This is a genomic window from Tolypothrix sp. PCC 7601 (assembly GCF_025677855.1).
Classification (GTDB): Bacteria; Cyanobacteriota; Cyanobacteriia; order Cyanobacteriales; family Nostocaceae; genus Aulosira; species Aulosira diplosiphon.
Genome location: NZ_CP064879.1, coordinates 1,557,132 through 1,614,802, shown reverse-complemented (window position 1 = coordinate 1,614,802; position 57,671 = coordinate 1,557,132). Strand labels below are relative to the sequence as shown.

General features: G+C 39.3%; 55 protein-coding genes and 1 pseudogene (2 of these 56 cut by a window edge). 27 read left to right on the top strand and 29 right to left on the bottom strand.

Annotation, left to right across the window (positions count from 1 at the left end):
- A protein-coding gene (locus HG267_RS06695) for a hypothetical protein (RefSeq protein WP_045871719.1) crosses the window boundary here: on the bottom strand, nucleotides 1–601 show its 5' portion. It extends 50 nt beyond the left edge of the window; the window shows 601 of its 651 coding nt (coding positions 1–601); its start codon is at nucleotides 599–601; the stop codon falls past the left edge of the window.
- An 86-nt stretch (nucleotides 602–687) separates the two neighbouring features.
- Between HG267_RS06695 and HG267_RS06690 the strand changes: the two are divergent.
- Nucleotides 688–1,146, top strand: a pseudogene (locus HG267_RS06690) (NAD(P)H-quinone oxidoreductase subunit 4); the annotation flags it as partial.
- A gap of 279 nt (nucleotides 1,147–1,425) precedes the next feature.
- Here the strand turns inward: HG267_RS06690 and HG267_RS06685 are convergent.
- Nucleotides 1,426–2,796 (bottom strand): cytochrome P450, encoded by a 1,371-nt coding sequence (locus HG267_RS06685; RefSeq protein WP_045871717.1) that lies wholly within the window; start codon nucleotides 2,794–2,796, stop codon nucleotides 1,426–1,428.
- A gap of 212 nt (nucleotides 2,797–3,008) precedes the next feature.
- On the opposite strand from HG267_RS06685, the gene HG267_RS06680 reads away from it, so the two are divergent.
- Nucleotides 3,009–4,286, top strand: a complete 1,278-nt coding sequence (locus HG267_RS06680; RefSeq protein ID WP_045871716.1) for a tyrosine-type recombinase/integrase — start codon at nucleotides 3,009–3,011, stop codon at nucleotides 4,284–4,286.
- 103 nt (nucleotides 4,287–4,389) lie between these two features.
- On the opposite strand, the gene HG267_RS06675 is transcribed toward HG267_RS06680, so the two are convergent.
- Nucleotides 4,390–4,782, bottom strand: a complete 393-nt coding sequence (locus tag HG267_RS06675) for a hypothetical protein (RefSeq protein ID WP_045871791.1) — start codon at nucleotides 4,780–4,782, stop codon at nucleotides 4,390–4,392.
- Between the two features lie 128 nt (nucleotides 4,783–4,910).
- On the opposite strand from HG267_RS06675, the gene HG267_RS06670 reads away from it, so the two are divergent.
- The 3 genes from HG267_RS06670 to HG267_RS06660 all read left to right on the top strand — a co-directional run bounded on the left by HG267_RS06670 (nucleotide 4,911) and on the right by HG267_RS06660 (nucleotide 6,287).
- Nucleotides 4,911–5,105: a hypothetical protein gene (locus HG267_RS06670; protein ID WP_045871715.1), complete on the top strand. Its 195-nt coding sequence runs from the start codon at nucleotides 4,911–4,913 to the stop codon at nucleotides 5,103–5,105.
- A gap of 536 nt (nucleotides 5,106–5,641) precedes the next feature.
- Complete coding sequence (locus HG267_RS06665) at nucleotides 5,642–6,130, top strand: DNA-binding protein (RefSeq protein WP_045871714.1); 489 nt, start codon at nucleotides 5,642–5,644, stop codon at nucleotides 6,128–6,130.
- Nucleotides 6,131–6,146: 16 nt separating this feature from the next.
- Nucleotides 6,147–6,287, top strand: a complete 141-nt coding sequence (locus tag HG267_RS06660; RefSeq protein ID WP_155539393.1) for a hypothetical protein — start codon at nucleotides 6,147–6,149, stop codon at nucleotides 6,285–6,287.
- A gap of 186 nt (nucleotides 6,288–6,473) precedes the next feature.
- On the opposite strand, the gene HG267_RS06655 is transcribed toward HG267_RS06660, so the two are convergent.
- Nucleotides 6,474–6,896, bottom strand: a complete 423-nt coding sequence (locus tag HG267_RS06655) for a hypothetical protein (protein WP_045871713.1) — start codon at nucleotides 6,894–6,896, stop codon at nucleotides 6,474–6,476.
- A 575-nt stretch (nucleotides 6,897–7,471) separates the two neighbouring features.
- On the opposite strand from HG267_RS06655, the gene HG267_RS06650 reads away from it, so the two are divergent.
- Entirely contained in the window at nucleotides 7,472–9,685 is a 2,214-nt protein-coding gene (locus HG267_RS06650; RefSeq protein WP_045871712.1) for a transketolase, read from the top strand.
- A 75-nt stretch (nucleotides 9,686–9,760) separates the two neighbouring features.
- Here HG267_RS06650 and HG267_RS06645 read toward each other — a convergent pair whose 3' ends face one another.
- Both HG267_RS06645 and HG267_RS06640 read right to left on the bottom strand, forming a co-directional pair.
- Nucleotides 9,761–10,507, bottom strand: a complete 747-nt coding sequence (locus HG267_RS06645) for a type I restriction enzyme HsdR N-terminal domain-containing protein (RefSeq protein ID WP_045871711.1) — start codon at nucleotides 10,505–10,507, stop codon at nucleotides 9,761–9,763.
- A gap of 101 nt (nucleotides 10,508–10,608) precedes the next feature.
- The gene (locus tag HG267_RS06640; protein ID WP_096622340.1) at nucleotides 10,609–12,618 is read right to left on the bottom strand and encodes a hypothetical protein; all 2,010 of its coding nucleotides are present in this window, start codon (nucleotides 12,616–12,618) and stop codon (nucleotides 10,609–10,611) included.
- A 307-nt stretch (nucleotides 12,619–12,925) separates the two neighbouring features.
- On the opposite strand from HG267_RS06640, the gene HG267_RS41705 reads away from it, so the two are divergent.
- The 4 genes from HG267_RS41705 (at nucleotide 12,926) to HG267_RS06620 (ending at nucleotide 14,492) form a co-directional block, all read left to right on the top strand.
- On the top strand, nucleotides 12,926–13,057 hold the full coding sequence (locus HG267_RS41705) for a hypothetical protein (RefSeq protein WP_304412432.1): 132 nt from the start codon (nucleotides 12,926–12,928) through the stop codon (nucleotides 13,055–13,057).
- A 4-nt stretch (nucleotides 13,058–13,061) separates the two neighbouring features.
- Nucleotides 13,062–13,418 carry a CopG family transcriptional regulator gene (locus HG267_RS06630; RefSeq protein ID WP_096622337.1) on the top strand — a complete coding sequence of 119 codons (357 nt, stop codon included), beginning with the start codon at nucleotides 13,062–13,064 and terminating at the stop codon, nucleotides 13,416–13,418.
- Nucleotides 13,415–13,816, top strand: coding sequence for a type II toxin-antitoxin system VapC family toxin (locus tag HG267_RS06625; RefSeq protein ID WP_045871709.1), 402 nt, complete (start codon nucleotides 13,415–13,417; stop codon nucleotides 13,814–13,816). Before HG267_RS06630 ends, HG267_RS06625 begins: the two co-directional genes overlap by 4 nt.
- A gap of 211 nt (nucleotides 13,817–14,027) precedes the next feature.
- Entirely contained in the window at nucleotides 14,028–14,492 is a 465-nt protein-coding gene (locus tag HG267_RS06620; protein ID WP_194007833.1) for a hypothetical protein, read from the top strand.
- Nucleotides 14,493–14,818: 326 nt separating this feature from the next.
- On the opposite strand, the gene HG267_RS06615 is transcribed toward HG267_RS06620, so the two are convergent.
- A complete protein-coding gene (locus tag HG267_RS06615) occupies nucleotides 14,819–15,202 on the bottom strand; it encodes a hypothetical protein (RefSeq protein WP_045871708.1) in 384 nt (127 codons plus the stop codon).
- 707 nt (nucleotides 15,203–15,909) lie between these two features.
- A complete protein-coding gene (locus tag HG267_RS06610) occupies nucleotides 15,910–16,737 on the bottom strand; it encodes a D-alanyl-D-alanine carboxypeptidase family protein (protein ID WP_045871707.1) in 828 nt (275 codons plus the stop codon).
- Between the two features lie 101 nt (nucleotides 16,738–16,838).
- Between HG267_RS06610 and HG267_RS06605 the strand changes: the two genes are divergently transcribed.
- Nucleotides 16,839–17,756: an AEC family transporter gene (locus HG267_RS06605; protein WP_045871706.1), complete on the top strand. Its 918-nt coding sequence runs from the start codon at nucleotides 16,839–16,841 to the stop codon at nucleotides 17,754–17,756.
- 115 nt (nucleotides 17,757–17,871) lie between these two features.
- The gene (locus HG267_RS06600) at nucleotides 17,872–18,696 is read left to right on the top strand and encodes a Uma2 family endonuclease (protein WP_045871705.1); all 825 of its coding nucleotides are present in this window, start codon (nucleotides 17,872–17,874) and stop codon (nucleotides 18,694–18,696) included.
- 559 nt (nucleotides 18,697–19,255) lie between these two features.
- On the opposite strand, the gene HG267_RS06595 is transcribed toward HG267_RS06600, so the two are convergent.
- Nucleotides 19,256–19,783, bottom strand: a complete 528-nt coding sequence (locus HG267_RS06595) for a phosphoribosyltransferase (RefSeq protein WP_045871703.1) — start codon at nucleotides 19,781–19,783, stop codon at nucleotides 19,256–19,258.
- A 71-nt stretch (nucleotides 19,784–19,854) separates the two neighbouring features.
- On the opposite strand from HG267_RS06595, the gene HG267_RS06590 reads away from it, so the two are divergent.
- Nucleotides 19,855–21,270, top strand: a complete 1,416-nt coding sequence (locus tag HG267_RS06590) for an MFS transporter (RefSeq protein WP_045871702.1) — start codon at nucleotides 19,855–19,857, stop codon at nucleotides 21,268–21,270.
- Nucleotides 21,271–21,273: 3 nt separating this feature from the next.
- On the opposite strand, the gene HG267_RS06585 is transcribed toward HG267_RS06590, so the two are convergent.
- On the bottom strand, nucleotides 21,274–21,642 hold the full coding sequence (locus HG267_RS06585; RefSeq protein ID WP_155539391.1) for a hypothetical protein: 369 nt from the start codon (nucleotides 21,640–21,642) through the stop codon (nucleotides 21,274–21,276).
- A 35-nt stretch (nucleotides 21,643–21,677) separates the two neighbouring features.
- Between HG267_RS06585 and HG267_RS06580 the strand changes: the two genes are divergently transcribed.
- Nucleotides 21,678–22,004 (top strand): helix-turn-helix domain-containing protein, encoded by a 327-nt coding sequence (locus HG267_RS06580; protein WP_045871700.1) that lies wholly within the window; start codon nucleotides 21,678–21,680, stop codon nucleotides 22,002–22,004.
- A gap of 159 nt (nucleotides 22,005–22,163) precedes the next feature.
- Here the strand turns inward: HG267_RS06580 and HG267_RS06575 are convergent, their stop codons facing one another.
- A complete protein-coding gene (locus HG267_RS06575) occupies nucleotides 22,164–23,519 on the bottom strand; it encodes a (Fe-S)-binding protein (protein ID WP_045871699.1) in 1,356 nt (451 codons plus the stop codon).
- A gap of 143 nt (nucleotides 23,520–23,662) precedes the next feature.
- The gene (locus HG267_RS06570; RefSeq protein ID WP_045871698.1) at nucleotides 23,663–24,949 is read right to left on the bottom strand and encodes an FAD-binding oxidoreductase; all 1,287 of its coding nucleotides are present in this window, start codon (nucleotides 24,947–24,949) and stop codon (nucleotides 23,663–23,665) included.
- Nucleotides 24,950–25,799: 850 nt separating this feature from the next.
- On the opposite strand from HG267_RS06570, the gene HG267_RS06565 reads away from it, so the two are divergent.
- Nucleotides 25,800–28,466, top strand: coding sequence for a histidine kinase dimerization/phosphoacceptor domain -containing protein (locus HG267_RS06565; RefSeq protein WP_045871697.1), 2,667 nt, complete (start codon nucleotides 25,800–25,802; stop codon nucleotides 28,464–28,466).
- A 6-nt stretch (nucleotides 28,467–28,472) separates the two neighbouring features.
- A complete protein-coding gene (locus tag HG267_RS06560) occupies nucleotides 28,473–29,603 on the top strand; it encodes an ATP-binding protein (protein ID WP_045871696.1) in 1,131 nt (376 codons plus the stop codon).
- 114 nt (nucleotides 29,604–29,717) lie between these two features.
- On the opposite strand, the gene HG267_RS06555 is transcribed toward HG267_RS06560, so the two are convergent.
- The 5 genes from HG267_RS06555 to HG267_RS06535 all read right to left on the bottom strand — a co-directional run bounded on the left by HG267_RS06555 (nucleotide 29,718) and on the right by HG267_RS06535 (nucleotide 33,544).
- The gene (locus HG267_RS06555; RefSeq protein WP_045871695.1) at nucleotides 29,718–31,079 is read right to left on the bottom strand and encodes an NAD(P)/FAD-dependent oxidoreductase; all 1,362 of its coding nucleotides are present in this window, start codon (nucleotides 31,077–31,079) and stop codon (nucleotides 29,718–29,720) included.
- Nucleotides 31,080–31,118: 39 nt separating this feature from the next.
- Complete coding sequence (locus tag HG267_RS06550) at nucleotides 31,119–31,316, bottom strand: hypothetical protein (RefSeq protein ID WP_155539389.1); 198 nt, start codon at nucleotides 31,314–31,316, stop codon at nucleotides 31,119–31,121.
- 46 nt (nucleotides 31,317–31,362) lie between these two features.
- On the bottom strand, nucleotides 31,363–31,791 hold the full coding sequence (locus HG267_RS06545; RefSeq protein ID WP_045871694.1) for a type II toxin-antitoxin system VapC family toxin: 429 nt from the start codon (nucleotides 31,789–31,791) through the stop codon (nucleotides 31,363–31,365).
- A 16-nt stretch (nucleotides 31,792–31,807) separates the two neighbouring features.
- A complete protein-coding gene (locus HG267_RS06540) occupies nucleotides 31,808–32,014 on the bottom strand; it encodes an antitoxin family protein (protein ID WP_045871693.1) in 207 nt (68 codons plus the stop codon).
- A gap of 879 nt (nucleotides 32,015–32,893) precedes the next feature.
- On the bottom strand, nucleotides 32,894–33,544 hold the full coding sequence (locus HG267_RS06535) for a transaldolase family protein (protein WP_045871692.1): 651 nt from the start codon (nucleotides 33,542–33,544) through the stop codon (nucleotides 32,894–32,896).
- A gap of 407 nt (nucleotides 33,545–33,951) precedes the next feature.
- Between HG267_RS06535 and HG267_RS06530 the strand changes: the two genes are divergently transcribed.
- The 3 genes from HG267_RS06530 (at nucleotide 33,952) to HG267_RS06520 (ending at nucleotide 36,858) form a co-directional block, all read left to right on the top strand.
- Nucleotides 33,952–35,301 (top strand): glutamine synthetase family protein, encoded by a 1,350-nt coding sequence (locus tag HG267_RS06530; protein ID WP_045871690.1) that lies wholly within the window; start codon nucleotides 33,952–33,954, stop codon nucleotides 35,299–35,301.
- A gap of 85 nt (nucleotides 35,302–35,386) precedes the next feature.
- The gene (locus HG267_RS06525; RefSeq protein ID WP_155539387.1) at nucleotides 35,387–35,677 is read left to right on the top strand and encodes a hypothetical protein; all 291 of its coding nucleotides are present in this window, start codon (nucleotides 35,387–35,389) and stop codon (nucleotides 35,675–35,677) included.
- Between the two features lie 62 nt (nucleotides 35,678–35,739).
- The gene (locus HG267_RS06520; protein ID WP_045871688.1) at nucleotides 35,740–36,858 is read left to right on the top strand and encodes an amidohydrolase family protein; all 1,119 of its coding nucleotides are present in this window, start codon (nucleotides 35,740–35,742) and stop codon (nucleotides 36,856–36,858) included.
- Between the two features lie 755 nt (nucleotides 36,859–37,613).
- On the opposite strand, the gene HG267_RS06515 is transcribed toward HG267_RS06520, so the two are convergent.
- The 3 genes from HG267_RS06515 to HG267_RS06505 form a co-directional block, all read right to left on the bottom strand.
- Nucleotides 37,614–39,017, bottom strand: coding sequence for an NAD(P)/FAD-dependent oxidoreductase (locus HG267_RS06515; protein WP_081584062.1), 1,404 nt, complete (start codon nucleotides 39,015–39,017; stop codon nucleotides 37,614–37,616).
- A gap of 630 nt (nucleotides 39,018–39,647) precedes the next feature.
- Complete coding sequence (locus HG267_RS06510; protein WP_045871687.1) at nucleotides 39,648–40,358, bottom strand: hypothetical protein; 711 nt, start codon at nucleotides 40,356–40,358, stop codon at nucleotides 39,648–39,650.
- Nucleotides 40,359–40,712: 354 nt separating this feature from the next.
- Nucleotides 40,713–41,636 carry a nucleoside hydrolase gene (locus HG267_RS06505; protein WP_045871686.1) on the bottom strand — a complete coding sequence of 308 codons (924 nt, stop codon included), beginning with the start codon at nucleotides 41,634–41,636 and terminating at the stop codon, nucleotides 40,713–40,715.
- Between the two features lie 18 nt (nucleotides 41,637–41,654).
- On the opposite strand from HG267_RS06505, the gene HG267_RS06500 reads away from it, so the two are divergent.
- Nucleotides 41,655–42,086 carry a nucleoside deaminase gene (locus HG267_RS06500; protein ID WP_045871685.1) on the top strand — a complete coding sequence of 144 codons (432 nt, stop codon included), beginning with the start codon at nucleotides 41,655–41,657 and terminating at the stop codon, nucleotides 42,084–42,086.
- A gap of 180 nt (nucleotides 42,087–42,266) precedes the next feature.
- Nucleotides 42,267–42,440, top strand: coding sequence for a hypothetical protein (locus HG267_RS06495; protein WP_155539386.1), 174 nt, complete (start codon nucleotides 42,267–42,269; stop codon nucleotides 42,438–42,440).
- A 24-nt stretch (nucleotides 42,441–42,464) separates the two neighbouring features.
- On the opposite strand, the gene HG267_RS06490 is transcribed toward HG267_RS06495, so the two are convergent.
- Nucleotides 42,465–42,608 (bottom strand): hypothetical protein, encoded by a 144-nt coding sequence (locus HG267_RS06490; protein WP_155539384.1) that lies wholly within the window; start codon nucleotides 42,606–42,608, stop codon nucleotides 42,465–42,467.
- A 1-nt stretch (nucleotide 42,609) separates the two neighbouring features.
- Entirely contained in the window at nucleotides 42,610–43,533 is a 924-nt protein-coding gene (gene rbsK, locus HG267_RS06485; protein WP_045871684.1) for a ribokinase, read from the bottom strand.
- 1,128 nt (nucleotides 43,534–44,661) lie between these two features.
- On the opposite strand from rbsK, the gene HG267_RS06480 reads away from it, so the two are divergent.
- From HG267_RS06480 to HG267_RS06470, 3 genes are all read left to right on the top strand, one after another.
- Nucleotides 44,662–45,021, top strand: coding sequence for a hypothetical protein (locus tag HG267_RS06480; protein WP_045871683.1), 360 nt, complete (start codon nucleotides 44,662–44,664; stop codon nucleotides 45,019–45,021).
- Nucleotides 45,022–45,363: 342 nt separating this feature from the next.
- On the top strand, nucleotides 45,364–45,903 hold the full coding sequence (locus HG267_RS06475; protein ID WP_045871682.1) for a Dps family protein: 540 nt from the start codon (nucleotides 45,364–45,366) through the stop codon (nucleotides 45,901–45,903).
- 167 nt (nucleotides 45,904–46,070) lie between these two features.
- The gene (locus tag HG267_RS06470; protein WP_045871681.1) at nucleotides 46,071–46,838 is read left to right on the top strand and encodes a ChaB family protein; all 768 of its coding nucleotides are present in this window, start codon (nucleotides 46,071–46,073) and stop codon (nucleotides 46,836–46,838) included.
- 173 nt (nucleotides 46,839–47,011) lie between these two features.
- Here HG267_RS06470 and HG267_RS06465 read toward each other — a convergent pair whose 3' ends face one another.
- Both HG267_RS06465 and HG267_RS06460 read right to left on the bottom strand, forming a co-directional pair.
- The gene (locus HG267_RS06465) at nucleotides 47,012–47,413 is read right to left on the bottom strand and encodes a TIGR02588 family protein (protein ID WP_045871680.1); all 402 of its coding nucleotides are present in this window, start codon (nucleotides 47,411–47,413) and stop codon (nucleotides 47,012–47,014) included.
- Nucleotides 47,410–48,279, bottom strand: a complete 870-nt coding sequence (locus HG267_RS06460; protein WP_045871679.1) for a TIGR02587 family membrane protein — start codon at nucleotides 48,277–48,279, stop codon at nucleotides 47,410–47,412. Before HG267_RS06460 ends, HG267_RS06465 begins: the two co-directional genes overlap by 4 nt.
- A gap of 311 nt (nucleotides 48,280–48,590) precedes the next feature.
- On the opposite strand from HG267_RS06460, the gene HG267_RS06455 reads away from it, so the two are divergent.
- Nucleotides 48,591–48,773: a CsbD family protein gene (locus HG267_RS06455; protein ID WP_045871678.1), complete on the top strand. Its 183-nt coding sequence runs from the start codon at nucleotides 48,591–48,593 to the stop codon at nucleotides 48,771–48,773.
- 403 nt (nucleotides 48,774–49,176) lie between these two features.
- Here HG267_RS06455 and HG267_RS06450 read toward each other — a convergent pair whose 3' ends face one another.
- The 3 genes from HG267_RS06450 to HG267_RS06440 form a co-directional block, all read right to left on the bottom strand.
- Nucleotides 49,177–49,449 (bottom strand): GlsB/YeaQ/YmgE family stress response membrane protein, encoded by a 273-nt coding sequence (locus tag HG267_RS06450; RefSeq protein ID WP_045871677.1) that lies wholly within the window; start codon nucleotides 49,447–49,449, stop codon nucleotides 49,177–49,179.
- A gap of 502 nt (nucleotides 49,450–49,951) precedes the next feature.
- Nucleotides 49,952–51,790, bottom strand: a complete 1,839-nt coding sequence (ftsH3, locus tag HG267_RS06445; RefSeq protein WP_045871676.1) for an ATP-dependent zinc metalloprotease FtsH3 — start codon at nucleotides 51,788–51,790, stop codon at nucleotides 49,952–49,954.
- A 227-nt stretch (nucleotides 51,791–52,017) separates the two neighbouring features.
- A complete protein-coding gene (locus tag HG267_RS06440) occupies nucleotides 52,018–52,896 on the bottom strand; it encodes an aminotransferase class IV (RefSeq protein ID WP_194007824.1) in 879 nt (292 codons plus the stop codon).
- Nucleotides 52,897–53,031: 135 nt separating this feature from the next.
- Between HG267_RS06440 and HG267_RS06435 the strand changes: the two genes are divergently transcribed.
- Nucleotides 53,032–53,886 carry an HIT family protein gene (locus tag HG267_RS06435; RefSeq protein WP_045871675.1) on the top strand — a complete coding sequence of 285 codons (855 nt, stop codon included), beginning with the start codon at nucleotides 53,032–53,034 and terminating at the stop codon, nucleotides 53,884–53,886.
- A gap of 164 nt (nucleotides 53,887–54,050) precedes the next feature.
- Here HG267_RS06435 and HG267_RS06430 read toward each other — a convergent pair whose 3' ends face one another.
- Complete coding sequence (locus tag HG267_RS06430; RefSeq protein WP_045871674.1) at nucleotides 54,051–54,767, bottom strand: Uma2 family endonuclease; 717 nt, start codon at nucleotides 54,765–54,767, stop codon at nucleotides 54,051–54,053.
- Nucleotides 54,768–54,835: 68 nt separating this feature from the next.
- On the bottom strand, nucleotides 54,836–56,962 hold the full coding sequence (locus HG267_RS06425) for a chemotaxis protein CheA (RefSeq protein WP_045871673.1): 2,127 nt from the start codon (nucleotides 56,960–56,962) through the stop codon (nucleotides 54,836–54,838).
- Nucleotides 56,963–57,536: 574 nt separating this feature from the next.
- On the opposite strand from HG267_RS06425, the gene HG267_RS06420 reads away from it, so the two are divergent.
- Nucleotides 57,537–57,671, top strand: the 5' end (the start) of a protein-coding gene (locus HG267_RS06420; protein WP_045871672.1) for a PleD family two-component system response regulator. It continues 231 nt past the right edge of the window; the window shows 135 of its 366 coding nt (coding positions 1–135); its start codon is at nucleotides 57,537–57,539; the stop codon falls past the right edge of the window.

The following is a 57,671-nucleotide window of genomic DNA, read 5'->3' as shown; positions in this document are numbered from 1 at the left end:
TATGTGTAACGCCAAAACACTCTACTTCAAAAGCAATAGTCCGTTTATTTTTGATGTTAAGAGGTACTCTCCATATCTCACCTTTTCTCACAACTTGTTGAACCACAAGTTGATTATCTAGAAATATTGATAAATTTACGTATGAATTTCTTACAGCTTCCCAATTAAAATTTTTATTTTGAAAGCCAAATGATAAAGTCAAAGTGCTAAATTTAGAAGGTTTATCTAATGGTGACAATCTACAAGTAACAGGTGATGTATTATTGGGTGCAAACCCTCTCTTTTCACCAAAATATATAGCTCCCAAATATGCAACTGCTCTCAACAAATCTCTTCCTACAGCAACATCATAGTTAATGGCAGTATATTTTGGATCATTACCCGAATCTGTTTGTTCTACTTGCAGACATCTTTTCTCCCCTAAAGATGCAAAATTTGAATTTCTACGTTGTTGTGAATATGTTTTATCTGCAAAAGAAGCGATTAATATTGTTGCAAGTAGACATGAAATAAGCTGCCGATTATTGGTTTTTTTTAATAAAGTTTTAATGCTGTTAAGCTTAAATTTTTTTGCTGTACCATTTTGCCAATAAGATATCATATTTTAACAGTGATTGTCAGTTTATTTGCAATGCATAAATTCTATTTTGTAAAAAAATAAAATATGAGTCATCAGTATTTTCTCGTAATATCACTTTGCCTGGAATGAGTAGCTTTGTTGGCGAATTGATGGTGTTCTTGGGTATTGCTAGCAGCGATGTTTACAGTTCTAGCTTTAAGGTTGTAGTTGTACTCCTGTCAGCTGTAGGGGTAATTTTAACTCCGATTTACTTACTGTCAATGTTGCGTCAAGTGTTCTACGGTAAGCAAACCGAAGAGTTACATTTAGATAACTTCATTCCTGATGTTAAACCCCGCGAACTGTTTATCACCGCTTGTCTTTTAGTTCCCATCATCGGAATTGGTTTGTATCCCAAGTTAATCACTCAAACTTATGATGTGAAGACAGTAGAAGTAGCTGCTCATGCACGCCAAGTTCTACCAGTTGTAGCTCATCAACAACCATCTAATCTCTACTCACGTCTGTTTAAAGCTCCAACATTAGCTGCTTCTCAAGTAGAAAGTTTGGTTAATATTACTGAGTAATTATATTTTTCTCTAAGGGTGCTGCAAGTAAATTCTAAATATGAGGGGATTAGAGGGGTGGTTACGAAACTGCCCCTATAATTTTGACTGAAAATAAAGCGATCGCATTTAAGTTGTGCTCAATCCTAGCTAGGGTTGAAAATGCGATCGCCTATATTAAAGTAGATTGGGTAAAGGGAAAAGGGCAAAGGGGAAGGGTTTAAAGCCTTTACCCTTTTCCCCTTAACCTTTCCCCACCTGTTAACAAGACTTTGGCAGAAACTGGTATAGTTTCATCCTTTAAATGCTACTTGACTCTAAAGCGCGAGATGGTAGCTGATGTTGTTTTTTCGCCACCATTTGAATGCTGCGATTTGGCCCTGTAACCAAACCACGACGTTTCGGACGTACTTCACCATTATCTATTAGGGCTAATTCCCAACTTGAGAGGATTTTTGCTAAAACTATTTTCATTTCAAATTGGGCAAATGCCATACCTATACAGCGTCTTGCACCACCACCAAAAGGCAAAAATTCGTAAGGTGAAAATTGACGTTCTAAAAAGCGTTCTGGTTTAAATTGCTGATGTTGTGGATATAAATCTTCGCGTTGATGGGTGAGATAAATGGAACCAAGTACGACTGTACCGGGTTCTAGGTTATGACCGCACAAAGATACTGGTGTTTTTACTACCCGTGGGAAGGTTAGCATCCCCACTGGATAAATCCGCAAGGCTTCAGAGCAAACAGCGCTGAGATATGGTGATTTAAAAACGCTACTGGGGTCTGGATTCTCACCCAAACTATCGAGTTCTTGTAGTAGTTTTTGCTGAACAGAAGGTGATTTATGAATCCAGTACAATGCCCAGGTAAGGGCTGTAGCTGTGGTTTCATGTCCGGCTGTCAACAGAGTCATTAATTCATCGCGCAATTCCTCATCAGTCATGGCTTCACCCGCTTCATCTCGCGCCGCCATGAGTAAGCTGAGGATATCTGTACGCGAAGAATCGGGATTTTCGCGCCGTTCCTGAATTTCTTCGTTGAGGAGTTGATGAACGCGCTGTTTGCGGCGCAGAAATCTTCCCCAAGAACTGCGGGGGCCAAAATCTAGACGCAGAGCCGGAAAATAAAGTTCAACTACCCTTAAGGGAGAACTTTCATTGAGCATAGTAGCTAAAATTTCTTCTAACTCTTCGGCGCGAGGCCCTGCGTATAATCCAAATACAGCTTGCATAATCACCCGCATGGTAATTTTTTGCATCGCTGACCTGACACAGAAGGGTTGATCTATCTGCCATTGGCTAATTACTTCTTGTGTGACATCGTTAATTACCTGGCCGTAGGTTCGCATTCTATCACCGTGAAACGGCGGCATTAATAACTGGCGTTGACGGCGATGTACTTCTCCACTAACTGTAATGACAGAATTTTTGCCTAGCATTGGTTCAAATACTGTGTTCCAATCGCTAGGGGCTGCAAATTCCTTAGTATCGCTAGTCAAAATTTGCTGTAGCGCTTGGGGATTGCTGACAAACACCACAGGCGGATTTAACTGCATAGTGAAAATATCGCCATAGCGTTTAGCACAGGCTTCCATAAACGCCATTGGCTGGAAAATCCACTGAAGCATTTGGACAAACGCTGGAGATTGCGGGCCGTTTGGTAGTTTCATAGGCTTGGTTTTGTGGTTTATTTCTGTTTTGCCAATTCAGAACCCAGAAAAAAATTAAATTTTTCTGAATGACTCATAGAAGCTGCTTATCTTTGGGTTGCGAAAGTGCAATAAACTGTTACAACTTGGAAGTTGTGATAAAAATACGAAAAACCTGGTATTTTAGAGTTATTCAATAACTAGATTTACTAAAATTACTAGAGGTTTACTAGATGTACTCTAAACAACGTAACAGCAAGGCTTCCAACCAATTAGCTGATGTGAAGATAGGAATTGACAAGGGAAGTCTCAGATTGCAATTCTCAAGCCGTATCAGTCAGAAGTTCTATACAAAGAGACAAGCCTATAAAGGACTAGGTAGAAGTGACACACCAGAAAACAGACAATGGGCTGAGGGAATAGCACGACGGATACAGGAAGATATTGACTACCAAAATGGCACTAACTTTGACCCATCCCTAATTAAGTACCTGGATATCAAGCCGATGTTGGCTACAGTTACTCAGCTACCAACCGCAAAACCATTACCTAAGCTTGGGGAACTATGGGAAGAGTTTATGGAATGGAAGCTAAGTATAGGGAAAATAGAGAGAACTACTTACGAAAAAATTTACACAGTTGGATACACAAACTTACTCAAACCCTATCTAGATAGACCCCTAGACAATGAAACTGCTGATGAAATAATCAAAGATTTTTTAGCTAGACAGAAAAATAGAGACAACATCAAAAAAACGCTCAGTCTATTAAGTGAAATATGTCAACGCGCTATAAATCAGAAACTACTCACTGAAGATTATTTTGCTGAGATAAAACAACATTACAAAGTATCTAAAAAGTCAAAACAGTTAGTTGAGGCTAAAGATTATAAAGCATACACAGTAGAAGAGAGAGATTTAATCATTGATTACATCAGGAATCACAATCGAAAAACAATTAATCAAATAGCTGATTTAGTTGAGTTCCTATTCCTTACAGGTTGTAGACAAGGTGAAGCGTTTGCTTTGAAGTGGCAACATATCAAGTTTGATACTGGTTGGATAATTTTTGGAACATCGTATGATTCTGCAACAAAAATAACTAAAGGTACTAAAACTGACGGCGTTAGAATTTTTAAAATGAAGGGAATGAATAGATTAATTAGTCTACTTAAAAGACTATATGGTGATGGTAAAAATCCTGATGATTTAGTGTTTAAGACTAAAAATGGTAAGCGTATAAATCGAGGGACATTACAAAGTGGCTGGCAATATCAGACAAGTACTGTAAGAGGTAAAAAACATACATATCCCGGTGCTGTCACAGAATTAGCCAATGAAGACAAATTGCAATACCTCAAACCATACTCAACAAGACATACATTTATTAGCATTCAAGCTAATAATGGGGCTGATTTAAAACTCTTAGCTGATAGTTGTGGTAACTCAGTTGATGTCATTATCGAGCATTACTTAGACGCTAATCGTAATACTACGTTGAAAGACATTTAAATATACTTAGCTAACATAAATCAAAAGAGAGTATAAATACTCTCTTTTTTTGTGTGCTAGAGCGCATAGAAAAACTTGTTACACAAATTTGTGTAACGATTTTCTATACATCCTCTACCTCGCCAGTTAACAACTTATAAGCCTTCTCAAGCAAAATATGCACAGTACCAAGTCTCAACAATTCCTCTTGGTCTTGTCCGTCCTGTCCTTCCATTCTCCTATCATCTTCAAGTGAGAAGTTAACTAATCCTTTCTGCTCATTAGTAGGCGTGTTCATCTGTTCAATGATTTTCCCTAGCGTTTGAATACCAGCTTGGCTAGGTGAACGCAATCCTCTACCCTGCCTAAATTGAGTGATAGCTATTTGACCAAATGTGATTAGGTAGGTAATTTTGTCTTTACGAAGTGTTGATCTGGGTTTCTCCAACTGGTAGCGTCGGCATAAGTTGGTTAACTTCCTATCGCTCAAACTTTCTAATTCTTCCCTTGTAAACATAAAATGGTACTGTCCATTTTCAATGGTGGATTTGGTAGGTAACAAGTTTTCCAGACGCATTACCTACCAATAAAAGACTCTATTCTTTTGCGCGCATACCGTTCAAGCTATATTTACTTTTCTCAACAATGCCTAATCCCAAAGGGAACCCTGAAAATTTAGAACCAATACAACCAAAGGGCGAGGAAGCATTAACAGCTAATTTGAGTTTTAGGGTTACTGAGTCAATGAAGGAAGCGGTTAAGGCACAAGATGATCCGGCTCAGTTCTGTAGGGATGCAATACAAGAGAAACTGGACAGAACTAAGCAGTCAGATAGTTAGCTAGACTTGCATAGACCTTTCCGGCGTAACGGTTTAACCTTTCCGGTCTTAGACGGCAATAGATTAACTTTTAGCTATTGGGTATCGACCAAAAAATAATGGTGATTTTTACTATAATCCAGCTAGCAAAGTGTATTAACTGTGTGTAATACAGTACAGTACAGTTGAATTTTTAAATATGAACCTTAAAAGCTCAAATAAGCTCATAATAAGCATTTAGTCAGAAATAAACACAATAAAGATAGGATTTTTTCTAAATTGCATGGAATGGCGTTGATTTATACCAGAATACTCATTATCATGGAAATGGAATGCACCTTACAGAATTACTCAAGGGAGCCTGACATAAAGGCTCCTTGTTTACTTATGGGGATATAACGCAATAGGGCTAAGGGTAAGGCTTAACTGACAGATAGCTAAAGTCACAGCTAAGAACTGTATCAACTGTACTAAATACAGTACAGTACACTAGACGGTATAGTATATCTGTACTATAGTGTACTAAATACAGTACAGTACAGTTGGAGAATTGATAAATGACTGCCGCAATAGCCACAAGAGAGAAAGTTTTTGTTGCTGCTGACAAATTATTTGCTGAGGGTCAACCAGTTACTCAAGCAAGAGTATGCAAGGTATTAGGGGGAGGTTCATATCAGACTATTGCCAAGTATCTGAGAGAGTGGAAAGAGTTAGAAGATAATGATGCTCCAATCAAAGATTATCCAATACCTGACTTAGTTAGAAAACAGTTCGATAGGATGAGACAAGACCAATGGAATGCATTTCTTAGATTTTATGAACCGATAATCGAGAACGAAATAATTACTGAACTGGAAAAAGAAAATGAATCTTTGAGAGCGCAATTAGAAGTAGCAAAGCAAGATAAGATTCGATTAGAAGAGTCAGAAAAAATTAGAAAAGAACAGAGTGAACGATATGAAAGAGCGATGCAACAACAGAGAAATGATGCAATAGAAATAGAACAATTGACATCGCAGCTTAAAGAACTTACCTCTTCGTTTTAATTTAGGAGCAATATAAATGAGTGCTAAAAAACTTTCACCTGAACAGATTGAGCGATTAAAGGATATTGAGAAACAGTTGAATGACTTGAAACGTAGAAGTGATGAAAGATTAGCTTTGCTAGAAAACCTTTCAGTTAATAAGTTATACTGCAATTAATCCAACTGTAAGTTATTAATAAAACCCTATCTTAGATTTTTAGGTAGGGTTATTATTTGTTGATTTAATTGTCTTTATATCACTAGTTAGTTATATATAAATCCCTAGATTTTAGCTGTATATGTGTTACTAAAATTTGTGTAACAAAATTGTGTAACAAATTTATATATAAGCTATTAACCTACTTTAAACTAACTTTTCACCTGTCACTTTCATAGCTTGTTTTAAGTCAGCTACCAGTTGAGCAACATACTTATAACGTTCTGAAGGTTGACCACTGGCTGATTTAGCTTTTGACTCGTCAACTTTTGATTGCCAGCTATCAAGGATATGGTTAATCATTTCTAATTCACTGACTATCTCTTCAGCATTGTCACCAAAAGTAATAGGAACTCTACAATTTTTAGTCTTGACTCCATCACCCCATTTACTAGTTCTACCAGCACCATTACGCTTACCGCCATGAGTATGCTTAACCTTTACCACTTCATAACCTGGGTTAGCTTCTAAGGCATGGCTATGAGCATCTTCTAGGGTATCCTGCTCTAGCTGTACAAGCTTCATGTCACCACTGGTAGAGTGCTTTAACTCCACTAGGTATTTAGTCATTGATTCAACGTTGTAATGTACCTTTCAATTACCTTAACTTGATTCTGTTACAGAATCAAGACGTTTGTTGTGACTGTCCAGAGTGACTGTTTACTAGTGGTTAGAGCATATAGAAAAACTTGTGTAACAAATCTGTGTAACAAGTTTCTGCATACGCTGTATATGGCTTTTCAATGGTTAATTAAGCTATGGCTCTACATTAGGTAGCTAGAGAATAGGGGCATAGCTGGTAAAATAGCTCTAATGCTTATCTAGTAATGGTTTTATATTTGTTGCAGTAGCTTGTTACACAAAATTTACTACAAGCTCTAGTCATGGATGCGAGTAAGCATTCTATTAGGCAATGAAGTTGTTAATGTCAGTTAATTTAGAAAGTTACTAGACATAAAAACCAGCCAGAAATTCAGTACATCAGTACCAAAATAGGTTAATTACTAGAAAGTTAGTAGAAAATAGCCTATAGTAAGCTGAAAGTATTGATATGGCGTTACAAAATTGCAACCTGGAAGTTGTAAAATTTTTGTTAATTTGGACGAGCATCTCCAGTTTCTCCTCATCCTTTTAAGGTATTCAGCATGACAGCAACCACGCCTAAAGCATCTTCAGCGCTTCCTAATTTTTGCGAAGGAATTCAATATTTTGGCGAAGCGTTACCAGGTTTTGAAACCTATGGTGCAAACCCTGCTATAGAATCAGGCAAAGTAGCGATCGCAGATCCGAATGATCCAGTAGCCGTATATCAAACTTTACTGGCTGCCGATGCTCTACGTTACCTGACGCTACAAATCACAGGTAGTAAAGCTTCTGGGCACCCTGGTGGATTTGCTAGCCAAGCGGAAGCTTACGCGGCTCTGGTCATGTTAGGGTACAAAAACATTATTACGGAAGTCGGTCACCACGCCCCTGGATTTTATAGTGCCATGTTCCTCGATCGCTCTTTAGAGGATATGGGTATTTTAACTGTCCAACAATTGCGCGATCGCTTCCGCGAAAAGCATGGACTGTTAGGGCATCTTTCTGGTTACATACCCGGTATTCTCGCACCTGCGGGGCCTTTAGGACAAGGGCAACACTTCGCCATGTCCGCCGCACTGTTACATAAAGATAAATTATTCCCCTTCACCGTTGGGGATGGTGGGTTAGGTGAACCTTATATCATGAGTTCAATGGCTCACTTTAACACTGCTTATCCCAGCGTCACCAACTTCTTACCTGTGCTGGTGTGGAACGGTTACAGCCAGGAACATCACAGTATGGTTTCTCTGAAAACTAACGAACAGATGACAGCATATTGGCAAGGTAACGGTTTTGAGGAAGTCGTGTTAGTCGATGCCAAAGAATTTGACGACAAAAACCAAACTGGCGATTATGTTGATAGTACCGCCTTTTCCTTTGAGCAACGGTTAGCCTTTACCAAAGCTGTACTTTTGGGAGTCGATAAAGCTGCACGTTCTGCTTTGAATGGTAAGCTGACAGTCTTCATCATTAAACAACTCAAAGGTGCGGGAGTTCACGCTAGAGGGTCAAAATCTCACAACCTCTATCCCAAAGATACGTTAGATGCTCCCCATATTGTCAGCGCTTTAAAAGAACGGGCATTATCTGCTGATGCTTGGCAAATTGTGCGGACAAACGCCGAACGCGCTGGTGGTGGCCCGGCTGCGAAAACAGTGGTAACAGAATTTGAATTACCATTAGCAGATTTAGGCGAATTACCTTTAGAAGAATATGCAGTAGGTGGGGAACCAAAAGTTTCGACAACTGCAATGGGAAGATTAGTCGGAATTGTCGGGAAAAAAGATCCCAATTTCTTAGTAACTAATGCCGATGGTAATGAAGCATCAGGAATTGCCAATATTAACCAAGCATTAAAGATTATTCACCCCACAACCGACGACTTATATAATCAAGCACCCAACGGACAAGTTTACGAACCATTGAGTGAAGATGCTTGTGCTGGTTTAGCTACTGGGTTGTCATTAATGGGTGCCAGAACATTGTGGTGTTCTTATGAATCTTTTGCCATCAATGGATTACCAATTTGGCAAACTGTCACTCAAGCAATGGCAGAATTGCGCCGTCAAACTCCCTCAACAATTACATTATTTACTGCTGGTGCATTAGAGCAAGGACGTAATGGTTGGACACACCAACGTCCCGAAATTGAAGCTTATTTTGCTTCCTTAATGCGAACTGGCAATGTGTTCCCATTATTCCCCCCCGATGCTAACAGTATTCAAGCTTGTTATGACTGGGCATTGCAAACTAAAAACAAGGGAATTGTGATTACTGCAAGTAAATCACCTTTGCCAATTCGCACCACTTTAGAACAAACTCGTCAAGGTTTACGCGACGGTGCAGTAGTATTGCATGAAGTTCCAGGTGATCAGCAAGTTGTGTTTGCTGTCATTGGTGATATGACATTAATGCCAGTATTTGAAGCAGCAGCATTTTTAGAAACTGAAGGTATTGGTGCGAAGATAGTTTCTATTATTAATCCTCGCCGTTTGTATCGTCCTGATGATACTGCATGGGATACTTGTTCCGAAGCCGATGGCGGTTTCTTAGATGATGCCAAATTTGCCGAATTATTTGATGGCGATGCATTAATTGGTGTTACTGGTGGCGCGCCGGCGATGCTGGAACCAATTATGTTGCGGAGTAATTCTAAGCGCGATACTTTTGCATGGAAGCGTGGGGAAACTACCGCGAGTGCTGGTGAGTTGATGGCGTTTAATGGATTGACTGCGGAGGCGTTGACGAAGCGGGCAATTGAGTTAGTACATTAGGATTGAGATTGGAATAATTAACCGCAGATGCACGCAGATGAACGCAGATAAATATTGATGTGCATCTGTGGTTTTTTAATAAAGTATAGAAATTAGTTTTTCAAAATCTTGAAAATCAAAACTTTGGTATTTTTTATGATATTGCCCACATATTTTATAATAAATTTTATCTTTTTTTATATAAAATAAATTTCCTTCTATCGCTGAGGAATGGTGTTTCAACTTAAAAATTATTCTATGATTAGTATACTCACCATATTTATGGATTAGATAAAGAAAACTTTCAATATTTCCATTTTGAGCATTTTGAAAAGCGAATAAATTTTCATCATTAGTGCTGTTTACTTGTAAAATTAATTCTTGTATTTCTATCAATTTTTTAAGATAATATATCTCAAATTTATTAAAATTTTTAGTTAAAGTGACAATTTCATGATAGTTATACAAAATTCCAATATTGCAACCTGAATTTGTTAAATAGCGTTCTATCTGAGCAAAATAATTTTGCAATTTAACATCTTCTCGTTTGACCTCCACAATTATTAAAGGATTTTGATGCGGCTTGAAGGTTTCATTTTTTTGTTTTTTATATATTTCTATATCATGATTATTAGTTTCAACTTTAATAGTAATTTTATCTGGCAATAATGTACTTTCTTTAATAAGAAAATGAAGAAATATTTGCCTAACTAACTCTTCTGGCCTGCCATTAAGTGGTATTTCTATACCTCTAATCAAACATTTTGTATATTGTTGGTTATATTTTTTAACATAAATTTCTAGCTTTTCATGAATTTCTCGTTCTAAATATGCATAAGCCATAATTTTTTTCTTAAAATTAACTATATAGTAAATACAATGTTTTTAAGAGCGCAATATAATTGCGCCCTAATATGTGTATTAACGGTGCTATTGCAACTTTTCTATTTTTCTCCAAAGAAGCTGAGAATTTTATCAACTAATTCCTTCCAATGCTCTTCAGCTTTGCTCTGGAAAAATTGATTCAAATTTGCTTCAAGTTCCAGTTCTCGTTTAAATATCTCACATACGTTACCTGCAAAAGTTTCCCCTTTCTTTCTTTGCTTACCTTTTTCAGCAAGTAGCGCATTCCAAAACTTAGAATCTTGACTGCGAGGTAGTAACTTTCTTATCAACTCCTCTTCAATGTCTGTTCCTACTTTATCTACAAAATCGTCATATAAGCCGTAAAATTCTTTTACTAATTCAGGGATAAGTGTCTTTAAAGATTCGTTTGCAGATGTAAGCTCATACAAGATATTTTCTAATTCCTGTTTAACTTCTCTAGTAAATTTCTTCAGCATTTCATCTTCATCTATTCCTTCAGAAAAAACTTTTGCATCGTAATATATATCTATATCTCTTGGTTCATAGTAACCAAAATTTCTATGTATAGCGTGTTTCGTATTCCATGCTTTATAAGTAATACGATAGAATTCAACATATTGCTCAACAAAATTTTCATAAACAAAACTAGGTACTCTTTTACTCAAGTCTCGTACATTTTCTATCTTCTGAATAGCGTTCTCAATTGCTTTGATTTCTGAGAAGGTTAAAGCATCACCATTTTTTATTTTTCCAAAGCTTACTCGAATATTCTTAATTTCATCTAATAAAAGATTGCGTCTACGTTCTATGACATCGGTTATCGCTGTGATCAACTCATCTTTATCTTCCTGTACTTCTTCTTGATAGTCTTCATATACCTTGACTATATCATCACGATAGTATCGCAAGGAGTCGTAGAACAAAATATTATCTTGGAAGAATTCTAAATTTAAGTTCTTAAATGTAGATTGAACTTGATCTTGTCTAATTTTAATTCCTAATTCCCTATCTCCATCAGAGTCATGTACTTTTTCAGGCTCCCCTTTGTGAGGTAGTACCAAAGTAACAAATCTATGATGAAATTCTTTTGATTTGGATGTCAAATGATAACCTATTAATTTTGTAATATTAGCTTCAGGAGCAGAATTGAAAGGAGTTACAAAAAGACAAATGCTATCTTGACTATCAATATATTTATGCAAGTCCTTGCGGATTGGATTCTCATCAAGTCCTTTTGTATCGACAACAGAATCGAACTGAGACAAGTTTGATCCAGATAAAACATCATTGCTTACATAAAGATAAATTTTTCTTGGTATAGCAAAGTCTTTCAACCGGACATTATTGATATCATCAAAGTTATTTTTTATCCATTCTTGCTCTTTACTTTGATTATCAAACTCAATTTTAGTAGCAGTTCTTGATTCTAAGTTCGCATTATCAACTGCAGTCTTTTTTAATACATCTATTCCTGATTCATCAAATAATTCTTTAGCCTTATCGAATGTAATAGTTTTACTTTTTTCGCCGTCTGTGACTGATTTAGTAACTTTTTTTAGTTCTATAACATTCCTAATAGCTCTTTGAATTTCTTCTGAAATAATTATTCTCTGTTCAACTTGAGTATTTTCTTTATTTGCAATATAGTCGCAAAATTCAAAAATAAGATTCTCCATCTCATCAATGGTATAAGGCTCTATCTCTATGTAAGTTTTATCAGCAGCTTTGATAATGACTTCACATATAGTAGTTTTACCTGATCCAGTTGAGAGTAACTCTCTAGTTTCAATTACATCTTTACTTTTGCCATTAATTGTTTTAGAAACTCTGAAGTCACTGATTAAATTAAAAAGATGACAAATAGCGGTTGTCTTACCTTGTCCGATAGTGCCGATAAAAACAATTTTATATTTTTCTATATTTAAAATTTTATCAATTTCTTCTAATCTTTCTAGCTTGGCTTTTAAGTTATTGATGCAAATATGCTTGATTACATTAATTTCTGAGCCACCTGATATTCTGGTAATTTCATGTCTCAGGCTTTGCTGTAGCGCTACAATTTCTTCTTGCCATTGTATAGTCAACATAATGTTTACCCTGTTTTAATGCTACTTACTGGATAATTACAATATGCCCAGATAGCATCAAAATCTAACAATAAGTTACCATTTGCCCATCTGTCGCCAACCTAGCATTCTCTATTCAATCCCAAATAACATCTTTTGTGCAGTAACATGAAATGCTAAAAACTGCCATAATGTACAAAAACAGATTCAGGAAATAACCCTTGTGAAAAGTATCAATATTTCCTTACCTGAAACCATGCAAGCTTACGTAGAAGAATAGGTAACTCAAGGTGGTTACAGCAGTGTTAGTGAATATTTTCGTGAATTAGTGCGACAAGATCAAAAACAGAAAGCTACAGAAAGTCTTGAAACAATGCTTCTGGAAGGATTAAACTCTGGAGAAGCAACAGAAATGACTGTTCAAGATTGGGAAGATGTCCGTCTAACAATCCGGGGATGACAGCATGAGCGATATTAACGGTATGGTTCGGTTGAACCTAGATTTATCACCAGAACTTAATCAAGTATTAGAAGAACTGTCAACAAAAATTGGCACAAGTAAAAGTGATGTTCTACGTCAGGCTATAACATTGATGCAAATTATGGTTATAGCTAAAGAAGAAACCAAAAAATTAGGAGTTCCAGAAGCAAATCAACTGATAGCAAATGAAATCATTTTTCCATCTGAGCAGCCAAAACAGCATCCATTAGATACGTTTATGGAAAGGCTTGGCCCTTGGGAAGATGAACGCAGTGCAGAGGAAATAGTCAAAGACATTTATGATAGTCGTACTATTTCTAACCGTGACATTAGTTTATGACTTATCTACTTGATACTGATACTTGTATTTATTGGATAAAAGATATTAATTCAGTCAGAACTAAAGTTAGAGAAATAGGATGGGAGCAAATTTCTATTTGCAGTATAACGGTTGCTGAGTTGTATTTTGGTGCTTATAATTCTCAACGAATAGCGGAAAATTTAGCTCGTGCAGAAGAATTTATTCAAAATTTGCCCGTTGTACCTTTAAATACTCCTGCTCTCAAAAAGTTTGGAGAATTAAAAGCAGAACTCCGCAGACTAGGACAACCAATTACTGAGTTTGATTTACTGATTGCTAGTGTTGCACTTACAGAAAATTATATTTTAGTTACTAACAATACTCGTCATTACAATCGCATCACTGGGCTAAAACTCGAAAACTGGATCTTGCCTTAAAAAGATTGGATATAACGAAGCGATCGCACTTTCGCAACAGGCGATCGCTCTATGATATAGGTATATAATACTAATGCTTGACTCGCCCGTTAGTTGGCTCTGGTAAAATTGCAGTTGTGACGGGTTGAGTAGCCGCCACTTCATTTGCTTAACATTCAATTCCGGTAAAATCTAAGCAGAAAGGCTATGCAAGAAAATCTTTTAACAACACATGGCAACAAAAAAATTAGAAGCTTTGATCACCAAAACTGTCAAAAAAGTGATTAAGAAAGAATTAGGGAAGCTGAAAAAAGATAATTTAGGAATTGCATTAAATCAAACTTCTAATACATTGGCAGAAATAGAGAAAGTTAAAAATGATAATTTAGCGCTTGCATCAAATCAAACACATAATACATTAGATAGGTTTGTCGCCAAGGTTGATAATTGGCAAGAAAAAGATTCTAGTGAAGAAATTATTGATGAAATATATACAAATGGTTATCTTAGTTTACCTTCCAAAGAAGATACAGAACTTGAGCGCAAGTTGCGAGAACTCAAATTTAAACAAGAACTGAGAAAAGATTGGATACTATTTCTTTTAAAGGATGTAATAGTATATTCTGCAACTATAATTTTTATATTTGCTGTGGCTGGATTTTACTTATTTACGCTGATTATGCATCAGAGATATTGAGTTAATTGCTATTGCATAACATTAATAAAGAATGGATATGCTGCATTTTTCACAAGCAGCAGATGTAGGGTGTGTTACGGCTGTGCAAGGATTTCGGAACTTAAAAGAGTGATAAGTAGCCGGACAAAAATATTTACAGTCATTGCGAACGAAGTGAAGCAATCCCAACCCCTGCGATTGCTTCATTCCGCTTCGCTCCATTCGCAATGACATTGTGTAATTAATTCTGTCAGACTACTTAATTAGCCGTAACGCACCGAGAAAGATAGGGCGTTATGCGATCGCAAACGCACCTTAGAATTTAAGGTTTACTTGATAAACCATTTCTAAGGGCCAACCCTGGTCACTTTCATACAGCCGTGACCATCGTTGTAAACTTGCAAAATTGGGTACTGATTTGAGCGAACTAACAAAGCTACATATTGCGCTGCACTTGAGCCACTATCGCAGATAGTTGTTGGCTCACCAGACCTAAACGCCCGATCCGACCAGGTACACTGACCAGGAGATAAACCCTGGGGTGCGGCTCCTGGCCCAGCTTGGAAATTGATTCTTACACCGTTGCTACCATCGTTTTGTATACTCAGCGTACCACCACCACGACAGGTTAAAGGATAGCTCTGCTGTGCATGAGCAGTATCTATCGTCAGCATAGGAGACAAAATAGCAACTAAAGCTGCCATTTGGGAAACATGAGAAAATACTTTCATCTTCTGACTCCTAAAAATTAAAAATTTAGTATTAGGCTGCGTTCAATAAGTATTAGGTTTGATGAAAAAGTTTTATGCAATTAAGTAGATGCGCTGTTCCTAATTAAAATTTTTGCTCGACCCTAACGCATCAGCTTGCTTTAGGGATAATCTTTAATATTCCTTGTCAATCTCTATATAATGATGACGATAGAAGCGTTAAATCAGGTTACCTACAGTCTATTTCCACTCAATGATTTACGCTTATAGGGACACAGCCATATGCCCTCAGATTATCTTGACCTCATAAAATTGCAATCTGCTGTTGCTTAGGGACTTCCAAATAAAAAAATATCCCAGTATTTATTGTGGGGTGGACATCTTGTCCGCCCAGTTTATGTGGCGGGCAAGATGCCCGCCCCACAAGATGGAATAATTTATTTCTTGAAAATCCCTTAACAAGATAGAGAAAAATATTATAGGAATCCGATTTGATTTCTGCAAAAATATCAGTCAGATGTAACGCAAAAAAAAGCTTTGGCGCGGATGCGTTACGCTAGCGCTAACGCATCCTACCACTTTATAAATAATCTCTTAAGGAAAAGCTAGGGATTTGATTAGACAAATAGCAAAAGTTTCGGACATGGTATAAATCCTTGTCTGAAACTTTTATTAATTACGAATTACGTAGCGCTTTGCGCTTCCCGTAGGGTATTACGAATTACGAATTATTTTGGCGTTGTTTCGGGTGTGGGAGTTGGTTTTAAATTCTTGGCTTTGTAGAAGGTTTCTAAACTATCGCGATCGCCTACAAAACGCCAGTGCCAAGGTTCATAACTGACACCTTGTGCATTATCCTTAGGAAAGGACATTTCAAAACCAAAACGGGCAGCGTTTGCTTCCAGCCACTGATAAGCTTTGGTATTGTCAAAGTTAGCTTGCAGATTAGTGGCTGGAACTGCGCCATCACCAACATCTACAGCATAGCCTGTGTGATGCTCGCTATGACCAGGAGGCGCACTGAGTGCAGCTCTTTCGGCTGGTGTTTGATTGCGTTGCGCGCCCACCGCAAAAAATAACTGCTCTTGTTCTTTGACAGAACGGAAGCCAGAAATTGGTACTAAAATTACCCCGGCGCTGCGTGCTGCTTGTTTCATGGCTTGAAACTTTTCCGCAGCAGTTTTTCGCATTCTAATGCGCCCACTACCAGGAATTACTGCTAGTTCTGATTCTGGCGCTTCTGCGTATGCTAAATGTCCTAATACAGTATCAGTATTGCTACTCTGAGAGTTAGCAGCACTATCAGATGTTGGTGTCGGTAAACTAGTGGGTGAAGGTTGAGAATTGGCTGTTCTTTTGGGAGAAAGAATGAAAAAGACAAAGCCACTACTCACAGCAAGCAGGACAAATGCAAATACTCCCCCAACGAGCAAAACCATCGGTTTTAATCCCACCTTAGGTTTAGCATCGGGAGCATCGCGTAAAGCTGCTGGAATATCATCACCAGAAGCAGCCGAAGAGTGTTGAGGTTCTCCAGAAAACCCAGCTTTATTCAAGAGTTCACTCCTGCTTTTTTTGAATAGCCATAACAGATTGTAGACTGGATAAAAATAAACGCAAGCGTTAGGATTTTACGTCAGCGTTTTTAGGTGCAATCTTGATAAATCTTTTAGCACTATATGTCAAGTTAGTGGGGCTAGTCCTGATTGGATTCGTCCTCGGACGTAAACTACCAAGTACAGTTCCCTCAGGTGTAGCTTACTTCCTTTTTTGGGTAGGAGTACCTATAAGCATTGTATTTTTTCTATACAAAACCGACTTATCAGGACAAATTTGGATTGCACCTGCGATCGCATACCTTGCCATTTTCCTAGGGGCTTTTTTAGCTTGGCTAGCAATTAAAGGACAAGCCTATCTCACAAATACCATGCCGCAGCCACCAACTCAAGGAAGTTTCCTATTAGCAGCAATGGTAGGGAATACAGGTTATCTCGGCTTTCCTATTACCTTAGCAATGCTAGGAGAAAAATACTTCGCTTGGGCGCTGTTCTACGATTTACTAGGCACACTCTTTGGTGCTTACGGCTTAGGAGTAGCGCTAGCAGCTAATTTTGGCAATAGTAAGCATAATTATGCAGAAGTAGCCAAAGCCATATTGATTAATCCTGCTTTATGGAGTTTCGGCTTTGGCTTACTGTTGCGACAGTTAAAAATTCCCTTTGCGCTGGAATTTTGCTTAGATAAATTGGCTTGGACATCTTTAGCCTTATCCATAGTATTAATTGGGATGCGACTCTCACAATTAAAGTCTTGGAGTAACATCCCCAAAGTAGGAATGAGCTTGGCAATTAAAATGTTAATAGTTCCCTTATTTCTAGGTTGCACATTACCGTTTTTTGGTGTCACTGGTTCACCAGCCAAAGTAATCGTCCTACAAATGGCTATGCCCCCAGCCTTTGCCACGCTAGTACTTGCCGAAACCTTCAATCTTGACCGCGATTTAGCTGTCACAGCCTTAGCATTAGGTGCAATAGTATTATTAATTACATTACCTTTTTGGCTGTGGCTATTTTGAGGAATGGGGAAGGGGGAAGGGGAAATGGGGATAAGGGGGAGAGATTACCAATTACCCAATGACAAATGACAAATGACAAATGACCAATGACCAATGACAAATATCAGGTTATGCCATGTCAACTAACATTACTGAAAGCCAGAGTGTCCCAGCGCCCCCTGAATCAGACTGGGAACCTACTCCACCACCAACAGATTTAATATTTGATGACGGAGAACCTTTGGAAAGTAACCGCCACCGTATTGGGATGAATGTTTTAATCCGGTCATTGCAACAAGCTTGGTCAGACCGCAATGATTATTTTGCTGGCGGTAATATGTTTGTTTACTATAGCCGGATACAAGCGCGAAATCGGGATTTTAAAGGGCCAGATTTTTTTGTAGTTCTCAACGTCGAAGAGATTGGTTCTCGCCAAGGTTGGGTTGTCTGGGATGAAAATGGACGCTACCCAGATGTGATTGTGGAATTAATGTCACCCTCAACCAAAAATGTAGATTTAGGCGAGAAAAAACATCTCTATGAGGGAGTGTTTAGAACTAGAGATTATTTTGTTTTTGATCCCTTTGACCCTAACTCCTTGCAAGGATGGCGTTTAGATGCTAATTTTCGCTATCAGCCGTTAGTTGCTAATGAACAAGGCTGGTTATGGTGCGAAACCTTAGGATTTTGGTTAGGAACTTGGGAAGGAACAATAGACAGAGAAACTGCCCCTTGGTTAAGATTTTATGACCGCCAGTCAAATTTAGTTTTCCTACCTGAAGAAGCAGCATTCCAACGCGCGGAAGCCGAAAGCCAACGGGCAGAAGTAGAAAGCCAACGGGCGGAAGCGGAACGCCAACGAGCAGAGACAGAAAGTCAACGGGCGGAAGCGGAACGCCAACGGGCAGAACGTTTAGCTGCACGCTTGCGGGAATTAGGAGAAAATCCAGAGGATTTTTAACATACTGCAAACCGCTATAGTTATACAAAATCAAATAATGTTTGCGACACATCAACATAAGTAGTTAAACAAAATTAATTACAAAATGTCATTGCGAATGGAGCGGAGCGGAATGAAGCAATCGCAAGGGTTGAGATTGCTTCGCTGCGCTCGCAATGACTGTAATTAATTTTGCGTGGTTACTTATTCTAGAGGGCACGGCAGTGCCAGTGCCCCTACAATCTGTTGCATTCTTTTTTCAAATTGGTAAGCTGTTCCACATTTAACTTGCATATATTGGGCGCGCAAGATGCCCACCCCACAAGAAATATACAATTTCAGATTATGCAAACTAGATTTGGTTTAGCTTATTACTCAACAAAAAAGCAGCACAATAATTTTGGAGGGGGTTTGGGGGACGCAACCGTCCGAAGTTTTGTGGAAGGAAACCTTCCCCACAAACTTCACCCAATCGGGGGTTTGGGGGAGAATCCCCCAATTCTGCTGCCTTAGTTGATGGTATGAAAGCCCCTTAACCCAAGCTTTATTTCCTAATAACGAATTGGTATAACTTAAACCTTTACACTTCAGCCTTTATTTGATTCATTCTTGCAGCTAAATCCGCAGGATTCGTATATTCATAGGGTTCAAAAGGTTGGTGAATCCAGGGATTATCCGATAGATAATCAACATAATAATCCGGTTCTATAACCGAACAAGATTTATACCAAATTACAGCCGTGCGAATATCTAAAATTGCACTTTCACTATATTGCTGTAGCCAAGGAATAGTTTGCTCAAGTGTAACCCCAGAATCTACCAAGTCATCCACCAGCAAAATCCGCGAACCTAAAGTTTCCGTAGTCATAGTGATATGGCGAGAAAAGTTTAATGCACCTCTTTCTTGCTTACCTGGGCCACTGTATGATGATGTTGCTAAAATTGCCAACGGTTGGTCATATATACGGGAAAGTATATCTCCAACTCGCAGTCCGCCTCTGGCAAGACAAACAATCTGGTTGAATTGCCAACCCGATTGATAAATCTTAGCAGCCAGTAGTTCAATTTTTTGGTGATAATCTGACCAAGAAACGTAAAGGTCTGGCATAAGGGATGTAGTTTTTGGCTAATACTCAAAGCACACGCAAATTCTCTATTTTAATATGAGTGCAAGATATTATGAATGATTCTGATGGTTCTGCTTACAGTGAAAAACTGCCATTTAAAACCAAACTAGCCTATGGTGCAGGGGATTTAGGCCCAGCAATTACTGCCAATATTGCCATATTTTTTCTCTTGGTTTTCTTTACCAATGTCGCTGGTATCCCGGCGGGTTTAGCTGGCAGTATTTTGATGGTGGGCAAAATTTGGGATGCTGTCAACGATCCATTTGTAGGGTTTCTGACTGATAAAACAAAATCTCGTCGCTGGGGTCGTCGTCTGCCTTGGTTATTATATGGGGCAATTCCCTTTGGAGTATTCTTTTTCTTACAGTGGATTGTACCACCATTTAGTGTTTGGGGTAAGTTCTGGTATTACGTGGTGATTGGGTTAATATCGCAGGTGTTTTACACTGTGGTGAATTTGCCTTATACAGCAATGACACCAGAACTCACCCAAGATTATGACGAACGTACCAGCTTAAACAGTTTTCGCTTCACCTTTTCCATCGGTGGCAGTATTCTATCTTTAATATTGTCAATAATTGTTTCTTCTGTAATTAGCGATCGCGGACAACAATATATAGTATTAGCCGCAGTTTGTACTGTAATTTCCGTCTTAGCCTTATATTGGTGTGTTTATGGGACACGCGATCGCGTGTTAGCATTTGAAGCTAAACGCATTCAACTAGAAGAACCGCAATCTCTCCCCTTTCCCGAACAAATCAAAATCGCCTTCACCAACAAACCTTTTCTCTTCGTCATCGGTATATATCTCTGTTCTTGGTTAGGCGTACAAATTACAGCCAGTATTATTCCTTTTTTTGTTGTTAACTGTATGGGTCTGAAAGATGCGGATGTCCCCAAAGTGATGGTTGCTGTCCAAGGAACAGCACTAGTGATGTTATTTTTCTGGAGTAATTTGAGTAAAAAAGTAGGCAAAAAAGTTGTCTATTTTCTCGGCATGATTTTATGGATTATCGCCGCCGCCGGACTTTATTACTTACAACCAGGACAACTTACCTTAATGTACATCATGGCAATCATGGCAGGGTTTGGTGTCTCTACAGCCTATCTCGTTCCCTGGTCAATGATTCCCGATGTCATCGAATTAGATGAACTGCAAACCGGACAGCGCCGCGAGGGAGTATTTTATGGTTTCATGGTATTGCTGCAAAAATTTGGTTTAGCCTTCGGCTTATTTTTAGTCGGAAACGCCTTACAAGCTTATGGTTTTAAAGAAGCAGTAGCCGGACAAACTACACTACCCACACAACCAGAATCAGCATTACTCGCTATCCGCCTCGCAGTCGGCCCCTTACCTACCGTTTGTTTAATTGCGGGTTTAGTTTTAACCTACTTTTACCCCATTACAAGGGAAATGCACGCCGAAATCATGATGAAACTCCAGCAACGGCGAGAAAAGGCTGAGTGAATTTTAAGCCAATATTTCTACCAAATCTATTTTTGCGTAGGCGTAGCCCGCCGTAGGCATCGCAAAACCAACTCTTGCTGGTGTTAAACTAACTTTTGCTTTGACATCAGCTGCAATTGTTGATGTTAAAGCAGCTTTTGCTAAAAAAATATCTATGCTTACAAGTGCAATTGCTGCGATTGCTGATGTCAAACTAACTTTTGCTAAAAAAATATCTATGATTGCAGGTCGAATTGCTGCGATTGCTGATGTCAAAGTAGCTTTTGCTAAAAAAAAATCTATGATTGCAAATCCCATTCCTGCAATTCCTGAATCATAGAACGATTTAGCCGCATTTAGAGACTTCCAACTCAATCTGACTTGATTAAACAACGCTATAAAGATGCGGTAGCAAGAGAGAAACAACAATGACTCAGGAACCCGGTTTTGAAGAAAGCAGTGGTAATGTATTTGTTGATCTCGGTTTAGAGAATGCAGATGAACTTTTTACGCGGGGTAAAATCGGGATTCAGGTACTCCGCCTTCTCAAACAACGCAATCTCAAACAGCGCGAAATCAGCGAACTTCTTGGTATTCCTCAGCCAGAAGTATCTCATTTAATGAAAGGAGAGTTTCAACGGTTCAGCGAGGCAAAACTCCTCATTTTCCTCAAGCGACTTGATACGGAAATCACTTTACATCTTCGCTCCCGTCACGCGCAAGGACAATCTGCTGAAACTGTGATATCCCTATAAGCCAGCATAAAAACCTGAAGATACAAGGTTGGTTTGTGGCTTGCTTCCTTAGAGAGGTACGTAGTGAAACCCAACAAACTCCCGAAAATGTTGGGTTAAACGCAGTATTGGGTCATACACTCCCTCATCCCCCTCATCTCCCTCATCTCCCTCATCTCCTCAAATCTTCAACTTCTCCCCCCGAATTGAATAATCTAACAACTCCATCGGGTGAATTACAGAAATATTCTTACCTTGCAATTGCAAATGCTTGGTAATCTGCAATGTACAACCAGGATTCGCAGAAGCGATTAACTCTGCACCAGTATTCAGCAAATTCTGCACCTTTTGCTGACCCAATTCTTCCGCAACTTCTGGTTGCAACATATTATAAACACCTGCACTGCCACAACACAAAGCTGCATCCAAAGGTTCACTTAATTTCACCCCTGGAATTTGGCGTAACAATTGACGTGGTTGCACACTAATCTTTTGCCCATGCAATAAATGACAAGCATCTTGATAAACTAAATTCACAGGTTGATCAGTAATCGGCAACAATTTCGCTGTTAAACCTACAGTTGCTAAAAACTCTTGAGCATCTTTCACCTTAGCAGCAAATGCTTGCGCCTTTTCCCGATATTCTGGGTCATCTTCTAAAATATGACCGTATTCTTTCAATGTATGTCCACAACCAGCAGCATTGATAATCACAAAATCGACATTCGTATTAGCAAAACTATCAATCATCTGTCTCGCCAAAGCCTTCGCCTGTTCCGTTTGTCCTTGGTGTTCGGGAAGCGCCGCACAACATCCCTGGGATTGAGGAATCACCACCTCACAACCATTCGCCGTCAACACCCGCACCGTTGCTTCATTAACAGGCGAGAAAAATAGCCTTTGCACACATCCCAAAATTACCCCCACACGATAGCGTTTCTCACCTTTTGCACGGATAACAGTTGGTAAATTACTTTGAAAAGTTTTTAAAGTAATGTCTGGCAAAATAGATTCCATTGCTGCTAACCGGGGAGATATATTTTTCAATAAACCCGTAGCGCGAATGAATTTAGAAACCCCTAACTTTTGATAAGCCAGCAACGGTATGAGTAAGATTCTTAAAAGGTCGGGGTTAGGAAATAAAGTAAATATTAATTGCCGAACCAGCTGATCGGGTAAACTGCGGGAATAATTGCGTTCAACTTGATGGCGAGTAGCAGAAATTAACTTGTCATACTGCACACCAGAAGGACAAGTTGTCACACAAGCCAAACACCCCAAACAAGAATCAAAATGTTCTACCGTAGCCGTATTCAGTGCAATTTCACCTTCATTAATCGCATCCATTAAATAGATACGTCCCCTGGGAGAATCCATCTCTTTACCCAACACCCGATAACTAGGACAAGTAGAAAGACAAAATCCACAATGTACACAACTATCAATTAACTTGGGATCTGGTGGGTGACTTCCATCAAATCCCTGCAAATTTTTGATACTCGCCGTATTATTCACAGAATTTTCTGAAACTTGCATATTACTTTTTCCCCTCTTTTTTGAGCGCTGAGTTCTGAGTGCTGAGTTCTGAGTTCTGAGTTCTGAGTTCTGAGTTCTGAGTTCTGAGTGTCAGACTTTTCTCATTCCCCAGTCCCCAATCCCCAGTCCCCAATCCCCAATCCCTAAATTCCCCCAACAAACCGACCAGGACTTAAAATATTTTTGTGATCAAACTGTGCTTTAATCCGTCTCATCAACTCCACAGCATTACCCGTATATCCCCAAACATCCAATTTTTCTTTCACCGTATTTGGTGCAGCCAAAATCGAAAGAAACCCGCCATAATTTTGACAAATATCACGTATTTGCAAAACTCGCTTTTGGCTATCTAAGGACAATACTCCCAAGCCACTACTAATATGAATCAACCCCATTTCTACTCGACTGAGAACTTCTACAGCCGCGTTAGGTAATACTCCTATTTTGCAGGTAATTGGTAAATTAAGAGCAGCAGAGTGCATTTGTTCTGGCAATCTCTGCCATAAATCAGCCTCTTCCTTTCCTTGATAAATTACTCCCGCCAATCCCAACTTTTGCCCAACTTCTAATAATCTATTCGCCTGTTCTTTGACACTCTCACTAATACTTTGGAACCGGGCAATTAAGCCTAATCCTTTACCTAATTCTAAACTATCAACTAGTTTAGTAGATAATAAATCAGCTTGGGTTGGTGTTAAGGCAGAACCTCTCAAAGTAGCAGCAGCTTGTGATATCGCCGCCTCTGTACCAGTTAATACTACTGTCGCTGATGTCTGTTGCTGAGGATAAACCCGAAAGGTAACTTGAGTAATAATTCCCAATGTGCCATAAGACCCAGTAAATAACTTCATCAGGTCATATCCAGCCACATTTTTGACAACTCTTCCCCCAGCTTTAGCAATTTCGCCATCAGCACGGACAAAGGTAATACCTAACAACTGGTCGCGTACACTACCATAACGTTGTCTAAGAGAACCTGTATTCGCTGTAGCAACGATACCACCAATGGTTGCCAAATCTGCTGCAGTGGGGTCAAGGGCGAGAAATTGCCGATAATTAGCCAAAATACCTTGAAGTTGAGAAAATTTCATGCCCGCTTCTACTGTTACCGTCAAATCGCCAACAGCATGTTCAATTAAGCGATTGATGCGTTCTGTACTGACAAGCACATCAATATTTTGAGCTAAACCACCCCAGCCTAGTTTACTAGCACTACCGCAGGGAAGGATACGCCAATTTTTACGGTGTGCTTCGGCAATTATCGCCGCTAGTTGTTCTTGGGTATGAGGATAGACAAGACAACTGGGAGATTTTCCCCCAATAATTGCCTTTTGGATTGATTCTTGAAGTGTGGGTGATATATTTTCCCAAAAGTAAACAGCATTTTCTGCATTGACGATAGATGCCAGACAAGAAGCGATCGCATTCATCAGTTTATTTTTTACGTCCTACTTCTAATTTACTGGCTAAACTCACTAAAAAAGTGCTCAGTTAAAAGTGGTGCCTATGCTTACACTACAAAAGTTTAGATAATTTGTTACTAATATTACTTATCCTTAGAGATTATTTTAAGCAATATTACGGAAGTAAAGATAATATTTATGACTTAAGCTGGCTACAGCAAATTGTCACTTTTTATCTATATTTTGTCATATAGATAAACAGAGGGGATCAATTGGAGATTTAATTATCAGGGTAGCAATGTTATTAATTTTTTACAATAGAATCACAGTCAAGTTATTTGTGATACCACTTATCTACTCATATAACAGCAAAATTTGAGGTCATGAAAAATTATGTATAGCATTGTACCAGTCAACATTCTCTCGTTATTTTCTGTATTTGTGTAATCTTGGTTGGGAATGCTGAAAATATTTCAGCCCTAGAATCGATTTCAAAATCATAGTTCATCAATGGGTTTTACCCAAACTCTTAAGATTTTTTAGTTTTTCTCCTGACAATCAGCGTAGTTTAAATTTTATATTTTGAGTTGAGAAGACAAAATATAAAATTTTTGATTGATATAAAAATTTGGTTTGACTTAATAACAATTTGCACTTCTGAAACTCTAATTTGAAGCCGAAATCAAGGCATAGGATAAATAGTAACCCCAAAATTGGTTGACCTGAATATATTTGCTTTTGAAAAATTATCTTCTACTAATTTGTAATTAATAGCCGATTAATTACATTTGGTTAATTGATATTATTCATCACTAATATTTCTAGTAATGATTTGCTCGCTACAAATACATGAATTTAATCATTATTAAATACCAATATGCCACTATCAGACTATGCAATTATAGAATCTATTGTAACTTTTGCTCCTGATACTCCAGTTGAAAAAATTATCAGTTATATGGAGCAAATTAGGCAAGACATTGGCATGGAAAAAGGTATATTTGTGACTGACTCCAGTTTATATACCTCTCATCCCCAGCTAAAAGTAGCTGCAGAACAATCCATTCCTCAAAATGCACAGCACCTTAACCTGAATTTATCGGTTGATTGTGTATATGTAGTAGATAAATCACATTTATTAGGTATACTCACTATTTTAAATCTGATCCGGCTGATGACTTCTGGCTTGAATTTAGCCACTATGAAGATTGCCGAAGTCATGCAAAAACCTTTAATTACTTTAGAGCCAGATTTTGATGTTAACAATATATTGCCGCTCATGCAGCAATATAACATGCGTAATTTACCTATTGTTAATGATATTGGGCAATTATTAGGAATTATTACCCCAGAAAGTTTAGCAGTGGGTTTACAAAAAGAACTTGTGAGAACGCGAGAAGATTTACAATTAGAAATAGTCCAGCGCCGTTCTTTAGAGATAGCATTACAAAATGCTGAAACAGCATCTGAACGACGAGTTAATCAAGCAACTGCAGAGTTAATTAAAGCCAATAAAAATTTAAAGCGAGAAATCAGCGATCGCATTGCTACAGAGGTGCAATTGCTGCAAACAACTTCTGACTTACAAGAAATTTTTCAAGCCTTTCCCGATGTATATTTTCGTATTGATCGCGATGGCACTATCCTCAGTTATTACGCTAAAAATAACTCAGACTTGTATGTAGTACCAGAATTTTTTTTGGGGAGGAGAGTGCAAGATGTTTTTCCTCCAAATGTTGCTAATAAATTTATGACTGCAATTCTGAATTCACAGAAAAATGCAGCCATTGTTACTATTGAATATTTATTATGTATTGCTGGTAGAGACGAAAGCTTTGAAGCCAGAATTTTACCTTCAACGCAGCAACAAATTATCGCCATCATTCGCAATATCACTGAAAGTAAGCAAGTACAAGAAGCATTACAAAAAGCTAAAGCAGAATTAGAAATTCGCGTAGCAGAAAGAACTAAAGAATTACAAGATATCAATAAACGCTTGGTGCTAGAGATTAGCGAACGCCAGCGAATTGAAGAAGCTTTACGATATCGAGTAGAATTTGAAAAACTAACTACTGCTATATCTACACATTTTATCAATCTTGCACCTAATGAAATTGAGAATGGTATCCATCAAGCATTACAGTTGATTGGTGAAATTACAAATGTTGATCGTGCTTATGTATTTGTATTTGCAGATAGCAATACCTATGAATGGTTTGCAGAATCCTTAGAAGGGCAAATTTATAATTTGCAGGATATTAGCAATGTTGTTTTATCTTGGGGACGAGACAAACTCAGTAATTTTGAAACTATTCACATTCCTCATATTGATGATTTAGCTATTGCAGTTAATACTCACACTATTCAATCACTCATTATGGTGCCTATAGTATGTAGTGGTTTATTAATTGGTTATCTGGAATTTGATTCCGTAAAAGCTGCAAAAACCTGGACAGAAGATAGCATTATTATGCTGAGAATGGTTGGTGAAATTATTGGTAATGCTTTAGAAAGGCTGCGAGTAGAGCAAGCCTTACGCATTAGCGAAGAAAGATATATGAGAGCTATTAGTGCTGGGAAAGTTGGCATATGGGAATGGAATATTAAAACCAATGAAATTTACATAGATCCCAATTTAAAAACTATGCTTGGTTATCCAGAAGCAGAAATTCCTAAATATTTTGATGATTGGCTAAAATTTGTGCATCATGATGATGTGGAATCGGTCAAAAATGCAGTATACACATATTTAGCAGGTTTAACTCTAAAATACGAAATTGAACACCGAATGGTGAAAAAAGATGGTAGTTGTATATGGTTTTTAAGCCGAGGTACACTACTGCGAGATCCTCAAGAGAATATCTGTTTTCTAGCTGGTTCTAATACTGATATTACTGCTCGTACACAAGCAGAAAACAAACTTAAGGTGTCTCTGAAAGAAAAAGATATTTTATTGAAAGAAATTCACCATCGCGTCAAGAATAATTTGCAAATCATTTCTAGTTTATTACGTCTTCAATCTAGATATATTAATGATGAGCAAGCCTGTGAGCTGTTCCAAGATAGCCATAATCGTGTCAGAGCTATGGCAATAATCCATGAGAATTTATATCAATCAAATAATTTATCAAAAATTAACTTCTCTGATTATTTAAGAAGTTTAGTGAATAATTTATTGCGTTCTTACGGTATAAAAATAAATATCAAAAGCCACTTAAAAATAGATAAAATTTTTCTCAAAATTGATACCGCTATTTCTTGTGGGCTAATTATTAATGAGTTGGTTTCTAACTCTATAAAATATGCCTTTCCTGAAAATCGAGAGGGGGATATTTACATAGAAATGTTACAAACAACTAGAAATCAATACTTCTTAAATATTAGTGATAACGGTGTGGGACTATCTCAGGATATAGAAGTTTATAAAAATCAATCTCTTGGGCTGCAATTAGTTTGGAGTTTGGTTGAACAGTTACAAGGAACGATTACATTTAATGCATCTTTAGGGACTTCATTTACAATTACTTTTAGCGAACAAAGGTAGAATGTTATGCAAGAAAAAATTTTGGTAGTTGAAGATGAAATAATTATTGCTTGTGACATCAAAAGTTGTTTAGAAAAAGCTGGGTATATTGTTCCTGCAATTGCTGCTCATGGCAAACAAGCAGTTGAAAAAGCCGCAGAAATACATCCAGATTTAATTTTAATGGATGTCATGCTTAAAGGTGATATGAGTGGCATAGAAGCTGCTGCTGAAATTGGTCATCTTTTCAATATTCCTGTCATTTATTTAACTGCATATTCAGACCAAACTCACTTACAAAAAGCTAAAACTACACAACCTTTTGGTTACATACTTAAACCATTTGAAGAAACTCAATTAATTACCACCATTGAAATTGCTTTAAACAAACATCAAATAGAAGTGGTAATGCGTGAAGCATTAGAAAAAGAAAAAGAAAATAGAGCCATTAAAAACAAATTTGTTTCGATGGTTAGTCATGAATTTCGTAATCCTTTAAATAATATTTTAACTTGTACTGAATTATTATCAGATTATAGTTTGCACGCGAATGATGAAAAAAGACATGAATATATTAGCCATATTCAAAAATCAGTAAAACATCTAGATAATTTATTAACTGATGTTTTACTGATCAGCAAAGATGAACCCGAAAAATTACAATTTAATCCAGCACCTATAGATTTAGAAGATTTCTGCCAAGATTTATTACAAGATATCCAATTGAATGCTAGTGAGAACCACAAGATTATATTTACTGTTCATGGTAGATTAGCAAATATACACAATAATCTCTCGATGCCAGATTCCCATCTAATTAAATTAGATGCAAAGATGCTATATCATATTCTGAGTAATTTGCTTGCTAATGCTATCAAATACTCACCTTTAGGTGGAACAATTAGTTTTGATGTTTTTTACGTCTCGGGAGAAGTTATTTTCCGGATACAAGATGAAGGTATTGGCATTCCTGAAGCGGATCAAGAAAATTTATTTAATTCTTTTCATAGAGGTAGTAATGTCGGAAATATTCCTGGCAATGGCTTAGGGTTAGCAATTGTAAAATATTACATTGATTTACACGGTGGTAATATTTCCTTTGCTAGTAAGCCGGGAATTGGTACAACATTTATTGTGAATTTGCCTATTAATAATTAGTCATTAGTCATTAGTCATTAGTCATTTGTCATATTCTACGAGATTTTATGATGGTGCGTGATGCCTGAAGCTAAATATTATGGCATCACACACCCTACTGTTGGGAGAGAATCTTTAGACGTTGACTGTATCTCTAATTTTGTCTGACGAATAATAAGTAGGTTTATCGCCAAATTTAGTTGCGATTAGTGATTCTGCACCTGTAATCAATCTCGCTCTGCGATTTTGGGTAATGTAATTCCATGCCCACTGAATCATGACTATTAGTTTATTGTCAAACTCGATTAAAAAGTATATGTGCACTATGAGCCAAAATAGCCAGGCAAAGAAACCTCTGAGTTTGATAAAACCTAAATCTACAACAGCAGTATTTTGTCCAATGATAGCTAAACTACCTTGATGATTGTAATTAAATTGTGGCAAAGTATGACCTTGTAGCCTTTGTTCAATTAATTGAGCTACATATTCTCCTTCTTGCTTGGCTACTGGTGCTACACCTGGTAAAGGTTTCCCATCTTGATGAGAGAAATTGGCTAAATCACCCACAACAAAAATATTGTCATATCCTTTAATACTTAAGTTTGGTTCAACAATCACCCTACCCGCACGATCAAGTTCAGCACCTGTATGTTCTGCTAAAACTTTACCCATTGGCGATGCTTTGACACCTGCTGCCCATAATATAGTTTTGGAAGCAATTTCTCGTTTATCATCGCCTTGTTTGATGGTAACAATATCATTTTCAATATTCGTTACCAAAGTTTTTGTTTGAACAATTACACCTAATTCTTTGAGAGATTTTTCTGCGGCTTGGGATAATTCTGGTGCAAAAGGTGGGAGGATGCGATCCAAACCTTCTAATAGCAAAATCCGGGTTTCTGAGGTGTCGATTTTGCGAAAATCTTCTTTGAGAGTTTTGTAAGCTAACTCTGCGATCGCACCTGCTAATTCTACTCCTGTAGGGCCACCACCCACAATCACGAAAGTTAACCAAGCACGGCGTTTGACGGGATCGCTTTCTCTTTCGGCGGCTTCAAAAGCCTTGAAAATCCGCCGACGCATTTCTACTGCATCTTCTACAGTCTTTAACCCTGGTGCAAATTCTTCCCAGTCATCCTTACCAAAATAGGAATGCTTCGCACCAGTAGCCACAATTAACGTATCGTAGGGTATGGCTTCACCATCTACTAAAACTTTCTGAGCTTGAGGATCGATATCATCAACAGATCCCAATAATACTTGTGTATTTTTGCTTTTACTCAACACCGATCGCAATGGTGAGGAAATATCAGCAGGTGACAAAGTACCTGTAGCCACTTGGTACAGCAGTGGTTGAAACAAATGAAAGTTCCGCTTATCAATGAGTGTAACGTTCACCGAAGCCTTAGCAAGTGCTTTTGCCGCGTACAGTCCCCCAAAACCACCGCCAACGATAACTACTTCATGTGGTGGGTTATTGTCAAGCGAATTTGCCATAAGAAATATTTCCTAGTGTTACGACTGGTGTAACGATTATTAAGAAATTAGTAACAAAATTGGCAAAATCCTTTCTGTTCGCTTGGCACAGATTAAAAAATGGAGAAAGTTAGGAAATATACAATTTGGGGCATGGGGCATGGGGCATGGGGCATTGGGCATTGGGCATTGGTAATTAGTAATTGGTAATTGGTAATTGGTGTTTGTTATTTCTCCTTGCCCCCTCATCTCCCTCATCTCCCTCATCTCCCTCATCTACCTCATCTCCTCATCTCCCAATCGCTCAATCTCCCATTTCTTCTCGCAATAAGGCGCGGAATCCGGCTTGCTGAAAATGTTCGTTGGCGGTTAAGGCTTCGGTAATTCCGCCGTATTGCATGACAATAAAAGATACGCAATCAACAAAGCTCCATTCTTTTTCGGAGCGATCGCAATATAGTTGAAAAGCTCTATCGTAAAGTTCTGGAGATAACGGTACAATTGCAACTTTCGAGTCTGCTGCTAGGGCATTTAATAAGGTAACTGCACCATGACGAAATGGCTGTTTGCATAGGAGATTGCCGATTTCTAGCATCACAGCTTGGGTAGTTACCAAGCGTGTACCGGCGGTTTCTAAAATTTCTGCGAGATGCACAGCACGTCTATGTAATTTATCTTGCGGTGCAGATAAGGCGATCGCAAATGTTGTATCAAGAAAGACTTCAGACTTCATGCTGAATTTCTGAACCTTATAAATATTTGTCGATGTTGGTAGACCAATCAGTCGGCCCTGAAAGATTCAGCGATCGCGCGGTCTGCAAGAATGATACACTTTCCTGCTTCTCAGGCGGTAAAATTTCGATACTCAACCGCACACGAGTATTGTTTGGTAATGCGATCGGTTCAATAGGATAGAATACTCTGCCATCAAATACGGCTGTGATTTTATCTGCCATGATTTTCCCAAAGCGCTGCAATTATATCCTAGTCTGGTTGTGTACTGAAGGGGGAAGGGTGAAGGGGGAAGGGGGAAAGGGGAAGGGTGAAAGGGGAAAGGGGGAAAGGGGAAAGGGGAAAGGGGAAGGGTGAAAGGGGAAATTTTATACCAATTTGAAAAAAGAATGCGACAGATTGTAGGGGCATGGGCATTACCATTGGTGTCAACTTAATGTGAAACCAGCTTGGTTGCAAGGTTTTGCCCTCACCCCCAGCCCCTCTCCCACACGGCTACGGTGTACACAGAAGTCTTGAAATCCTACCTGGAAGGGAGTTTTAAACTCAGATAAAAATCGCTCAAAACCTGTCATTGCGAGCGAAGCGTTCGCGTAGCGTCTCGAAGAGAAGCAATCCCAGCACCAAGCGATTGCTTCGTCGTTCCTCCTCGCAATGACGATTTCAGGGGCTTGAAATCCCTGAAACGTATGCGGAGAGTACTTGTGTGTACACCGTAGCTCCCACACGGAGAGGGGAGTAAGAGATTTAGTTCCCCTTCTCCTGCGGGAGAAGGGGTTAGGGGATGAGGGCGCGAGGTATTTGTACAACGCTCACCCTATATAGCTTTTAGCTTAAGTTGACACCAATGGGGCATTGCCCTGCCCTCTAGAATATTATTGATATGTCGCATACATTATTTGATTTGGTATTACCCTAGCCATTGATGGTTAGGGTAGGAATCAGGGAAAGCTGGATTTTTTTGCAAAGGCTTGTGCCAATTTTAACTTCATTGTTTATCGTTTCTTTGGTCAATTTTTTAATATACAAATACCCAAAAATTTTTAGTCAGAGAACAGTCAGCCATTTTGGAGAATTGAACATCCAAAATCCAAAATTTTTTGTCAAATCTTGCAAGATACCCAAATACCACGGCCATGTTTGGCAAATTCATCGATGGTTTGCAGTGATAGCTCGTGATTGGTCATATTTTGCAGCATTGCCAATGGTAGAGTGAGAGAATTTGCACCCGCTTGGAGGGAAGCTACTGCTTCTTCTGGAGATTTAATACTAGCCGCCATAATTTTTGTATCGCTACCTTTGACCACATTAGCCATTTGCTGCACTAAGGCTATGCCATCACCTAAAAGTTTAGTAGCTCGATTAACATAGGCGATCGCATATTTTGCACCCGCTTCTTTGGCTATTGCGGCTTGCGCTGCACTATAAATTCCTGTCACCGCACAGGGAATTTCCCCCTGTAATGCTGCAACAACCTGAAAACCAACTAATGCTGCAGGAATTTTTAATATAGTTTGCTGACCAATAATTCCAAAAGCCGCCCGCCCTTCTGCTAACATCTCATCAAAATCGGATGACATTAGCTGGTAAAACAATGGGCCTGTAGTTAACTGTGCTAATCGTTTGAGTGTAGTCTCTACTGGTAAATCGCTTTTTGCTAAAAGAGTTGGGTTGGTTGTGATACCTTTTACCCAACCCAATTCCTTAGCAGCCTGAGCTTCAGCGATAATTGCCGAATCGAGATAAATGCTCACGTTTTGCTCCAAAGAAAGGTGATTTCGCTGTCATTTTACAGCTGATTGGGGATTGGGGATTGGGGATTGGGGATTGGGGATTGGGGATTGGGGATTGAGGATTGGGGATTGGGGATTGGGGACTGGGGAACTCGGGGCCCCCTCTGGGGATAAGGGGTAATGGGGATTGGGGAACTCGGGGCCCCCTCTGGGGATAAGGGGTAATGGGGATTGGGGATTGGGGATTGGGGAAAGGCTGACATTCAGAACTCTTGTACAGACGCGATTAATCGCGTCTGTTGCAACTCAGCACTGTTCCCTGAAATAAAGCTATACCTAGCTTCGCAAAAATCAAAAATCAGTTCTATCTCAATACCTTATATATAGTGAATATATTTCGTGGGCAGAACCACAGGATGGGGTGAGCGATGGCAGCAAATTATACAGTTAAGAAAATCAAAAAATCCCTTCACGAAGCGGGTGTTAAATTTGTCCGCATTCTCTGGTGTGATAATGCCAACATCATTCGGGGGAAAGCTGTGCATTTAGAGATGCTTTCTCACTATTTTGAACATGGTGTAGGCATATCAGCAGGGGAACAAGGCATACCTGTAATGTATGATGCGATCGCACCTGATTGTGGTTTGGCTCCTGTGGGTGAAATCCGCTTGGTTGCAGATTGGGATAGCTTGGCACCTCTACCATACGCCCCTGGTCATGCCCGTGTGCTGGGAAATATGATACTTGATCGGCAACCTTGGGCGTTTTGTCCGCGCCATTTTCTCATGGAGATGATCGCCGCCGCAAAACGTGAAGGATTGGAAGTTAAAGCCGCTTTTGAAAACGAATTTTATCTATTGCGACAAACATCTGAGGGCATTGTACCTACAGAATCCACGGTGTTTGCTGCTACTCAAGCAATGGATATTAATCGGGAGGTAATTGATGCGATCGCAGATGCTTTAATTGCTCAAAAAATCCCTGTAGAACAGTATTACCCAGAATCCGGCCCCGGTCAGCAGGAAATATCTATGCGTTATACCGACGCTTTGCGTGCCGCTAACTACCAAATTGTATTTCGAGAAACCGTCAGAGCGATCGCGCGTCAGCACAATTTGACTGCATCTTTCTTACCGAAAATCTTTCCTGAAGCAGCGAGTAGCGGTTGTCACATCCATCTCAGCTTGTGGCGTGACGGGGAAAACATTGTACCCGATGCTCAAGGTGCCGCAGGTCTGTCTCCGACAGCTAGAGCCTTTATTGCAGGTATTCTGCATCATCTGCCAGCACTGATGGCTATCACTACCCCTAGTCCCAATTCTTACCGCCGCATTCGTCCTCATACTTGGAGTGGGGCTTTCCGTTGTTGGGGAATCGATAACCGCGAAGCGGCTGTGCGAGTTCCCAGCGACCCTGAATTTGGCAATCCGACACATTTTGAGGTCAAAACTGTAGATGCAACCGCGAATCCTTTCTTAGCTTTAGGCGCAATCATTGCAGCCGGACTAGACGGAATACAACGCAATCTTGAACTTGCCAACCCTGTCAACGAAGACCCCGGAAATTTACCCAGCGAACAGCGCACAGCCAATGGTATTGACCCCTTACCCACAAATTTAGGAGAAGCGTTAGAGAACCTCAGACAAAATAACGTCTTATTAAATGCTTTAAATCCCCAATTATCGCAAGCCTTTGTCGCAGTCCGTCAAGCCGAATGGCTAGCAATGAAAGATTGGGACTTAGATGCAGAAGTAAAGCTGTTATTGGAGAGGTATTGAGGAGAGTGGGCATGGGGGATAGGGCATGGGGCATGGGGCATTTGTCAAAGGTCAAGGGTCAAAGGTTAAGAGTTAAGGTTGGAATGTGGGTTTCAAAGGTGCAGTTTTGCAGATCAAAGGTGTAATGTTCAGGCTTAAAGCCGCAACTTTGGAGATAAAAGCCGCAACGTTCAGGCTCAAAGCGGCAACTTTGCAGATAAAAGCCGCAATGTTCAAGCTCAAAGCTGCAAAGTCCAAGTTCAAAGCTGCAACTTCCACCCTCAACACCTCAACATTCAAGCTCAAAAGTAGAAACCCCACCCTCAACACCTCAACCTCCAAGTTCAAAGCTACAACTTTCACCCTCAACACCCCAATTTCCCCGCTTAAAACCTAATCATTGTTCCTATCTCCCCCATTCCCCCTTCCCCCTTCCCCCTTCCCCATTTCCCAACCCCCATGCAACTCAACCTCACCGACATTCCCCTCATTGATCAACACGCGCACAATATACTTAAGCCGGAAGTTGCGGCGCGTTATCCGTTTGCGGCTGCGTTTACGGAAGGATATGACGAGGAAATAGTTAATCATCATGCGCGCCACACATTCTTTTATCGCCGCAGTCTCAGAGAAATCGCAGCTTTATTGGAATGTGATGCTGAGGAAAGTGCGATCGCAGCTCGGCGGGAAAGTTTAGGATTAGAAAATCTGACGCGGCTTTATTTCCAAGCTGGGAACCTAGAAGCGATTTATTTGGATGATGGATTGGACACTGAAAGTATCCTACCTTTGTCATGGCACGAACAATTAATTACCGTCCGTAGAATTCTGCGGTTGGAAGTAATTGCAGAACAGCTAATTCCTCAAGTTACCAATTTTGAGGATTTTCTCGCCAGATTCCACAGCGAAATCGATCCGCCGCCGCCTGGAGTTGTGGGTTTTAAGAGTATTGTTTGTTATCGCAGTGGTTTAGATGTCCAGCCTGTAACTTATGAAGTGGCTGCATCTCGTTTTGATGAAATTAGACAAACACTCAATAATCAACCAGTGCGTCTGGTTGATAAAGCTTTGATTGATTTTTTACTGCAAGAAGCCTTGTTAATTGCGGCGAAATATCAGCTACCCTTGCAGTTACATACTGGTTTTGGTGACCCCGATTTAGATTTACGATTAGCTAATCCCCTACATTTGCGATCGCTTTTAGAATTACCCCAATATCGTCAAGCACCTTTGGTATTGTTACACGCGGCTTATCCCTTCATGCGAGAGGCAGGGTATTTAGCTGCTGTTTATCCGCAAGTTTATTTAGATTATGGTTTGGCAATACCATCTTTAAGTGTATCGGGAATGCGTGAAGCCATCAGGCAATTGTTAGAGTTAGCGCCAACTAGCAAACTGATGTATTCCTCTGATGCTCATTCAATTCCCGAATTGTATTATTTAGGGGCAAAATGGGGTCGCCAGCTATTACAAGAAGTACTCACCCAGGCTATTCAAGATACCGATATTACTCTGAAAGAAGCAGAAGCGATCGCTCTTGCAATTTTACGCGAAAATTCCTTATCTCTGTATCAATAAGCCAGGGGGCAAGGGTCAGAGAAAAGGAATAGTAGTGATGAGTCTACAAATTGAATAATTTATGTTTACAATTTCCCCTTAAGGAAGAATTACTATCTTCCAACCCCCAAATTTAATACCAAATCAAATAATGTTTGCGACACATCAATAATATTCTAGAGCGCACGGCGTGTCATACTCCTACAATTTGTCGCATTCTTTTTTCAAATTGGTAAGTAACCACGCAAAATTAATTACAGTCATTGCGAGCGCAGCGTAAAGCCTTCGGCATAGCTTCGCTTAACGCGTAGCGTCTCGAAGAGAAGCAATCTCAACCCTTGCGATTGCTTCATTCCGCTCCGCTCCATTCGCAATGACATTTTGTAATTAATTTTGTTTAACTACTTATTACTCAACAAAAAACAGATCAATCATTTTGGAGGGGGTTTGGGGGACGCAACCGTCACCCAATCGGGGGTTTGGGGGAGAATCCCCCCAATTCTTCTGGCTTCTTTAATTCAGTGATACCAAATCAAATAATGTTTGCGACACATCAATCAATAATATTCTAGAGGGCACAGCGTGCCATACTCCTACAATCTGTCGCATTCTTTTTTCAAATTGGTATAACATCTTACTCCTAGCCTAATTACAAGTTATATCCCAAGGTAAAATACCACAACCAAGAAATGAAGAGCTATCTTTCCAGTCAACTGTCTACTTTCAACAGTATTTTCAAGTCATACCAAGTTGGAATGCTAGGAGTTAAACTGAATTTAAGGTGTAGTATTGCCAACTAAATTACCTTTATCTTTAGATGTATGCAACTCGCTAGTAGTAACCACGATATTGTTAACAGCATTAGGATTGGTAACAGTTTTGATTTCTACAAAAGCCTCGCGATTTGTAATCAATCTAGAGCGACGGTTACGAGTGATATAGTTCCACGCCCACTGGAAGACTACTAGTAATTTAGTGTCAAATTCAATTAAGAAGTAGATGTGAACTACTAACCAAAATACCCAAGCTAAGAAACCTGTGAGTTTGAGGAAGCCTAAATCGACAATGGCTAAATTCTGCCCAATCATCGCCAAACTACCGACGTGATTGTAATGGAATGGTGGCAAATTATAACCTTGGAGTCGTAGTTGAATGAGTGTGGCTACATACTCACCTTGTTGTTTAGCTACAGGTGCAACACCAGGTAAGGGTTTACCATCTTGATGGGAGAAGTTGCCTAAATCTCCGATGACGAAAATGTTGTCATAACCCTTGATAGTCAAGTCTGGTTCAACAATCACACGTCCAGCTTTATCGCACTCTACACCTGTACGTTTTGCTAAAACTCTCCCCATTGGCGAACCTTGCACACCAGCAGCCCACAGGATAGTTTTTGAGGGAATAGAGGTGATTTCGTCGCCTTGCTTGTAAGTAACGATGTCATTTTCAATATTTGTGACTCTGGTGTTGGTTTGAATATCCACACCCAATTTGCGTAGAGATTTTGCTGCTACTACTGATAAATCTTGTGAAATGTGTGGCAGGATGTAATCGCCACCTTGTAATAAGACAATTTTCGCTTCTGAGGTGTTAATGTTGCGGAAATCTTCTTTGAGGGTTTTGTATGCCAATTCTGCGATCGCACCTGCTAATTCTACCCCTGTAGGGCCACCACCCACAATCACAAAGGTTAACAAAGCACGGCGTTTTTCAGGATCAGTTTCTTTTTCTGCGGCTTCAAAAGCGCCAAAGATCCGGCGACGCATTTCAATCGCATCTTCAACAGTTTTCAAGCCAGGGGCAAATTTTTGCCAGTTATCTTTACCAAAATAGGAGTGGTTAGCACCTGTAGCCACAATTAATGTATCGTAAGGTACTTCTTTATCGTTCAAGAAAACTTTTTGTGCTTTGGGATCGATATCGCTTACTTCTCCCAGCAACACTTGTGTATTCTTACTTTTGCTGAATACAGATCGCAATGGTGAGGAAATATCAGCAGGTGAGAGCGCACCTGTGGCAACTTGATATAAAAGCGGCTGAAATAGGTGGAAGTTACGTTTATCGATGAGAGTAACGTTTACATTTGCGTTAGCAAGATGCTTTGCTGTATATAGTCCACCAAAACCGCCGCCAATGATGACCACTTGATGTGGTGCTTTCTTTTCAAGTTTGCTTGTCATAAGACATATTTCCTTCTGTTAAGAAGCTGTAACTATTCTTAACAAATATGTAACAGGATTTTGATATAAATTGCGGTTTCTTTAAAAACAATTAAAAAAATCAGAAAAGTAGCTAAAGCTACTAAATTGTAAAATTCTGCGATCGCTTTCAGCCAGTGACCTTTATTAGCTGATTTTTGCTACAAAAACCGTATTTTTTATGACATACATCAGCAATGCCAATATCAGACTCATATTTAATTTTGAAATTCACGTAGGATGCGTTAGCGATCGCGTAACGCATCCCTAGAAATGCTTAAATATTTCTTTCTCATTGGTTTTCGACATAATTTGAAGTCAACCATTTTAAAAAATTAAGATTTTCTGCAAGCAAAATTTGTCATTGCGACCGGAACGAACTGTAGGGAAGCAATCCCAGAATCTCAGGCGATTACGTCGCTGCACTCGTGCGTAAGTCCTAATTGTCTCAATCTGCGAAGGCGATCGCTAAATTTTTTACAGTAATCAAATATGGCAGACTTCATTCAAATAATTGGTATTACACCCTGCTTTAAATAACTCTAAACTTACTAGTTGACTAATTGTCTTTTAACAGAAATGAAACTTTTAGAACTGCACCATTAATAGCGCTCATTTTGCTTGTACAGCTTCTTTGATACTAAAGTTAACTTCTTGCAAGTGTTCATTGATGTATGAAAGCAAAGCATATAAAAAAACAACAATGCCGAACATCTCGCAGAACTCTTCAACAGCTGTAATCATTGCATAGGTTAGATCCAAATTATATATCTCGTTATGTCGTCCAGCAAACATTTCTGCACCTATGGCACCGCTAACAAAAATAGTACCAGCAACCACAAATAAAAGCCTTGTTTTTTTTGGAAGATGAGTCAAAAATTTGAGATAAGACAACACAAAAATAATTGTTAGGGGAATACCAACAGCAACCCAACCGAAGTGAAGAAACCCAGTTCTGCTAATGTGTGATCCTAAAATTATATCTGCATTCTCATGAATCATCGCTACTTCATCTATAGACATATACAAAAAAATAGCCGCTAAAACTTTCCAATGTAAGATGTAGCGAGTACGGGCCGTCTTTTGAGATTTAGCAATTAATGCTAAGAGCAGCGAACAAAATAATAGCATGATAGATGAATACCAAGTGGGAATATTAGAATCCTGCCCCACATCGAACAACCTGACTAATCCAAAAACTCTACCATGACCAAGAACATAGGTAGAAAACTGTCCAGCAAAGCTGATAATGCTTAGTCCTATGACTACTATGGTCAGAAGTATGCCAACTCTTCGCGGAGAAATAAATAACGCTAGTCTCACTAATGTAATTTCCTAAAAGCGAAACATCAATATCAGTATTTTAAATTTAATTAATCATTATTTAACTTGGATTTAACATTTAGTTTGTTGAAATTTAAATGTTAAAAAAATCCCATGAGAGTATAATCTTCTCACTGAGAAGCATCAAGAAAATAATCTATAAAGTTAGCAATTTAATAGATATTAAAAGCTTTTAGCGGCTATATAACCTAAAAGTCTCGTTTTTCACTTTAAACAGCTCAATTATTCCTAATAAATTCTGATTCTTGTGATGCAGAAAAATAATTTTTATTTCTACCCTGGGAGAGATGACTAACTGTTGACATTAAGATGCTACTTTTCCCTGAAAACAATTTACCTTGCCCATTGTTGCAAGATATAAGCATAAAAAGCTTCTTTATCTACTTGATCCATTGCATAAATCTTGCGCCCACCAGACACTACTTTAGTCCGTCCTTGACTTGGCCCAGTAGTAATAATTTCTGTTTCCCATTCCCGTAATTGATAAAATTCTGGATGTCCTAGATAAGCCGTCGCCAACACATCCCAAAAATAATAGTCTTGGGGAATAACTAAGGCATAACACTGTCCCGCCAAATCAGAAATAGGATAGTGACGTTGCTTTCCCATCTTTTGCACTAAATCTGATGTTACGGGTACATTATTAGTTAAATCCAAAGGACACATAATAATTTCAATTTGACTTTCCCACACCCGCGCTGCAGAAACTGCGTCCCAATAAACATTCCATTCCGCAGAACCATCTTGTCCTGGTTCCCAATTTTTTTCTACATTTCCAGGAACATTTAAAGCACCCCCCATCCAAACAATCTTTTGAATTTTCGCTTCAATATCTGGTGCTTGATCTAAAGCTGTTGCCACTGTAGTCAATGGCCCTGTTACCATCAACGTTACTGGTGCAGTCGCCTCACGCAAAACCTTCACCATAAAATCTTGCCCTGTCTCTGCAACCAAGCGTGTTTTCATGGTTTCGTTTTGATTGAGAATTGGGAGATGATCAACTACAAAAGAATCACGGCGATAGAGATAAGGAAAAGCGTTAATACCCCGCACCGTGCTTTCCGCCACCGGGATATGCGAAAATCCCATCAAGTCTAAAATTTTACGCGTAGCACTAACAGCAGGTTGCACATAGCAATCAGCCGGAGTCACAACCACACCCAGTAATTCCACATGATCCATCGTCAACAGCAGCATAGTTGCTAGATAGTCGTCCACACCGCCATCGTGATCCATTAATACAAGTTGTTTGGACATACAAGGAGCATTAAATATATGGATGAATTTATACAAGCTGCAATTCAAGAAGCAAAACAAGGTAGACAAGAAGGGGGAATTCCCATTGGTTCAGTGCTTGTCAAAGATGGCAAAATTCTCGGCAGAGGACACAACAAGCGCGTACAAGATGGTGATCCTGTTACCCACGCCGAAATTGATTGTCTCCGCAACGCCGGAAGAGTTGGTAACTACAGAGGTACAACACTCTATTCAACCTTAATGCCATGCTACTTATGTGCTGGCGCAGTCGTGCAATTTGGCATTAAAAAAGTCATCGCCGGAGAATCGAGAACCTTTCCAGGTGCTAAAGAATTTATGATATCTCACGGCGTAGAAGTAATTGATCTCGGTCTAGATGAATGCGAACAAATGATGAGCGAATTTATCGAAACGAATCCCGAATTGTGGAATGAGGATATTGGGAAGTAGTTATTTGGGGTTTGTCATTTGTCATTTGTCATTTGTCGTTTGTTATTTGTCGTTTGTCATTTGGGAATTGGGTATTTGTCATTAATTATTTCTCCCCTGCTCCCTGCTCCCTGCTCCCTACCTTACTCAGTCTCCCTTGCTTGGAAATATAAACGTGCTATATTAATGCACCGGGATGCAATGCCATTGTATTGGCTGACATCGTTAATGTATCAGGATGCAATGCCATTGTATCGGCTGACATTGTTTATGCATCCGGATGCAATGCCATTGTATTGGCTGACATTGTTAATGTATCGGGATGCAATGCCATTGTATCGAGTCACATTGTTAATGCATCCGGATGCAATGTAATTTTAGTAGCCAATAGCCAATCTTTTACCCCCTCATCTCCCTTATCCCCCTCATCCCCCTCATCCCCCTCATCTCCCTCATCTCCCTCATCTCTCTCATCCCCCTCATCCCCCTCATCTCCCTCATCTCCCTCATCCCCCTCATCCCCCTCATCTCCCTCATCCCCAAACTAAACTCCCCTCTCCTTTAAAAACGCATCAAACGTTAACTTATCAGGTAAGGAAGTTTGCGCCCCTGATTTTGTCGCAGCTAAAGCACCTGCAGCCGCACCCCAAACCACCGCCTGGCGTAAAGCAAGCCCTTCATAAAGCGCAGCAGCTAAACCACCATTAAAAGCATCACCAGCCGCAACTGTATCTACAACCTGAATGGGAAAGACTGGGACAAAGAAACTTTCTTCAGCAGTGGCACAAAAAACGCCCTTAGCGCCGAGTTTGACGATCGCACATTTAACGCCCCGTTGCAATAAAACCGCAGAGGCTGCTTTTGCTGACTCTTCGTTATTTACAGGAAACCCCACTAATTGCCCTGCTTCCACCTCATTGGGTGTAATGATATCTACTAGGGAATAAAGTTCATCTGGCACATGAGATTGTGCGGGTGCAGGGTCGAGAATCACCTTTACTCCTGCTTGATGCGCTGCTTTCGCCGCAGCCACCACAGCAGCCAGTGGAATTTCAAATTGTAAAAGTATTGCGGTGCTATTTGGTAATAAATCAGACAATCGCTCTACATCTTCTTGATTGACACGCCCATTCGCACCAGGAATCACAATGATTTGATTTTCACCTCTATCATCGACTGCGATCGCAGCTACTCCCGAACTGACATTTTCATCAATAGAAACATTTTCAGTTTCTACACCAGAGTTTTGTAAATTGTATAGTAATTCTGAGCCAAAACTATCTGTACCTACACGCCCAACCATGTGAGTGGGAATTCCCAAACGTGCCAGTGCAACAGCTTGATTTGCACCTTTACCTCCGGGAACTTGCACAAAGTTATGTCCTAATAATGTTTCTCCCGGATTTGGCAATCTAGGTACTGTGGCGACTAAATCAATATTGATGCTACCAAAAACAATAATACTCATAATGCTGATGTAAAAGGTGATTTAGCCTCATCCTACAAGAGGCTGTAAATAGCCAATCTACTTCGCCTGATGTTCTCGCAATATATCCATCGAGGCTAGAGGCGATAAATAACCGTATTTTTCGCATAGTCACCTTCATTCAGTTTTACAGATGAGGTTTCCGTTTCTCAACCGCGTAACAACTTAGCTAAGAATAATTAATTAAACTCCCAGCTTGCTTGCACAACTAAAAATTTAACCATAGCTCCCTACATATATCAAAACCGCCCTAAACTAACTATGGGGCGGCTTTGAGAGAAGAATTGTACATGGGGCTTTATAGCTTTATTGCCCCGGTTTCTGTATAAGAGGTTCTGTATGTATGTGTATACAAGATGCTTGTGACCCATTCCGGAAAAAATTTAGAACTTGTATGTTCCCATACTAGAGTCTGGGTAATGGGGGATGAGGAATATAAACCAATACGCTTGGGTTAAGCTCATTAGCAATTGATTTATCACTTATATAAAGAAGCCAGCTCAATTGGGAGATTCTCCCCCAAATCCCCTATTGGGTGACGGTTGCGTTCCCCAAACCCCCTCCAAAATTATTATTCTGTTTTTTGGTTTTGTGATCCATTCATTTGCTTAACTGAACTGTATTTGAATATAAACACCAAATACCAAATGACAATTGAAAGTAATAATTTACGATATTAATATTTAGGCTATAGATAATACTAGTTAATCATTATTGTAAATTACATAATTAATCAAAGAATTACATTAAATCGACTGAATAAATGAGCCTGCTCTGCCTAGAGAGTGATTTTATCACCGGAATTCGCTAATTACTTTTCATTCTCCAGATTGATGCAAGCTTTAATAAATCAGGGTAAAAATAAATTATCGAACCTCAGACGAAGAGTTAACAACTTCAAATGTCATATAACTTTTGAATAAGAATTATTATAAATTAATTTGTTATTCAAGTTATAAAGAAGTTAATTTCTCCGCTAGGTTTATCAGTAAAAAAACAGATGAAAGCATATCTAAAAAAAGGGAGTTTTCAATTAACTGAATTTAGGTATATGCATCTGTTTTGAAGTACAAATTATGCGTTTTTGACGCTTTTTATTGAGGAATACAAATGAAAATTATTGCTTTGGTTTCATCCATCTTACGTCCAGTACGTTTTTTAGTTCTCGCTTTTACCTGCACACTGCTCTTTGTATCTAATGCATTCCCTGCTTTTGCAATTGATAGCTATCAAAGCAATCCAGAAGAAGCCACTACACAACTTCTGGAAACTCAACGCAAGACTGACGAAGTAAGCAGATCTAACCCCCCTGGATTGAAAGAAGTTCAAAAGAAATCAAATGAAGGACTGAATGAAGTTCAGGGTGATGCAGATATTGACAAAATGAAACGCCCTGAAAATTCCACCAGTTCAACTTCAGTAGAAGATAATATCGAAAACTTTTTGGAAAAAGTAACAGGCAAGAAGTAAGCCTTTTTTAGGCTCAGATTAATAGTCTAAGCCTAAATTATAATGCTCTCCTGGTTTTAAATCTAAGCTAGCATCGGGTTATTTTCCCAAATAGTTTATAATCTCTGAATGTAAGAAGCATCTTGATAATCGTGAAGATTCAAGATGCTTCTTATAATCTATGAGTAAATAAAAAACAATAATAACTAGTTCAAATTTTAATATTTAAGCATCTGCCTATAAGCAGAAAAATCAACTATTTCATTGAAATTAAAAATAATTAACATTATTTCTGTAGGCTGATGTAGTTTAAGGCTGAAATTTGGACACTTAATAAAGAAGTTCGCCAAAAGAGAGAAAGTTATGCCTAAACCAAACATAGGATTAACAGAACAACAGCGTCAAGGTGTCATTAATTTGCTCAATCAAGATTTAGCAGATTCTTATGTGCTGTTAGTTAGAACTAAAAAGTATCACTGGGATGTTGTTGGCCCTCAGTTTCGTACTCTGCACCAACTATGGGAAGAACACTACGAGAAACTAACTGAAAATATTGATGCCATAGCAGAGCGGATTCGGACTTTGGGTGGTTACCCTGTTGGGACATTAGAGGGATTTTTAAAGATTGCTACCCTGAAAGAAAAAGCTGGACAAGTTCCGACAGCTACAGGAATGGTAGCTCAACTAGTAGAAGATCATGAGCAGGTAATTCGTAACCTGAGAGAGCATGTGAATAGCTCTAGCGAAGAATTTAATGATGAAGGAACTGCTGACTTTTTAACTGGATTGATGGAAGAACATGAGCAGATTGCTTGGATGCTGCGCTCCTTTATTGAAGGACAAGCATTGGAAGCAACCAGTAAACCTTCAGCAGCTGATACTCAAACTCCTGTAGGTGTATAGCTAATAAAGCAGGTTCAGGGTTAGGGATAAGCGCGACAAGTTTTGTTTTAACTGAAAAGGATCGAAAGGGTAAAGGTTGCAATTAATCCTTTACCCTTTTTACCCTTCACCTTTCCCCAATCACAAACATATAAAAAATTGCAATAAAAAGATTTAAGGAGATTCAAGTGGCAGAAACCTATATAGCAGAACGTACTATTTCATCTGTATTTAAAGAACAGAAGCAAGTTGATGATGTAATTCGGCGTTTGTTAGATCGAGGCGTACCGAGAGATCATATTTCTGTTTTGGGTAGAAACTTTCAATCAGAAACTCGAATTGCTGGGTTTATTACCAAAAGAGATGTGATTTTGGGAGGTTTAAGAACGGGAGCAATTTTTGGTTCCTTGTTTGGTTCCTTTCTCAGTTTGCTTACGGGTGTAGGTGTGCTGTTCATTCCGTTTGTTGGGCCAATTGTCGCAGCTGGCCCCATTAGTGCGGTATTACTGGGGGCTGCAACAGGTGCGATCGCAGGTAGTGCTGGTGCGGGATTAATATCAGTTCTTACGGCTTTAGGAATGCCGGAAGATAAGGCCACAATTTACCAAACCCGCTTACAAGCTGGCGAGTTTTTATTGATGGCAGAAGTCCCAAGCGATCGCACTGGCGAATTTCAATTATTATTAGAAAGTGCTGGCGGTGAAGAAATTCACAGTAATGAGAAAATCTTAGCTCGTCCTTGTCCTGGCCCTTGCAATCGCCCAGAAGATTTATCGCCAGAAGTTCGCTCGCATTTATCGAATGAAGCACAGCGCACTTTTATTGAACGCTATAACGTCACCCTCGCTGAAACTAGCGACGAATTCACATCTGAACAAGCGGCTTGGGATGCAGTGCGTCAGCAATTTGATGAAGATGAAAATGGTGTTTGGTCAAAGTCTAAGGTAGAAGCTTGATTTTTGAAAATTAATAATAAATCCAGATGAAAACAGATGAATGCAGATTTATCTGTTTTTATCTGCAATTTTATCAAAAATAACTAAGCGCTAATACATAGTAAATAACGCCAAAAAATATATAATTGGATTTTAATTTCGTTCAGACTTGATTAATCGCGTCTCTTCCAGTGCTAGGGCAATTTATAGCTAGCAACGCGGATAGTTAACTTACCTTTGTTGGGGTCTTGGCTAAATACAAATGCTCCTTCTTCTGTTTCACCGCCAGATAAAAAGTCTATTTGTTGTTCCCCGGTTTCTGTAACTTTGCCCTTAATTTCTAACTCAGCGATGATTTGTACTGATGCGGCTGTATCTCCACCTTTATTGATCACTTCAAAAGGGACATAAAACTGTCCATTAATTTGGCGCGTTCTTTGTTTGTTGATGATGGATACTATGGGGGGTTGATTTTTGTCATTTAGCCAAGTAAATCCCACCAATCCGATAATTACTGTGATAATAAATGAAGCAGCAGTAAATGTGAGCCATTCAGCAAGCGATCGCTCTTCATGCTGGTTATCTTGATTATTCATATTGCTAACCTGCCAGCTGCACCACCAATGGTTGCAGGTAACCCTAACATTAAAGTGTGATCTAACCACATTGTCCAGGGGTCACTCAAACTCAACTTTTGAAAAAACCACAGCATCAACGCAGCGGCTAACAGTGAAACTAAATAAGACATAATGGTTTCGCTTGATGGGCGTTGAAAAATTCCTTTTTGCTGTCTGCGCTTTTGCTGGTCGGAAAAACCTGCCTGAAACACTATGCCATAGGAAATCACTAGTGATGTAGCGATTATTGCTAGTAACCACGGAGGTGATACTGTGGCTGCTAGCATGGGAATTTCATCTGTGGGGGCAATGTTAAATGCAATTACGGTCGCACCAATAAGAGTGGCACCTAAATCGGAGAGGGTGGCGTGTAAGTTACTCCATTGTTTCTGAGTTGTTTGCCTTTCAGTATTGGTACTATCAGTATCCCCTAAAAATTGATTAGCTAATGCTACACCAAGAGTAAATGGTACACTTTCAAAGATGATTTTGCCTAGTGCTTCTCTCAGAGAAGTTTGCGGTGTCAGTTCTTGTAATAAAAATAGCATAAAGCTAGAGCAAGCTAGCCCGATCGCCATTGCTTCTATAGTATCTATTATATCCTCGTAAGCTCGTCTACCATGTCTGCGTTTGCGGAAGCCTTCTGCCTGGTTAACTAAGAACACGCCAATAAACATTAATGCGATCGCTAACATCATCATGGCTGGTTTTGCTAGCGATCCAATCCACCATACTTCCATTGTGTACAACAAGGGAATACCAAACAAAAAGCCTCCACAAGTACCTCTAATGATGTCATTAATCTCACTTTTCCATATATTTTTTTGACGATATTTTTTAGACACTACTAAATTTTCCTTTCAGTTATTACTTACTGAATTATTGTTAGTCTAAAATAAGTAATTAATTCGGTAGCAAGCAGGAGCGATCGCTTACTCAATCATGGGTGTTAGCTACGCCCAAAGCTTTATTTGATTTATGATTTAGGAATATTTTTATTATTTATTATAGAAGCTGCTAATTTCGCATCTACCTTGGGTAGATAAAAATAGAAAATAATTTACTTTCTCCTGACAGATGCAAAGGTTTTATTTTTTAGTCTAAATTATTTCTGTTACTAATAATTCAACTTAACTAAGAGTGCAGGTAAAAACTTATGAGTATTGAAAACAGAGTAGAAGCTACCGCCAAAAATATCGAAGGTAAAGTTCAAGAGGTCATTGGAGAAGTAACTGGTAACCCAGCAGATAAAGCTGAAGGTAAAGCAAAGCAAGCTGAAGCCCAAGTTACACACACCACCGAAAACATTAAAGATGAACTGAAAAAGGCGATAGATTAGTTCTCTAGATCCCAATGTTGGGTGCAACCTTTGATACTAGTTTGGAATTCGTAATTCGTAATTCATAATTCGTAATTATAGAAGGTTGACAAAATCTAATGCCTCTAGCTTTACAATTTATTACTCCCCAATTTCTTACCAGTTTAGTAGTTTAGTAGGTTGGGTTGACGTAAGGAAACCCAACACAGAAATATAGGTTAAGCTTTAATCATCCATGTTGGGTTAAGCGCAGCGCTTAACTCAACCTACATCTGCTATATCTGCTGCTTGTGAGAAATACAGGTATTAAATTATAAAGAATTAGAATGAATTGTAGAACTCCATTTCTGTAAAGAAAGTGGAGTTCTATTGTTCTTAAGAAAGGTAATAGGTTAACTCTAGCCATGAGCCTAATATTATGTGCTTAATAACTGCTACGACTAGTTATTAAGCCCCATAAGAAAATAGCAATTATTGCGCCAATGACAGCAATAATTAGACTAGGAATACTGAGAGTAGCAGCAGCAAATGTTGCTCCTGGTGGACTCAAGAAAGAAACTAAAGTTCCTCCAATCAAAGCACCAATTATACCTAAAACCATTGTCGAAAGAATTCCGCCACCTTGACGACCTGGGTAAATAGCTTTAGCTATAGCACCAGCAATAATACCAAGAACAACCCAAGCAAGAAGGTTCATAATATTCTGTACCAAATGTAACTACTAGGTTATTGATTACAGTCTAAAGTGACTTCTGCCATAAGAGATAAGTATAAATTGTAAAAAAAAATTGCCTGATACTGCTAAAAAAATAAATTGCGATATATACCTAGAGTAAATTCTGCAAATAACCCCCCAAAAAATAAATTCTAGGCTTGGTATTGGTACTATTTAAGCAACATAGATATCCAATTTTTTTCGCAACTTAAGATTACTAAAAACTCGCAAAATGTCACATACAATTACGTAACAGAGTAAACAAAATTTAGCATAACCAGCAATTTTCATATATTGTTTGGCTCTTTAGTAGTAGTTACTAACCCAAAAATGTTAGGTGAGGGATAGGGAAAAGGGCAAGGGATAAAAACCTTTCCCCTTTACCCCTTAACCTTTACCCTTTGTAATTGGTAAAAAAAAATAGGGGTAACTCTGAGACTCCAGAATTACCCCTATTTAAATCTTAAATTATAGAGGCGATCGCTTATGCAAAAGCGGCAGTTTTGACATCGTTGTTTGCCAAAATTTCTTGCAATTCATCGGCATCTACTGTTTCTTTGTCAACCAGCATATCCGCGATTTGGTCGAGGATGTGGCGGTTATTGACTAATACTTCTTTGGCGCGAGCATAAGCTACATCTACCAGTTTGCGGACTTCTTCATCAATGGCAGCTGCTGTTTCTTCTGAGAAGTCACGCTCTGACATGATATCGCGGCCAAGGAACATATTACCTTGCTGGCGACCCAGAGCTACGGGCCCTAGTTTGTCACTCATTCCAAAGCGGGTGATCATTTGACGAGCAACACGGGCTACTTGTTGTAGGTCATTAGAAGCACCAGTGGTAACTTCTTCTTCCCCAAAGATTAATTCTTCAGCAATCCGGCCACCTAAAGCTACTGCCATTTGGTTTTCCAAATAAGCGCGGCTGTATAAGCCAGTATCCATCCGGTCTTCGCTAGGAGTAAACCAAGTTAAACCACCTGCACGACCACGAGGAATAATGCTAATTTTTTGTACTGGGTCATAATCTGGCATCAACGCACCCACTAAGGCGTGACCGGCTTCGTGATATGCAACCAAAGTCTTGCGCTTTTCGCTCATGACGCGGTCTTTCTTCTCTGGGCCAGCTAACACGCGGTCAATTGCGTCGTTGATTTCATCCATCGAAATTTCAGTTAAATTCCGCCGTGCTGCTAAAATTGCGGCTTCATTTAACAAGTTGGATAAATCTGCACCAGTGAAACCAGGGGTACGGCGAGCAATTCTGTCTAAGTCCACATCTTTAGCTAAGGTTTTACCACGAGCGTGAACTTTGAGAATTTCGCTACGTCCAGCATAGTCGGGACGGTCTACTACTACCTGACGGTCAAAACGACCGGGACGCAACAGCGCTGCATCTAGTACATCGGGACGGTTGGTAGCCGCGATAATGATGATACCAGTGTTACCTTCAAAGCCGTCCATTTCGGTAAGTAGCTGGTTGAGGGTTTGTTCCCGTTCATCGTTACCACCGCCTAAACCAGCACCCCGTTGACGACCTACTGCGTCAATTTCATCGATGAAGACGATACAGGGAGCATTAGATTTGGCTTGCTCGAACAAGTCACGGACGCGGGAAGCACCCACACCCACAAACATTTCTACGAACTCGGAACCAGAGATAGAGAAGAATGGTACACCAGCTTCCCCAGCAACCGCACGAGCTAGGAGGGTTTTACCTGTCCCTGGAGGGCCAACGAGTAATACACCTTTAGGAATTTTGGCACCAACGGCGGTAAAGCGATCGGCGTTCTTCAAAAAGTCTACGACTTCATTTAATTCCAGCTTGGCTTGGTCAATACCAGCGACATCACCAAAAGTAACCTGAGTTTGAGGTTCCATTTGCACTCTGGCTTTAGACTTACCAAAGTTCATAGCTTGGCTACCAGGGCCACTTTGAGCACGACGTAGTAAGAAAAATAAGCCAACTAGAAGCAATACAGGGAAAAATAAGCTACTTAATGCCTTAAACCAAAATCCTTCGTCGGTTTGAGGCAAAACAGAAATATCAACGCCTTTGGCAGTAAGAGTATTAATTAAGTCAGGGTCATTGACTAATGTGACTACTTTTTTATTACCGTCTCTAGATGTAACCAGGGCTGTAGAACGGTCTGCACTTAAACTGACTTTATCTATTCTGCCTTTTTCAACTTCTTGAATAAATTGGCTGTAGCGTAATGGTTCTCGGCTTTGGGGTTGCTTATCAAAAAATGCTGTTCCTAAAGCAATTACAACTATAAAGAGCAGTGCGTACAGCCCCGCGTTTCTCCATCTTTTATTCACTGAGGTCAATCCTCCTAATATTTTTCGTGCGATCGCTTCTATTTGTCATTTGTTATTCGTTCCTTGTCATTTTTTATGAATGACTCTGAGTAAATCACTCATGACTGTGGCGAAGCAGGGTTTCCCCTTGAGGTAACTTTACGTCCCATTCTCAGCAGAACTGGGCTGTTTTGCCACCTTTTGGTAACGTCTCTAAAAGAGAGGGTGTTTTTAAGAATTATGTTAACTTATCTTAACGTATACCAAAATGGTGACGTTGTCATGCTAAAAAAACTCCTGAGCAATTGAAAACTAGAATGGTGAGGATTATATTGTAGCGACCCAGCAGGCTGGTGAACGGTATGGATAGGGAGGAATTCCACCACAGAGTTAGTGTAGGCGATCGCTGCAAATTCCTTGACTAACTCCATTGTCCAGGGTTCCTCTTTTACTTGTTGCTGCTGGGATTGCAGCCATTTTACAAGTTGCGATCGCACAATTCCTGGCAAAATTCCTTCAGCTAAAGGCGGTGTCCACCAACAACCATCACGCCAACCCCAAAGGTTACCAGTGCTGGTTTCTAGCCAATTTCCTGCTTGATCGACTAAAATCGCTTCTTGAGCAGATGAGGTTAGGCTGCTATTTCTGGCTAACCAAGGGCTTAAGTAATTACCAGTTTTATGAGAAGCCAGAGTGCGATCGTATTCTGCACTGACAATGGCGCAAACTACTCCATTTGCTTGTTTTTCACTTAAATTTTCTGGTAATAACCTACCCGTTATCCATTCCCGTCCATCAGGGAATAGGGTAATTCTGAGAATGGGGAAATGTTGTAGCAGCATTTCCGCACCTTGACGTATCCGATTCCAGTCTGGTTGTTGCCAACCAAAAGTTTTGAGAGAGAATAGTAGGCGATCGCAATGTAAAGTCCAGTGAGTTAATCTACTATCCAGCGAATTCTCATAAACCCGCATCGTAGTAAAAATCGTCGCCCCATAAAGTAACCCTGGATCGTTAATGTTTAATTCTAGGGTTTGGGATTCAATTAATTGACCGTTGTACCAGTAAATCAGATAAATTCGTCTTTCCTCAGCAACTATTACGGCTGATTCTAGTACTTCTTCCATCCCAAGGGAAGAAATCAAAGTATGGTGCTGACGACTAACTAAAGACGAGAGTATAATAATTAGCTTCTCCTTGTGCCTTCTCTCTCCGTATTAATAACAACGAGATGTATCAGAAGCCAAGAAAAGCGGAATTTCATGAAACAGCAAAAAAATATATTTAGCCATCTCACCGCTATAGAAAGAACTAGCTTGTCATTTCCAGCACAATATTTATTAAATCAAAACCTGCTTCAAGGCAAAATATTAGATTTTGGTTGTGGCTTTGGTAATGATGTGAAAATATTGCGGGACAAAGGCTGTGATATTACAGGTTATGACCCTTATTATTGTCCCCAATATCCTCAAGAAAAATTTGACACAATCATTTGCTTTTATGTATTAAATGTGTTGTTTTCTGAAGAACAAGCTAGCGTACTCATGGAAGTAGCACATCTATTGCAGCCAGGAGGTAAAGCTTATTATGCAGTGAGGAGAGATATCAAAAAAGAAGGTTTTAGAGAACATTACGTTCATAAAAAACCTACATATCAATGTATTGTAAGACTTCCTTTCAATTCTATTTATTTAGATGACATTCGGGAGTTTTATGAATATCGGCATTACAATCACCAACGCAACTCCTCCAATAATTGTCTATTTTGCAATCCCTATACACATTTAAAACTATTAACAGAATCCGCAACTGCTTATGCAATTTTTGATGGCTATCCCCTCAGTAAAGGACATATTTTAGTTATTCCTAAACGCCATGTGAGCAATTATTTCGACCTACCATTTAAAGAACAATCTGCTTGCTGGTTTATGGTCAACAAAGTCCAAGAAATGCTCAAAGTAGAATTTAATCCTGATGGCTTTAATGTGGGAATCAACGTCAATCGCGCCGCAGGTCAAAATATGATGCACGTCAGTATCCATATTATCCCGCGTTACAAAGGTGATACTGTAGGTGTTAAAAGTGGGATGAGAAATGTGATTCCTAAAAAGATATAGGAATCCGCTTTGATTCGGAGAAATTATTTGCGTAGGGAGGGAAGAGGGAACAGGGAACGGGGAACAGGGAAGAAGAAATAAAAGTGTACTTAGTTTTTTTCAAAAATCAAATATGAGTCCTATATCTATTTGATTGGTAATTGGTAATTGGTAATTGGTAATAGTCATTGCTCATCAGGGTTTATACCCAGCGCTCTCAATTTTTCTGCTAATTGTTGAGCGCGTTGTTCTGCTTGTTGAGCGCGTTGCTCTGCTTGCTGCGCGCGTTGTACTTCTTGTTGAATCTGTTCTTTTGGCGTAGGATAACGCTTTCCTTGCTCATTGTACCAATACATCCATTCCCGCGTTACACCGGAATAGTTTCCCCTTTCGCAACCAATTCCTAAACCAATTTCTGGTAGCCAAATTGGGTTTCCGGCTTGCAATTCATAACTACCATTAACTAACTTATATACTTCTAAACGCGCTTTGCGACGACGGCGAGGAGCATAAATTACGTAGTAAAGTACACCTAATTCTGCATATTGTTGTAACTTAGCAGTGTATTCTTTGCGATAAGTTTGGGAAACTACCTCTAGCACTAAAATAGGTAGAACATTTTCTTCCCACAACACATAACTGGGACGTAATTCTTCATCATAAAAACGCTCTACTCCTAAGCTCAGAAAGCCATCGGGTACAATGGGCGGTTCATCTGGGTGATGATAAATACCCATATCTACGCCAAAGAACCAGTCCATGCGTTCTGACCAAAGAATTAGCAGTATTGCTTTTAATAAGCCTGGTATTAATTCTTGCAGTTCATTATCCACAGGTGTATCGTCAGAGTCGGGCAATTCTTCAGCAGAAGGCAAGTACCTCGGCAGGTTGTAGTTTAACATGGCTGATTTTCCCAAAACTCACAAAAATTATACCCTGCGAGAATAACTAACGTCGAATGCGTCAAAAATTATCGAGAATTTACTAGTTGTAATAAATAAGGATTTGTCTTCCTAATTATCGCTTCCATATCCAGAATTTCTGTGATTTTACCTTGAATTACAGTAGAGAATAAAATACCTTCTCTACTAGGTATACCTTTAATTGTCAGCGCTTCCTCGACAATATCAAGAATGTGATCAACTACTAACGCTACGCTTACTGCTGGATAGGGAGAGACAATAATAATTGATAATGTCTCGGTTTCTATTGCTAGATTATCAAAGGTGCGATCGCCAAATATAGTATGTAGATCAATTAGCGGTAAAATTTGCTTGTCATACCGCACAACCAACTGATTAGCGACTTTCTCAATCGCAGTTGCGGGAATCTCCGCCAGTCGAGATGCGATCGCTAAAGGAATACCCATGTGTGCGTCTTGGGGGCCTGTAAACAGTAAAAGAGTTTGGCGATCGCTTTCTGGAATACTGACATCTGTAGCATTCGCTAACTGCTGATATGTGGCGCTGACACCAGCTTGCTTGGCTAAACCGACGACATCAATAATTAATCCGACTTTTCCATCTCCTAAAATTGTGGCTCCAGCAAATAAGGAGATATGCTTTAATTGTTTGCCTAAGGGTTTGACGACGATTTCTTGAATATCTTCAATGCTATCTACTACCAAGCCGAAGCGATAGTTATCAGCTTGAATAATCACTATACTCAGCAGTTCGCTGTTAGTAGTACTAATTTGTAATATTTGATTGAGGTAAATTAACGGTATAAGTTCACCCCGCAAGCGATACACGGGAACATCATAAAATATCTCAATATTTTTTAGTCCTGGCTCTGTTTCCAGGCGAACTAGTTCTTGGAGATTTCCTTGAGGAATGGCATAAAAATCGCCGCCACTGCTAATAATTAAGGCGGAAATAATCGCCAATGTCAGGGGAATTTTTAATTTAAATGTGGTTCCCTGTCCTAACTGACTTTCAATTTCGATGCTACCGTTAATTTTTTCGATATTGTCTTTGACGATATCCATTCCTACCCCTCTTCCTGAGAGGTTGGTGATTTGTTCGGCGGTAGAGAAGCCACGTAAAAAAATTAAGTTCATTGCTTCTGAGTCAGTCATCGTTGCTGCTTGGGTGGCGCTGACTAATCCCAGTTGTTGCGATCGCGCTTTGAGGCGTTCGGGGTTGAGTCCCCTACCATCATCGCTAATTTCTAGATTGACTTTACCGTTTTCGTAAGCAGCTCCCAGAAATAACCTCCCCACAGCAGGTTTACCCTTAGCTGTGCGTTCTGCGGGGAACTCAATCCCATGATCTACACAGTTGCGGATTAAGTGCGTTAAAGGATCTTTGATGGCTTCAATAATACTTTTATCAAGCTCTGTATCTATCCCCGCCATTTCCACTGCAACTTGTTTACCAGAAGCGATCGCTAAATCACGAACTACTCGGGGAAATTTTTGCCAGATACTATTTATTGGTTGGAGGCGAGTTTTCATCACCTGTTCTTGCAATTCGCCTGTAATTCCGTTTAAGCGTTGGCAAGCCGCAGTCAAGTCGCTATCTTTGAGCTTGGTAGATAATCTCATAACTTGGTTACGCGCTAACACCAGTTCGCCTACCAAATTCATCACCTGATCTAACAACCCCACATTGACGCGGATATGAGATTCTGAGGTTGTCTGGGTGGAATCTTCCAAATCGCCATCGAATTCTACAGTTGGCGGTGCTGGGGAGGTTGCTGCTGGCTGAGTTTGTTGTAATGCGGTGATTTTCTCAATCAGTTGAGCATAATCGCGATCGCTTTCTTTTCTTGTCGTTGCGATCGCAGACAACATCTGTCTGATACTGTCGATTGTTTGGAGTAACGTACTGACGATTTGAGGAGTAATGGCTAAAGTGCGTTCGCGCAGACTCGACAACAAACTTTCCGCCGCATGAGCCAGCGCTTCTAACTTAGGAAACGGTAAAAAGCCACAATTACCTTTAAGGGTGTGCAGTGAGCGATAAATCCTGACTAACGATTCACCATTTCCATATTCTTTCTCTAGCTCAATAATGTCACGTTCAATTTGATCGAGATTCTCGTAGCTTTCAACGAGAAATGCTTCTATGTCATCATCTATCTCTGTTAACTCCATTGTAATAATAGATTGCCAATTCTTTATTTTAATACTAATAACCTGCCAAAATCAATATATATCTCTCTCATGAGAGATGTTTATCGCCATAAATGCTGAAAATATAATGCTAAACTTAATAACGAAAGCAAAGAAATCCAATGCCAGCTTTGCGCTGCAAATCCAAACTTAAAAAGGGTTAGCATCAACCTAGACAATGTTAAAAGTATCAGCGATGCAATTTTCAATAATTCTCATCTTAGCAATCTTGGAGTTACCTCAATTATATCAATAAAGTGTGTTTGTGAATGCATCTTCATGCCATAAATGTGATACCAATCTTGGTAATAACAAATATCACATCCAAAAATTTTATCTGGAGTGCGAAAAGCGCCAATGGCAATAAATTAACTGTGCAAGATATCAAGTTTTAATTATAGAAAATTATCAATATCATATTTTTGCTTATACTTGAGTAAAAACTGCTGTATTAACTAAAGATAAATTTTGAGAAATTAGCTGAATTTTTACGGATAATTCAAGAAGAGACTAATTTTGCAATTTCAGGAAGTCGCAGGTCAAAAGGGTAAAGTTGATGGCTTTGGTTTTAATTATCGATGATGCAGCATTTTCTCGCAGAATGATTCGCAAGTTTCTGCAAGTAGATGGTTATGAAATCCTCGAAGCTAGTAATGGACGCGAGGGGTTAGAAATGGTGCATAAGCATCAG

Excerpts from the sequence above, each read along its gene's own strand:
- HG267_RS06560 (WP_045871696.1), top strand. The coding sequence starts at position 28,473 with ATGCAAGAAAAAATTTTGGTAGTTGAAGATGAAATAATTATTGCTTGT.
- HG267_RS06515 (WP_081584062.1), bottom strand. The coding sequence starts at position 39,017 with ATGACAAGCAAACTTGAAAAGAAAGCACCACATCAAGTGGTCATCATT.
- HG267_RS06435 (WP_045871675.1), top strand. The coding sequence starts at position 53,032 with ATGAAACAGCAAAAAAATATATTTAGCCATCTCACCGCTATAGAAAGA.
- HG267_RS06655 (WP_045871713.1), bottom strand. The coding sequence starts at position 6,896 with ATGACTAAATACCTAGTGGAGTTAAAGCACTCTACCAGTGGTGACATG.
- HG267_RS06550 (WP_155539389.1), bottom strand. The coding sequence starts at position 31,316 with ATGAGGGAGATGAGGGGGCAAGGAGAAATAACAAACACCAATTACCAA.
- HG267_RS06475 (WP_045871682.1), top strand. The coding sequence starts at position 45,364 with ATGCCTAAACCAAACATAGGATTAACAGAACAACAGCGTCAAGGTGTC.
- HG267_RS06600 (WP_045871705.1), top strand. The coding sequence starts at position 17,872 with ATGTCAACTAACATTACTGAAAGCCAGAGTGTCCCAGCGCCCCCTGAA.
- HG267_RS06675 (WP_045871791.1), bottom strand. The coding sequence starts at position 4,782 with ATGTTTACAAGGGAAGAATTAGAAAGTTTGAGCGATAGGAAGTTAACC.
- HG267_RS06625 (WP_045871709.1), top strand. The coding sequence starts at position 13,415 with ATGACTTATCTACTTGATACTGATACTTGTATTTATTGGATAAAAGAT.
- HG267_RS06520 (WP_045871688.1), top strand. The coding sequence starts at position 35,740 with ATGCAACTCAACCTCACCGACATTCCCCTCATTGATCAACACGCGCAC.
- HG267_RS06555 (WP_045871695.1), bottom strand. The coding sequence starts at position 31,079 with ATGGCAAATTCGCTTGACAATAACCCACCACATGAAGTAGTTATCGTT.
- HG267_RS06505 (WP_045871686.1), bottom strand. The coding sequence starts at position 41,636 with ATGTCCAAACAACTTGTATTAATGGATCACGATGGCGGTGTGGACGAC.
- HG267_RS06540 (WP_045871693.1), bottom strand. The coding sequence starts at position 32,014 with ATGGCAGATAAAATCACAGCCGTATTTGATGGCAGAGTATTCTATCCT.
- rbsK (WP_045871684.1), bottom strand. The coding sequence starts at position 43,533 with ATGAGTATTATTGTTTTTGGTAGCATCAATATTGATTTAGTCGCCACA.
- HG267_RS06545 (WP_045871694.1), bottom strand. The coding sequence starts at position 31,791 with ATGAAGTCTGAAGTCTTTCTTGATACAACATTTGCGATCGCCTTATCT.
- HG267_RS06455 (WP_045871678.1), top strand. The coding sequence starts at position 48,591 with ATGAGTATTGAAAACAGAGTAGAAGCTACCGCCAAAAATATCGAAGGT.
- HG267_RS06570 (WP_045871698.1), bottom strand. The coding sequence starts at position 24,949 with ATGAATGCGATCGCTTCTTGTCTGGCATCTATCGTCAATGCAGAAAAT.
- HG267_RS06665 (WP_045871714.1), top strand. The coding sequence starts at position 5,642 with ATGACTGCCGCAATAGCCACAAGAGAGAAAGTTTTTGTTGCTGCTGAC.
- HG267_RS06650 (WP_045871712.1), top strand. The coding sequence starts at position 7,472 with ATGACAGCAACCACGCCTAAAGCATCTTCAGCGCTTCCTAATTTTTGC.
- HG267_RS06580 (WP_045871700.1), top strand. The coding sequence starts at position 21,678 with ATGACTCAGGAACCCGGTTTTGAAGAAAGCAGTGGTAATGTATTTGTT.
- HG267_RS06615 (WP_045871708.1), bottom strand. The coding sequence starts at position 15,202 with ATGAAAGTATTTTCTCATGTTTCCCAAATGGCAGCTTTAGTTGCTATT.
- HG267_RS06440 (WP_194007824.1), bottom strand. The coding sequence starts at position 52,896 with ATGGAAGAAGTACTAGAATCAGCCGTAATAGTTGCTGAGGAAAGACGA.
- HG267_RS06670 (WP_045871715.1), top strand. The coding sequence starts at position 4,911 with ATGCCTAATCCCAAAGGGAACCCTGAAAATTTAGAACCAATACAACCA.
- HG267_RS06640 (WP_096622340.1), bottom strand. The coding sequence starts at position 12,618 with ATGTTGACTATACAATGGCAAGAAGAAATTGTAGCGCTACAGCAAAGC.
- HG267_RS06595 (WP_045871703.1), bottom strand. The coding sequence starts at position 19,783 with ATGCCAGACCTTTACGTTTCTTGGTCAGATTATCACCAAAAAATTGAA.
- HG267_RS06685 (WP_045871717.1), bottom strand. The coding sequence starts at position 2,796 with ATGAAACTACCAAACGGCCCGCAATCTCCAGCGTTTGTCCAAATGCTT.
- HG267_RS06425 (WP_045871673.1), bottom strand. The coding sequence starts at position 56,962 with ATGGAGTTAACAGAGATAGATGATGACATAGAAGCATTTCTCGTTGAA.
- HG267_RS06480 (WP_045871683.1), top strand. The coding sequence starts at position 44,662 with ATGAAAATTATTGCTTTGGTTTCATCCATCTTACGTCCAGTACGTTTT.
- HG267_RS06465 (WP_045871680.1), bottom strand. The coding sequence starts at position 47,413 with ATGAATAATCAAGATAACCAGCATGAAGAGCGATCGCTTGCTGAATGG.
- HG267_RS06500 (WP_045871685.1), top strand. The coding sequence starts at position 41,655 with ATGGATGAATTTATACAAGCTGCAATTCAAGAAGCAAAACAAGGTAGA.
- HG267_RS06530 (WP_045871690.1), top strand. The coding sequence starts at position 33,952 with ATGGCAGCAAATTATACAGTTAAGAAAATCAAAAAATCCCTTCACGAA.
- HG267_RS06565 (WP_045871697.1), top strand. The coding sequence starts at position 25,800 with ATGCCACTATCAGACTATGCAATTATAGAATCTATTGTAACTTTTGCT.
- HG267_RS06660 (WP_155539393.1), top strand. The coding sequence starts at position 6,147 with ATGAGTGCTAAAAAACTTTCACCTGAACAGATTGAGCGATTAAAGGAT.
- HG267_RS06590 (WP_045871702.1), top strand. The coding sequence starts at position 19,855 with ATGAATGATTCTGATGGTTCTGCTTACAGTGAAAAACTGCCATTTAAA.
- HG267_RS06430 (WP_045871674.1), bottom strand. The coding sequence starts at position 54,767 with ATGTTAAACTACAACCTGCCGAGGTACTTGCCTTCTGCTGAAGAATTG.
- HG267_RS06630 (WP_096622337.1), top strand. The coding sequence starts at position 13,062 with ATGAGCGATATTAACGGTATGGTTCGGTTGAACCTAGATTTATCACCA.
- HG267_RS06495 (WP_155539386.1), top strand. The coding sequence starts at position 42,267 with ATGCCATTGTATTGGCTGACATCGTTAATGTATCAGGATGCAATGCCA.
- HG267_RS06645 (WP_045871711.1), bottom strand. The coding sequence starts at position 10,507 with ATGGCTTATGCATATTTAGAACGAGAAATTCATGAAAAGCTAGAAATT.
- HG267_RS06680 (WP_045871716.1), top strand. The coding sequence starts at position 3,009 with ATGTACTCTAAACAACGTAACAGCAAGGCTTCCAACCAATTAGCTGAT.
- HG267_RS06450 (WP_045871677.1), bottom strand. The coding sequence starts at position 49,449 with ATGAACCTTCTTGCTTGGGTTGTTCTTGGTATTATTGCTGGTGCTATA.
- HG267_RS06575 (WP_045871699.1), bottom strand. The coding sequence starts at position 23,519 with ATGCAAGTTTCAGAAAATTCTGTGAATAATACGGCGAGTATCAAAAAT.
- HG267_RS06620 (WP_194007833.1), top strand. The coding sequence starts at position 14,028 with ATGGCAACAAAAAAATTAGAAGCTTTGATCACCAAAACTGTCAAAAAA.